The following is a 57,671-nucleotide window of genomic DNA, read 5'->3' on the forward strand; positions in this document are numbered from 1 at the left end:
TGATCCAAAAGCAATTTGGGTGATGCAGGGATGGCTTTTTTATAGCGACAGGAAATTTTGGAAGGAAGCACAAACAGAAGCACTCTTAAAGGCAGTTCCGAATGATAAAATGATTCTACTTGATCTGGCAACAGAAATTGAGCCGGTTTGGAAACGTACTGCAGGATTTTATGGCAAGCCGTGGATCTGGAATATGCTTCATAATTTCGGTGGAAACACCAACCTATTTGGCCGAATGGACGTAGTTGCCAATGCTCCTTCCCAGGCACTAAATGATCCAAAGAGTGGAAAGATGAAGGGGATCGGACTGACGATGGAGGGGATTGAACAAAACCCTGTTCTCTATGAGCTCATGATGGAAAATACCTGGCGAACCACTCCAATTGACCTGAATACATGGTTACCAAAATTCGTATTCAACCGATATGGAAATAAAAACACCAATGCCTTAAAAGCATGGGAAATTTTAAGAAAAACGGTATATACTGTTCCTGAAGATAAATACATCAGAGATGGAGCAGAATCCATCATACAGGCCAGGCCAACTTTTGATTCCCTTACCCGTTGGGCCAAGACAACACTTAATTATAATGAACGTGATTTGCTACCTGCCTGGGATGAATTTGTAAAAGCAGCACCAACATGCAAACAAAGTGATGGCTTTCAATACGATATTGTTGATATAACCCGTCAGGTAATGGCCAATTATGCACTTTCTGTTCAGCGAAAAGTTGTTGATGCCTATCAACAAAAGGATTCAAAAAGGTTCAATACAGAAAGCCAAAACTTTATTCAGCTGATTACCGATATGGATAAACTCCTTGCGACCAGAAAGGATTTCCTCCTTGGGCCATGGGTAAGCGAAGCCAGAAAGTGGGGTACAAATCCTGAAGAAAAAGCCCTTTACGAAATGAATGCGAAGGATTTGATTACCCTTTGGGGCGATGCTAAAAACCCGCTCAATGAATATGCCTGCAGGCAGTGGAGCGGTTTATTAAATGATTTCTATAAACCCAGATGGGAACTTTTCTTCAGACGTGCAGCAAAATCATTAAATGAAAGAACTACTTTAGACCTCAAAAAATTTAATAAAGAGGTGAGTGAATGGGAATGGAAATGGGTAAATCAAAGAAAGGATTATCCTATTCAACCTATCGGTAATCCCATAAATACTTCAATTGAAATGCACCAGAAATACCGTAAGTTAATGGCTATTGCGCATCAATAATTTCATCGCTCTTCCGTAAATTATAATAAATTAGCTACATAAACCAGATACAGCATTAATACCATGATAGAAAAGCACAATAAGCATAATAACAAATACTGTATCATCTTTTCATTAGTCATTTCACAGGTTATCCTGCTTAGCTATTTTTCATATGGTCAGCAACAATCCCTTGTAAAATATGTACAACCATTTTCAGGTACATCAGCCAGTACAACCATGGCTAGCCAGCACATTGAAGACAAAACTGAACGGTTGGCGAATACCATACCAGCGGTTGCTTCTCCATTTGCCATGACGCAGTGGACGCCACAAACACAGCTTAGTGAAACCAAATGCCTTGCCCCCTATTATTATAACAACAAAAAAATTTACGGGTTTAGAGCAACACACTGGATTAGTGGCTCCTGTACGCAAGACTACGGAAGCTTCACCATCACCCCCATATCCGGTCAGTTAAAAACCAGTTGGAATGAAGTAGCAGATGATTACAATCATGAGAATGAGGTTGCTAGTCCGGATTATTACAGCATTACTTTACCAAAACATCAGCTGAAAACTGAAATTACGGCTACACTCCGAAGTGGCATAATAAGGATCACGGCGCTGAAAAGCGACAGTGTATATATTTTAATCAGCCCAAATAGCGATCAAAATAAAGGCTTTATAAAAATTGATCAGGAAAAGGGCGAAATCTCTGGTTATAATCCAGTTCACCGGATTTATCAAGGATGGGGACAACCGGCTGGCTTTAGTGGCTATTTCTTTATCCAAATCAAAAAGGCATTTACAATAAGCGGCACTTACACCGAAGGAACACATTCCAATCAGCCATCCATTAGCAATAAAAAAGATCTTGGTGTATTCGCAGGGTTCAAATTGCAAAAAGGGGAAGAACTTATTATTCGCTCTGGAACATCATTCACGAGTATCGCAGCAGCACGGGCAAATCTGGAAAAAGAAATCAATTCCGATGGTTTTGATGCTGTAAGGACAAATACCAAAGCATACTGGGAAAAGTCTTTAGCGCAGATTAAAATCAATGATGATAGTGAAAAAAAGAAGAAAATATTTTATACCGCCTTATATCATGCCCAGCAACATCCAAGGCTATTTAATGATGTTGATGGCTCCTACCCACGTTTTGCAGGCAACTATCAAAACGAAAAGATAAGTAAAGGCAATTATTACGATGACTTTTCCATGTGGGATATTTATAGGGCGCAGTTGCCACTGGTTGAATTACTACAACCAAAAATGGCTAATTCGTTTGTCAATTCATTAATCCTAAAAGGAAGTCAGGGCGGATGGCTACCCATTTTCCCCTGCTGGAATAGCTATACTGCTGCCATGATTGGCGATCATAGCACGGCCTTTATTGCATCTGCTTATCAAAAAGGGATCAGGGATTATGATGTTAATGAAGCGTACCGTTTAATGAGACAAAATGCTTTTGAAATGCCTGATTCTGCCGATTATCTCAATGGTAAAGGCAGACGAGGTATTAACAGTTATTTAAAATATGGTTATATTCCTATGGAAGATAGTATTCCAAATGCCTTCCACAAAAAGGAGCAGGTAAGCAGAACATTAGAATACGCTTATGATGATTATGCCCTTTCCACAATAGCAAAAGATTTAGGTAAACAGAATGACTATAACACACTATCTAAAAGAGCATTAAACTACAAAAACATCTTTGATCAGGAAGTTGGTATGGTGAGGGGTAAATACAGCAATGGCAATTGGTATAAACCCTATCTTCCTGATCACCGTGAGCCTTATATTACTGAAGGAACGCCGAGGCAGTATACCTTTTATGTACCTCATGATCTGCCAGGATTAATCTCATTGATGGGCGGCAAAAAAAAATTAGAAAACGAACTTGATTCCATTTTCGCAAAAAAGGAATACTGGCATGGAAATGAACCCGGACATCAGATTCCGTTTTTATATAACAATACCTCCAGTCCATGGAAAACACAGCAACAAGTAGCCAGGATTTTGGATGAAGAATATGATGAAGGTGCAGGCGGTTTAAGTGGAAATGATGATGCAGGGCAAATGTCAGCATGGTATGTTTTTGCATCACTAGGATTTTATCCGATAGACCCGGTTTCTGGTATTTATCAAATCACCAGCCCATCATTTAATCAAACTACTATTTCTTTTAACACGGGTAAGAAATTAAATATTAAAACGGTAAAATCAAGCAAAAATGCCATTTACATTTCGAAGATCATTTTAAATGGAAAAATACTGCTGAAAAATGAAATCACGCATCAACAATTGATTAGCGGAGGGCTACTGACTTTTTATCTTCAGGAAAAACCGCTATTATCCAAAAAATAATTTGATGTATTAATCTCCCACGCTAAGTATATATCATCCGATTGGTGAGGTTAAAATCGATTTTTAATGTCTGATAAATATTTTGATCAGATGCGATTATATTTTCAAAATCATTACTTTTGCAAAAAATACCCGAAATGAGTATAGGATTATCAGAACAAGAAATATTACGACGTGAATCGCTTAAACAATTACGTCTGTTAGGTATAGAGCCTTATCCGGCAGAGGCTTATGACGTTAATGTAACTGCTGCAGATATTTTAGCAAATTACGAAAAAGATAAAACTGCTTACAAAACGGTGAGTTTAGCAGGCCGGATTATGGGTCGCAATATCATGGGTGCTGCATCATTCGCTGAATTACAAGATTCAACAGGACGTATCCAGGTTTATTTAAAAAGAGATGAACTTTGTCCTGATGAGGATAAAACCTTATACAATACGGTATTTAAAAAGTTATTGGATATTGGAGATTTTATAGGTGTAAAGGGTTACGTATTTACCACACAAACCGGAGAAATTTCTATCCATGTTACTGAATTTAAAGTTTTAGCTAAATCCTTACGTCCGTTACCTATTGTAAAACGTGATGATGCCGGAAATGTGTATGATGGTTTCACCAATCCGGAATTGCGTTACCGCATGCGTTATGTAGATTTAACGGTAAATCCAGATTACAAACAGATTTTCATCAAACGCAGCAAGGTGATTAATTCAATGCGTAATTATTTTGATAACCAAGGTTGGATGGAAGTGGAAACACCAATTCTACAACCCATTCATGGTGGCGCAGCTGCACGTCCTTTTGCCACACATCACAATACTCTAGATATGCCACTTTATTTGCGCATTGCAAATGAATTGTATTTAAAAAGATTAATTGTTGCTGGTTTTGACGGTGTTTATGAGTTCGGAAAAATGTTCCGTAATGAAGGAATGGACCGCACGCATAATCCAGAATATACCTCTATGGAAATTTATGTAGCCTATAAAGATTATATCTGGATGATGGCTATGGTGGAAGAGTGTCTAGAAAAAGTGGCAATCGCCACCAATGGTTCAGCAGTAGTTAAAGTCGGCGAAAATGATATCAACTTTGAAGGACCATACGAAAAGCTAACCATGTATGAATCTATTCAGAAATATACCGGAATAGATGTATCTGCGATGAATGAGAATGAACTTATTCAAACCTGCAAGGATTTAGATATTGAAACCGATTCTACAATGGGGCGTGGTAAATTGGTAGACGAAATTTTCAGTGCCAAAGTAGAAGCAAATTTAATTCAGCCGACTTTCATCACCGATTATCCAATTGAGATGACACCACTGGCCAAAAAACACCGTTCAGCTGAAGGCTTGGTAGAGCGTTTTGAAATCTTCGTAAATGGTAAAGAAATTGGAAATGCCTATTCTGAGTTAAATGATCCTATTGATCAAAGAGAACGTTTTGAAGATCAGTTAACCCTAGCTGATCGTGGTGATGCTGAAGCCATGGCAATGGATGATGATTTTGTTCGTGCATTGGAATATGGTATGCCTCCTACTTCAGGTTTAGGTTTTGGTATCGATCGTATTGTGATGTTAATGACAAATCAAAGCACCATTCAGGAAGTATTGTTCTTCCCTCAAATGCGTCCGGAGAAAAAGAAAATCGAGATGACTGCTGAGGAAACAGAACTTTATTCTCTTATAAATGAAGATGAACAGCATCTTTTAACTGAAATTAAAGGTAAGTTAACCGATTGGAGCAACAAGAAATGGGATACCACATTAAAAGCATTAACCTCAAAAGGGATTCTAAAAGTTACTAAAACTGATGACGGATTGTTCCTTTCGCATAAGTAAACTTGCTCTATGGAGTAACTGATCTTAACAAAAACATAACATAAAATTAAAAGGCTTGCTAACAACTGTTTAGCAGGCCTTTTCTATATTTACAGCAATTGATAATTAAATCATTGCCATATGAATACTTCAAGTTTAGAAATTAATGAAAGAGAATATTGCATCAAACTGAGTAAAGATGCATTTGATTTAACTTTGGTTCGCCAATTGATCAAAAGAATCCAGGCTGAAGCATTGTTTTTTTCCAGAACACAGCATGAAGATGATGATATCTTAAGCAAAAGATCTCAAAGAGAAGAACTGGAAGGTTACGATAACTTAGATGATAAATAGGTTAAAGGTTTCTGGTTCTATGTTCAGGTTAAATCGCAAAATATGCGCTGAGTCTAAACGTATAACTTTTCAACCTTTAACCTTTAGTAATTTTAGTCGATATCTAAAGATCCTTCTACCGAATCATCCATTGTTTTTCCGGTTACTACAGATGCTGCCATTTTTAAGAAAGCAACTGCAGATCCGTTTTTAGTATCCCAGTAATATCCTTCAGAAGGAATAACTTTAATGAGTGTGATGTTTGGATCATCTTTTCCACCTTGAAACCAGGTTTTAAGTAATGGAGTCCAAAGTTCATCTATTTTAGCCTGATCTCTGCTAATTTCTGAAATTCCGTAAATATTAACGAAACCAGAATGTGCACCAGCCTGAAATAAAAGGTGCGTAAACGGATCAGATGAAATTTCATCATTTTTATGACTATCCTTTAAGCTCATGAACCAAAGATTTCCTTCATCATCAACCTGCTGAATAGCCATAGGCCTTACTGATAATGGAACTCCTGTTTTAATGCTGGTACAAAAGAAGCAGCTTTCGGCTTTCTCTGCCAAACCACGTAGCTTTTCAATGGCCTCATGGCCACCTAAATCCTGAATGTTTCCTTCTTCCTGAGTATTATTTGTACTTCCTTCTTGTGATGTTGCCATAGATATAAGATTTTTTATAAACTACAATAAATAACAAGCTTTGGTTTTAACTATTTCAGAAATGAACTAGATCCTGTATCCTTTTCTGAAGTACAAATAACTAAATGGCTTGCGAAATAAAACTCGTAAATTCTCCTCGCTCGTCCTCCTGAACTTGATGCAGGATCTTTTCTCCAAAGTGACATGTATAATCCTTCAAAAAAATTCACGGAATTGCAGCAACCCGGGAATTTAGTACAGTGAGTGAGTTAACTTCCCCACTACATAGGTTAGAGATGCTTCATACTTCAGCATGACAGCGACTGGTTAGAATTTATTCATCGAACATCCATCGCTCGTCCTCCTGAACTTGATTCAGGATCTTTTATCCGAAGGAATATATATAATCCTTTTATAAAAAATACGTATTGCAGCAACCCGGGAATTTAGTACAGTGAGTGAGTGAACTTCCGCAGTCCATAGGTTAGAGATGCTTCATACTTCAGCATGACAGCGACTGGTTAGAATTTATTCATCAAACACCCATCGCCCGTCCTCCTGAACTTGATTCAGGATCTTTTATCTGAAGTACAAATAGCTAAACAGCTTGCGAAATAAACTCGTAATTCCTCTCGCTCGTCCTCCTGAACTTGATTCAGGATCTTTTATCATAAAGGACAAGTAAAATCAATATAAAATACCAATGCGCCTACAGCAAAAGTGGAAATGACCACGCTTACCGTAGAGAAAATAATTACAGGTGCTCTTTGTTCTCTTAAATCAACCAGGTTAATATGAATGGCACCAGCAAATAACAAAAAGTTTAACATCGCCCCCATCAGTACTTCCGTAAAATCTACATCTTGCAGCAATGTAGAAAAATGATCGAAGGTTTTTGGAAATAAGCTACCTGTTAAAACCAATACAATTGAACTGATCATAGCGATGATCATAATCCCGATAGTGGATGGAAGTTTGAGGTATCGGAGATTTAAATAAGAGAAAAATGATGCTAAAACAATAAGCACTGAAAAAGAGTAATATAATTCCATAATATTGATGAGGATCGATAAACCTCCAAAATATTAAAAATTTCGACTCGTCTAAAATTATTTTTAGATTATGACTTTAATAAATCATTATGGGCATAAAAAAAGGAGCCAAATAAATTTGACTCCTTTTTCTTCAATATCGTATGAATTAGCGATAACGAACTTGTTGTTGCTTATCCATCATACCCATTTGATCTTTCATTTGTTTAATCTGATCAGCCAATAACTTATTCTTATCTGCCTTTTTAGCCTCTGCCAGATAAAGTGTAGCTTCACGTTTATTACGCTTTGCCATTGCAATTCCAGCCAGACTCAATTTAGCTAAAGCAATGTTATGATCCATTTGCATTCCTAAACTTAAAGCCGTTTTAAAGTATTTTTCAGATTTCATTGGTGCTGTTCTGCTTTCAATTAAACCCACTAATAAATTGTAATATCCATGTTGAACCTTAATCAATTGACTTTCATAATTGGTAATTCGATCCAAAAACATTTTTGCTTTTGGCATATTATCTTTTCTTAAAAACCATTGTGCCAATAGCATGTTTTCATTAAAGAAATAAGTTACCAATACAATAATGCCCAATAAAATGGCAACAATGCCCCAAGGCCAGAAACCGAAAATAAATAAAGCTACTGCGCCACCCAGTAAAGCAAACCCCGCAATTAATCTGATAATATTTGGCATAAATTTTATTCTAATTATTATTTTTTTGCAAATATCGTTTTTAAATGGCAGAAATTAGTTTTTAAAACAATAATTTCATTAAAAATTTCACTCATACAACAATTCTCTTTCTTAACATGAAAAAACTCCTATCCATTATATTAGTCATATCAGCAATGAATGTTTCCGCACAAGAAATAAATAAAAAAATACACGATCAAGTTCATAATAAAGATATCTTAATCAACGCTTGCACACGAGAAGGCATGGCAACTTTTCCTGAATTTAAAGAGATGTATGATCCTTTGTATGCTGCTTACACCCCGGATGCTGCCACGATGATTGAATTAAAAAAGCTGGTTAAAAAGGAAAAAATAAAAATTGTTTTTGGTACCTGGTGTGGCGATAGTAAAGTAAATGTTCCGAATTTTTTAAAAATTATGGATGCATTACATTTTAAAGAAAAAAATATTGAATTTATTGCAGTTGACGGACATAAGAAAGCTGAAAATGGTATAATAGACGGCCTGGATATTAAAATGGTTCCTACATTTATTATTTATGATCATAAGGGAATAGAATTGGGCAGAATTATTGAAGGCCCGAAAACAACACTAGAAGGAGATTTATTGGCTATTTATAAAAAGAAATCATAAACTATTTTTCTCTGATTGAGGTTAATACCTTTACTTATATCACTTTTAAATTTATTTAATTACAATTCATTATGTCTGCTGCATTAGAACCCGGCTGGTTAGCCGTTTTAGATCAAGAGTTTGAGAAAGATTACATGAAAAATCTCAAATCTTTTTTAAAAGAGGAAAAGGAAAAAGGTGCAACAGTCTATCCGAAAGGACAAGATATATTTAGGGCATTAAACACTACTCCGTTTGACCAGGTTAAAGTTGTCATTTTAGGTCAGGATCCCTATCATGGTGTTGGTCAAGCACATGGCCTCTCATTTTCCGTACAACGTGGCATGACTGTTCCACCGTCATTAAAAAACATTTATAAGGAACTTGAGACTGATATTGAAGGATTTCAAGCGCCCCTGCATGGCCACCTGACACACTGGGCAGAACAAGGTGTACTGCTTTTAAATGCCACCTTAACTGTTCGTGCTTCAGAAGCCGGATCTCATCAAAATCGCGGATGGGAAATTTTTACGGATGAGATTATCAAATCCCTTTCTGAAAAACGTGAACATATTGTTTTTTTACTTTGGGGAAAATATGCACAGCAAAAGGCTTCAATAATTGATCAGAAAAAGCACTATGTGCTTACAGCAGCTCACCCCTCTCCATTTTCTGCATATAATGGCTTTTTTGGATCTGGACATTTTTCAAAAGCCAATCAGTTGCTCATCCAAAATAATTTGACACCTATTGACTGGAAATTACCGGCTTAATGAATGCTTATTTTATTAGTGGTTTAGGTGCCGATAAAAGGATTTTTTCTAGAATTAAACTTGATGAGCGGATTCATATTATTCATATAGAATGGATTAAATCATTAAAAAGAGAATCACTTCCAGATTATGCAAAACGATTAAGTGAAATCATAGATGTCTCATCACCATTTATATTGGTAGGTGTTTCATTTGGAGGAATGATTGCCGTAGAAATGGCTAAAACACTAAATCCAAAGCTAACACTTGTAATATCCAGCACCGTTTTAAGTGATGAATTGCCATTTATATATCGCTTAGCCGGGAAATTTGGTTTAATTAAACTCATCCCATCATGGATATTAAAATCATCTAATAAAATTACAGGAAATTATTTTTTTGGGGCAAATACAATCGAAGAGAAAATATTATTAAGCAAAATTATAGCAGACACTAATCCGGAATTTTTGAAATGGGCAATTGGTAGCATTATTACTTGGCAAAACGCAATTAAACCAAATAATCTTGTTCAAATTCACGGTACGAGTGATAGAATTTTATATTCCAGCGCCGCAAAAGTCGATTATATAATTAATCAAGGAACGCATTTTATGGTTTATCAGAATGCCAGGGAGATTTCAGAAATCATTAATAAATTAATCCAGAAGTTCATTTAATCGGTTTTGTCATTGCTGATGAGGACGAAGAACCAATCTGTTTTACAGAATCAGATTGCTTCACTCCATTCCTAAGTCCTACCCTTCGGTTCGCAAGGACGGATCCACGGTAGGTCGTCATTGCAAGGAGGAACGACGAAGTAATCTCTTTGCACGATTAGGTTGCTTCACTCCATACGGTTAAGCCTACCCTTCGGATCGCAAGGACGAATCCATAAACGAATCGTCATGCTGAATTTAGTTCAGCACCTTATTGTTTGAGATCCGGAATCAAGTTGAAGAAAACGATTCTTCGTGACCATATGGCGATGGCAACGAAAAGCCCCTTTACGGGTTTGGGGTTAATACTCTAAAGGTACAATTGGTTCCTTCTTTGTAGTCGACATGATCATCATCGTTTGAAAAGTTTTAACTACAGAAATTTTACTGATCTTCTCCATAATTAAACGCTCATATGATTTGATATCCTTAACATAAACTTTTAAAAGAAAATCTGCCTGACCGGTAACGTGATGACATTCTGTAATTTCCTTAATCTGATTCACTTCATCCAGAAAAATCTGAATCGTATTATTTTTATGAAAATCCAGTTGGATCTGGATAAAAGTTTTAATACCTAAACCAAGTTTCTCTTCATCTACTAAGGCATGATAGCTTTTGATAAAACCAGCCGTTTCCAATTTACGAACACGTTCTAATGTTGGGGCTGGAGACAATCCAATTTCCTGTGACAGTAGCAAATTAGTAATGCGACCATTTTCTTGTAAAATTCTTAAAATTTTAAAATCAATTTTATCTAATTCTGATGCCATATAAATTCAAAGGTATTGAGAACACAAACATAACCAAATTAAATTCTAAATTTTAACATAATTTATCTAATAAATTTTAAAAAATAATTTTTAGATTTACCTAAAAATATAATTAGATAAACATAAATGCAAAGTTTCACTGAGGAGAATTACTTAAAGATAATTTACCACTTGGCCGAAAACACCGGTAATGTTCAAACCAATGCAATCGCAGAGCAGATGCAAACCAAACCAGCATCTGTAACCGATATGATTAAGAAATTAGCTGAAAAAGGCTTTGTGGATTATATCAAATATCAAGGTGTAACCCTAACTGAAAAAGGAAGAAATGCAGCAATTGAGATTGTACGCAAACACCGTTTATGGGAAGTTTTTTTAGTAGACAAACTAAATTTTAAATGGGATGAAGTACATGATGTTGCTGAAGAACTTGAACATATTAAATCCACCGCGTTAATTGAAAGACTTGATGAATTTTTAGGTTTTCCTAAGTCAGACCCACATGGCGACCCTATCCCTGACAAAAATGGCCGCTTTGCAAAAACACAGTTTACCAAACTGATTGATTTAAAAATTGGTGATCAGGGTACCATTACAGGAGTAAGTCAGCATAGTTCTGCTTTTTTAAAACACCTGGAGAAATTAGGATTAACCCTAGGCAAACAAATTGAGATTAATGATGTTACCGATTTTGATGGCTCAGTAGAAATCTTGATTGCCGGAAAGCAAATCAACATCAGTAGAGAAGTAGCAAAACATATTTTAACAAGCAGTAATGGCAAAAACTGAATCACTTAGCGAAGTACATCAGAGTGTAAATACCAGTAAAAGAAAAGGCTGGCGGCGCATTTTAGCATTTATTGGTCCGGCTTATTTAATCAGTGTAGGTTATATGGATCCAGGAAACTGGGCAACTGATTTAGCTGGAGGTAGCAAATTTGGTTACCAGCTGATCTGGGTGCTACTCATGTCGAACCTGATTGCATTATTACTTCAGTCGCTCAGTGCAAGGCTAGGCATTGTTAGGGGTTTGGATCTGGCGCAAGCTTCTAAACAAGCTTATCCACGTTGGGCCAATATTCCTTTATTTGGTTTGGCACAAACGGCTATCATTGCATGTGATCTAGCAGAAATCATCGGTATGGCTATTGGTTTGCAGTTGCTTTTCGGCCTGCCATTAATCTGGGGAATTTCAATCACCATTTTTGATACCATATTACTCCTGTTCCTGCTAAATAAAGGCATGAGGGCCATGGAAGGATTTATTGTATCCATGGTTTTTATTGTGGGTATATCTTTCCTGGTGGAAATGTTTATTGTGGAACCCTCTTTAAAAGAAATTGCAAAAGGATTTGAGCCTTCAATCCTAAACGGAGATGCGTTATATATTGCCATCGGAATAATTGGTGCAACGGTTATGCCACACAATCTTTACCTGCATTCATCGCTGGTTCAAACCAGAAAGATAGAGCGAACTAATAAAGGTATTAAAGAAGCTTTGAAATTTAACCTGATTGACACTACTGTTGCATTGAATCTGGCATTTTTCGTGAATGCAGCCATCCTGATACTCGCAGCAGCTGCATTTTATAAAAACGGATTACATGAGGTGGCAGAGATTCAGGATGCACATAAACTGCTTTCCAATATCTTCGGAAATATAGCTCCAACCCTATTTGCGATTGCATTAATTGCCGCCGGGCAAAGCTCCACTGTTACTGGTACACTTGCAGGTCAGATTATTATGGAAGGCCACATCAATCTTCGCATTCAGCCTTGGTTACGCAGATTGATTACCCGTTTACTAGCAATTATTCCAGCATTTTTCACCATTTTACATTATGGGGATGATGCGCTCGGTGGCTTACTGGTACTAAGTCAGGTGGTGTTAAGTTTACAATTAGGCTTTGCTGTTATTCCATTAATTCACTTCAATTCAGATAAAAATCTGATGAAGGATTTCGCCATCAAAACCTGGGTAAAAGTTTTAGCATGGGCAAGTGCAGTGACGATTATCGCGTTAAACGTAAAATTAGTCATAGAAGAAATAAGTGGCTGGGCAAAGGATTCCAATAATTGGTGGATTTATGTTATTGTAGTACCAGCATTAATATTTATCGTATTTCTGCTTTTATATGTCTTTTTTCACCCCTTAATTGAAAAGAAAAATCGGGAGAGGCAAATAGTTCCTCATGGTAATGCGCTCGATATTGGTAAAATTGAAAAAATCAGTTATAACAGAATTGGTATTGCAGTAGACTTTTCCAAAAATGATGGCAACACAATCAGGCATGCCCTCATTCAAGGTGGTAAGGATGCACATTATTACTTAATTCATGTGGTAGAAACTGCTGCAGCCCGGTACCATGGTCAGGAAGTAATGGATCATGAAACAGAAAGTGATGCCAAAAACCTGGAAAAATACAGAGTCAATCTGGAAGATTTAGGATTTGATTCTACGCCATTTATTGGCTTTGGAAGCACAGCAAAGGCGATAGCAGAAATCAGCAATAAAAATGAACTGGAGCTTTTAGTAATGGGGGCTCATGGACATAAGGGTTTAAAAGATCTGATTTTTGGAACAACGGTTAATTCAGTCAGACATAAAGTCAACATCCCTGTACTCATCATCAGGTAAAAATTATTTATTGATTACTTTCATTATTTTTTTAATACCCCCGTCACCGGAGTTATAAACCAATAATTTATTAGTGGATGAATACAAGTACATGGCGGGATACATTTTTGGAAGAAATGCGGGAATAAACATCTGGTTTTTATCTTGCATCACAGTTACATTCGCCTTTGTATTTAATCCTTTGGCATAGGTATTAAAAAATTGCGGAATAATATAAGCTTCATCCAAAGTAATCAGATAGATATTGGCTTTCTTGAATTGAGCATAATTCGCGTTTAAGGCTTTCATCTCCCGTTGGCAATGTTCGCAGGTACAATCGAAAAGAATAAATAAATTTTGCTTACCCTGTTTTAAATCTTTATTAGAAAATGATTTGCCGTCTAATTTGAAGAAAGTAAACTGAGGTAGCAAAGTAGGCTGTTGCGCCTTAACCTGAAATGTGATGGCTAGAAGAAGAACTAAGAGGAAGTTTTTAAATTTCATTTTTGACGTTTAAACCCAAACATATTGATTTCTTAGCAAGATAATCATATTCCTTTCAGCTTTTACAAACAGATGAACTTTCTATTTGTTAATTTAGCCGATGATGAAATTGAATAAAATCAAGATATCACATCAATTTTTAAGATATTTGCAGCCCGGCAAATAAGTCTGGATAAATGTAGCGCCATTTGTTGCAACCATTAATAACAATACTAGCTTTGAAAAACGACATTAATATAAAAAATAAAAGAGCCTATTTCGATTACAATCTACTGGATAAATACGTAGCCGGAATTGCACTTTTAGGAACTGAAATAAAAGCCATCAGGCAAGGAAAAGCCAATATGACCGATGCATTTTGCATGTTTATAGGCGGCAACCTCTATGTAAGAAATTTGCATGTTTCTGAATATAGCCACAGCTCATTTTATCATCATGATATTAAGAGAGACCGGGCATTACTTCTTCAAAAAAAAGAAATAAGAAAACTTAAATTAAAAGGTGAAGAAAAAGGCTACACGATTGTACCCCTTCGTATTTTTGTAAATGAACGCGGCTTCGCGAAAATTGAAATCGCATTAGCACAGGGTAAGAAAGAATTTGATAAACGTGATAGCATCAAAGACAGAGATACCAAACGCGAGTTGGATCGGGCGATGAAAAGATAGGTTAGTCTTCAGTCTGGAGTCTTTAGTCCTAAGTCCAAATTAACTTAAGACTAAGGACTCAACAACTACCACGCTTGGTCGCCAACTAAAGGTACAAACCTAAAAGTATCCAGCACTATTTTTTCGTAATCTGTTTCACTTACTCTGATTACAGTAACCATTTTTTGAGTTTTTTCGTCACCCACCGGAATAACCAGAATCCCTCCTATTTTAAGTTGCTTCAATAGAATTTCAGGAACCAATGGTGCGCCAGCAGTTACAATAATCTTATCATAAGGCGCATGTTCTGCAACGCCTTTTGAGCCATCACCACAACAGAAAATTGGCTTATAGCCCATGCCGGGCAAAACCTGAATAGTACGATTGTAAATATTTTGCTGCCTTTCTATAGTAACTACATTGGCACCAAGTTCCATTAAAACACAAGTTTGATAACCCGAACCCGTTCCTATTTCTAAAACCTGATCGCCTTTTTTAATATGTAACAACTCACTTTGATAGGCTACGGTATAAGGTTGTGAAATGGTTTGTCCATCTCCTATGGGAAAAGCAATATCTTTATAAGCCTGATTCCAGAAAGTTTCATCAAAAAAGAAATGACGGGGAACCTTACCCATAGCCTTTAATACATGCTCATCTTCAATTCCGCGAGATCTTAACAGTTCTACCAGTTTCTTTCTCGCACCACGCTCTCGGTAATTATCAACAAATTTATAGGCCATGAAGTCTCAAAATTAGCTTTTTTATACGGTGATGCAAGATAAAGAAATCCACATTAGCCTAAGTTGCAGAAAATCAAAAGCTAAATATTCTATTCATAACTTTGATTTAATCATAATACTGAAGTGCGGAATTATTTCTACTTTTGGAATCAACAAATTTTAAAGAAAATCAGTATCATTATATATGAAGAAAATCTTACTTAGTTTATTTACGCTGTGTATCTCATTAACCTCCTTTGCACAAACGGGAGCCGATTACAATTATACCATAGGTTTTCGTGCTTTTAGTTTAATGCAGTTGCCGAAAATATTAAATCAAACCAATACTCAGGATTATACCAAAGCATTCGCTAACGGAGCCATGCTTAAATTTAATGACAACCAGATCAGTTACCGTATTAGTGGTGCTTATTTCAGAGATGATATCCAGTTTGATAATACATGTGCTACCTGTGAGATTGCAAATGGAAAAGTAACTGATTACTCTTTCAAGATTGGTTTTGAGAAAAACTTCAATTATTCAAAAATTCAACCTTACTTTGGTTTCGACTTAGGCTATCGCTCTAATCGTTTTACAGGTACTATTGCGCAACGCAATCCGATGGCCAGCAACGTAACGCAAACTGCTGACGCCAGTAAAAATGGCTTGGTATTAACACCGTTAATCGGCTTAAAAGTTAATATCCTTCCTCAATTGAACTTCTACGCAGAGAGTAACCTGGATTTCTACTATTCTTATGAAAAGCAAGACATCACTGAAACTGGTGGCGTAGCCAGAACAGTTACTACCTATAAGAAATGGGAGTTTTTACTTAACCCAATTTCAGCAGGATTACAGTTCAGTTTAAACGGAAAAAATTAATAAGGATCTACATCAATCTGCATAAAAACACCCTTAAATTCTTTGGTTGCATTAAACTGGGTAAGGGTCTCTCGTAAAGCATCCTTAACCTTTTGAATGGCGGTATGCTTATCGGCTTTAATGATAATTTGTTTGATATAAAGATTCCGCACCCGGCTTACTAAAGGCTGCTCTGGGCCAAGCACACGTTTGCCGAATTTAGCCTTCAAAATATTGGCTAAGGTTAGGGCCGCATGATCTAATACATGTGAATCTTTATGTTTAATGTAGAGGAATATCATCCGTGAAAATGGTGGATATAAGAACTTCTCCCGTTCCGCAATTTCATCGTGATACATGCCTTCATAATCATTTTCGACCACCTGTTTGATTATCCGGTTTCCGGCATCGTAGGTTTGAATACATACGCTTCCCTGGTCGGCCCTCCTACCTGCCCTACCTGCAACTTGCGCCAGTAACTGGTAACTTCTTTCATAAGCCCTAAAGTCTGGATAACCCAAAAGCGTATCAGCATTAATTACGCCGATCAGATTGAGATTATCAAAATCCAATCCTTTGGCGACCATTTGCGTACCAATTAAAATATCAGTTTTTTTATCCTGAAAATCATTTAAAATTTGTTGTAGGCCATTTTTCGTTCGGGTACTATCCATATCCAGTCTGGCAATGGAAACATCAGGATACAATAATTTTAGTTCCTCTTCTATCCTTTCGGTACCGAAACCTTTTTGCTCTACATGCACAGAACCACATGCCGGACAAATATTTACACTGCTTTGCTGATAACCGCAATAATGGCAATGCAACTTCCCGCTACTTTTATGATAGGTTAAACTCACATCGCAATTCACACATTTTGGCGTATACCCACAAGTTGCACAAATTAAAATAGTGGCATAACCTCTTCTGTTTTGAAAAAGCACTATTTGCTCCTTTTTAGAAAGTGCTAAGTCTATATCCTTAATCAATACACTTGAAAAGTAAGAAACCATTGTTTTCTTTTTGGTTTCTTCTGAAATGCTGACCACCTGTTGAAGCGGCAGCTGCACGCCACCAAATCTTTCCTTCATTTCTACAAGGCCATACTTACCCTGTAAAGCGTTATAATAACTTTCCAGCGATGGAGTAGCTGAGCCAAGGATAACTTTAGCCTGATGCAGGTGAGCCAGGTAAATGGAAGCATCACGTGCCTGGTATCTCGGTGCAGGATCGTATTGTTTATATGAAGGCTCATGCTCTTCATCAACCACAATTAATTTTAAATTTTGGAAAGGAAGAAAAACAGCAGAACGTGCACCAAGAATAACTTTATATGCGCCTGTTCTAACTTTATTCCAGATTTCTACTCTTTCGCTATTGTTAAATTTCGAATGATATACGCCAATGGCATTGCCAAAATAACGCTTAATTCGTTCAACAATCTGTGTAGTAAGTGCAATTTCTGGTAATAGAAATAAAACCTGACCATTTGAATGTTGAATAATTTCTTCAATCAGTTTAATATAAACCTGCGTTTTGCCCGATGCCGTAACACCATGCAGCAATACCACATCTTTTTCTTTGAAGTGCTCATTAATCTGCGTAAGTGCCAGTTCCTGGGATGCGCTGAGTTTAAAATTTACACTAAATTCCTCATCATGCGCAGCCAAACGACTCACAGGTTTCTTGGTTATAATGAAAATATCCTTATCAGTCAAAGCTTTTAAAGCAGCAGCTCCGCAATTACTTTCTTCTAAAAGTTGTTCCTTAGAAATTGGTTGAGTAGATTTTTGCAATTTTAGATAAGCCAGCAATGCGTCTAATTGTTTAGGTGCACGCTCTAAAACGCTAAAAAGTTGCTTTAAATTTTCCTGATCAGTATAAAAATCATTTAGCAGAACGAAGGATTTAAGTAGTGGTTTATATTTCTGCACCACCTCTTCGGCTACCAAAATCAATTCTTTTTCTAACAGATTATTAATAATTGGATAAATTGTTTTCTGACCTAAAAGCTTGGATACATCATTAACCGTTAATTTTGTTTGCTTTTTAAGTGTAGTGATAATCAATTCTTCTTTTTCGCTCAGTACTACATCTTCCCTAAAATCTTCAGTGAGCATGAGGATGGTTTCACTGGCCAGTTTCAAGCTGGCTGGCAAAGCAGCGGTCATTACATCGCCCTCGTTACACATGTAATAGTTAGTCATCCAAGTCCAAAACTTGAGTTGAGTGGCGGTTACTACAGGTTCAGCATCAATTACATCAATGATATATTTAGCTTCGTAAGCTGTAGGCGGATTTTTTGATATTCCACTTATTAATGCAGAATAAATTTTATGTTTCCCAAACTGAACCACCACCCTTTTGCCGATTGCAACCTGATCATTTAAATCAAAAGGAATTCTATAGGTATAGTTTATCGCCAAAGATAAAGGCAAAATCACTTCGACAAAAAGTGTTTCTCTCTCTGCGAAAATATCGTTCTCAAAAGTTTCCATTATTTATCTTTAATCGCGGCAAAAAACAACATAATCCAACCCAAAACAAAAAGCAATCCTCCAATTGGCGTTAAAGGACCAATTAAATTCACAAAATCTAATTGCAGAATATTTCGCGTAGCCAGTAGATAAAGCGAACCGGAAAACAGGATGATCCCGAAGGTAAAACAAAAGTAAGCAATATTGATCAGCTTGTTTCTGTAACGGGCAAATGTTGATAAATATAGCATGGCAAAAGTATGATAGAATTGATAATTAACGCCTTTTTGCCAGATTTCCAATGATGGACCATCCACCAATGCCTTTAATGCATGAGCACCAAATGCACCTAGTAAAACAGCAATAAATCCGAAAAAAGAAGCAGTAAGTATTATTCGTTTATTCATAGGTATTTTGCCTGAAGCAATGGCTAAATTAATAAATTGATAAAGAACTTCTCACTAATCAATGTAATAAATTAAATTTGTTGCATAGCAGATGAGAAAGATCATAATATTAGTGAGTGTATTATTGTTGGGTGTGGTGTCAATGTCCTATTTATATTTTTCTAAATTAGGTACAGAAAACGATGCCAAAGATCTGGCCCTACAATCTGCAACCAATAATGCTGCAATACTTTTTTCATTCCAAAATGATAAAGCCTTTTATGAAATAATTGAAGGGCAAGGCCTTTTGCAGCAATCCATTGGTAAAGAAAAGACAAACTTGCTTAAACAACTGAAAGAAAGTTTCGTTAATAAAAAGTTGATCAATAATTTTATACAAGATCAGGAGATTTATATCAGCTTACTGCCGGACACCAATCAAACGCTCAATTTTCTAATTACCGTTCAGATAAAGCCAGATCAGGACCTTGTTAATTTTCAAAACAAACTTCAGTCAATCGTTAAGCCAGTATTAAAAGAAAAAAACATTTATATCCTGAAAGTAAATGATAGCCTGAATGTATTTATGGGAATTCAGCATCAGGTTTTAACGGTATCTACTTCTTTAAAGTTAATTAAAAATGCAACAATCAGACTTAATGAAAACCCTTTTACAGCTTATATTAAAGAATCAAGGCTCCTGAACAAAAACATATTGGCACAATTGCACATTAACTTTAATCAGGCACCGCTCCTCCTAAAGAATATTATTTCTGGAAATATTAATGGCGAAATGGCTTTATTTAAAACACAAAATAGCTTTGCCACTTTAAATTATAATTTCAGCAAAGAGAAAATTTTGTTTAATGGCAATACAGAAATTAAGTCAGCAGATAACTACTTAAAACTGTTTGAACATATCCCTGTTCAAAGTACCAATATTCAGAATATTCTTCCAGACCGTACGGCCAATTACACCATATATGCCTATGATCATTATCAATCATGGCAACAAAAGTTAATCAGCTGGCAAACACTGAAAAAGTTAACTGATAAAAGAAATTCACTGATCAATAAAGTCAAAGCCGATTACCGCACAGATTTAAACGCTATATTTCCAACATATCTTAAAAATCAATTTGTTACCTTTCAGTTAAACACCGGAGAAAAATTAGCCGCCATATCATTGATTAACGGAGAAAAGGTGAAACAACTTTTGTTTGATGTGAGTGAAGATTACAGTGATGAGATTAAACATTTTAAACCAGCTGATATCCTTTTCACATATTTGGGTGAGCCGTTTAAAAACTTCACAAAGCCTTATTACCTTATTATAGATAATCAACTTATTATAGCCAATAATGCAAGTACGCTTCAATCTTTTTTAAATAGTTATAAAAATAACAAATTGCTGATTCAGGAGCCAGCTTATCTGGATGCGCTAAATCAGTTGCCAAACACTTCAAATATTAGTTTTTATATTAACCTGAAAAATTCAAAAGATATCTTTAGAAGTCAGCTCTTATTAACATACTACAAACATTTACAAGCAGATAGTGGATTGAAAGAATTTGATAGCTTTCATTATCAAATGAGTGCTGATCAAAACAAATTCATTACGAACATGCTTTTAAATAAATATATCAAGCAAAATACATCAGACTCATCAAGTACCATTAATTAAGCGATAGCCACAAAAATTAATTTAAATGAATAAATTATTACTTACCATCGCCTTAATGGCTAGTGGCTATTTTGCAAATGCGCAACAATATGCCCTTTTTGGAACGAGAACCATGTTCGATGCTTTTGAAAATGTTGCTCAAAAATCTTTCACGCTGGATTCCTCACGCAAATTTTCATCTAATTTCTTCCTGCCCTATTTTGGCGTTAATGCAGCAAATGTTGGAGATGCAGAATATGTGGTGCGAAAATTAACGCAGCAAGGTGTTAACGATACCAGAACACTTCCAATTGGTACTGGAAACATCAATCACCTGTATGAAAACAGCAATATATATGTAGCTACTTTTCGTTTGTTCAAATCATATAAATACCAGAAAGAGATTGGACTTTCCTGGCAGATTCGTTCGGATGTGAATTTAGACTACACGAATGAAACTCTGGCTATTTTTGATTCTTACAGTAGGTTTAAATCTGACACACAGCTTGATGGAATTTTTAATAACAAAGGCTATCAACAATCCTATCATCAGTTCAGCTTTACATACAGAGAAAATTACAACAAAAGATTGGCTTTTGGTGTAAAAGCAAGTTTATTGAGTGGAATTTTATATAACAAGCTGGACATCAAAAACTCTAGTCTATATATTGATAATAATATAAATGCATTGGCAATTAGACTAGATGGAACATATGCCAGTAATTTCATAGATACAGATGAGATTAATAAGAATACACTTCTACCGAACTTTAAAAACCCGGGCCTATCGCTAAGTTTTGGAACCAGTTATACCTCAAAGAAAGGCCTTTATTTGATGGCAAATATTAAGGATCTAGGTTTTATCTGGTGGAGAAGCGGAACGAAAAAAGCCACAGTAAATCAAACAAAATTCTTAACTCAGATTGACAGTGAATCTTCAAATAACAATCAGGAGATCAGAGATATATTTCTACTATCTCAACAAAGTGAAAAATTTTTAGCGGCCACAAACGCAAAATTTGATGTGTATATTTCCAAACAATATGATTTTTACAAACCTGCACTTATCGTTTCTAAAAATCTATTTTATAAAGGCGGCGATATCGCTTTTGTTAATACCATTATTCATCAAAACATATCTGCTAGTGTAACGCCACTTTACAACTTTAATCATATTTTCATGATTGGCATTCAAGGTAAATATCAAACGCCTAACTTCGAAATTTTTGGTGGTACAGACAATTTGTTTTCTACCTTCAACCAAGTAAGAGGGATTTACAACAGTAATGCAGATATTGGAAGTGGCCCAAATGGCGCCTCAGTTTATATGGGTGTAGGAATTAAGTTTGGTAATGTTGTTAACCATCCTCAATTTAGTGATGTCATGCCCGGAATCGACGATCAACAAGAAGGAAGTTTTTTTAAAAACCTGTTTTCCATCTTTAAAAGAAAATAATTAAACTTTCTGTTTAGGTTGAGTAACCACAAAATCTTTTAAGTAAAAAGGCTCAAAGTAAGCTACATCCTCAAAGCAACCTTGGTTAAATGCATCAAAGGCTAAAGCTGACATATATTTTGCAGCGTTAAAGTTATTTGCATCGAAGAATGCATTTGGATGATTCAGCGCTTCAGCACATTTTGCAGCACCATCACCTAAAAAGCTAATCTTGTTTTGCAAAAATAAATCCGCAAAGCTGGTTTCGTCAATAATTTTGGCGGTAGTGGGCACCATTAATTTTAAAGATGAATGATATACCGAAGTATAAACCTCCATTCTTCTGGCATCGATCATCGGGCAAATTAAACCCTCATATGCAGGATTTTCGATCATAAAACCTGCAGCCATCATCTCTAAGGTTTCAATGGCAATTAACGGTTTATCCAAAGCATAACATAATCCCTTAGCAGTAGAAACCCCAATTCTTAATCCAGTATATGATCCCGGGCCTTTACTCACAGCAACTGCATCTAAATCCTGATAAGTTATACCTGCTTTTTTAATCACCTCTTCAATAAAAAGCGTCAGATTAGCAGCATGTAGATTTTGTCCACTTTCTTCTTTCCATGCAATTGTTTTTCCATCGAAGGATAAAGAAACGGAGCAAACTTGCGTAGCAGTTTCCAATTGAAGTATTTTAGCCATGCCGCAAATGTATCAAAAATAGTAAAGTGGACGAAGATATTATCGTTTTGAGTTTGAAGTTGGAGTTGATTAAACGATTATCCATGAACGATAGACTAATGATCAACGAACTAATGACTAATGAACTTATGGAACCGGATCGTGTCCATGTTTACCCCAGGGATGACATCGACCTATTCTCTTTATAGCCATCCAACCGCCTTTAAAAGGGCCGTGTTTACGAATAGCCTCTATTCCATATTGCGAACAGGTTGGTGTAAACCTGCAGTTAGCGCCAAGCATAGGAGATATGGCATATTGATAAATCCTGATCAGCAATAAAAAAAGCCAGGAAAAAGCCTTATTCAACAACTTCATTTGGCTGAACTAAAGTTTTAAAACGCTTGAAAGTAGCGATTAATTTTTTTTGAATGAAAATAAATTCATATTTCTTCTTCCCAACAAACTGAATAGAGAAAAGCAACAAACCTTTATCGGTTGGAAGTTGATTATAAAATTCTTCTTGTTTATTTAAGCGATAAGCTTCACGGATGCGACGCTTAAGCAGATTACGATCTACAGCCCGCTTATATCTTTTTTTAGGAACATTAATGACCACCTGAGCAGGGACGCTTGTAGGCTCATCAATAAAAAGATAAGAGATGCGAAATGGATATAATAAAAAAGAAGAACCGTTTTTAAACAGCAGATCTAAATGTTTTCTGCTGCATAACCGTTCTTCTTTCCTGAATGTGTACATATATTTTTGATTGATAATTGCAGATTTTGCTCTGCCGATTCCGATTCCGGAAAAGCAATCAAAAACTATGCTTTATGCTTGCGTTCGTCAGAAACTGTTAATCTTTTTCTTCCTTTAGCACGACGTGATGCTAATACTCGTCTGCCGTTAGCTGTTGCCATTCTTTCGCGGAAGCCGTGTTTGTTTCTTCTCTTTCTTTGCGAAGGTTGGTATGTTCTTTTCATGACTGTATATTATCTTATTAATTTCAAAATTAAGAGGTGCAAATATAAAGTGATTTCTCTACAAATGCAAGAGTGTTTAGTTTTTATTTTTATTTACGTCTAAACCTTACAGGTTTTCAAAACCTGTAAGGTTTAAAATAGATCATCATTTTTAGATTTAGTACAATTAAGATTTCAAATCTAAAACGAGAAATATCACATAAATACTCTTCAAAGCTTATAACCCAACAATATTAAGTGCGGTGTTATATAAATCAATATTACCTTTATTCATTAAACTTAGAATATATTTTTTTTCAGCTAAGTAAGCTACAGCGAAACTAGGATCCCGTTCAACAATTGAGATTGTATTATTTATTAAATCACAATATTTAACACTTTGGTAAGTTGGTAATATACCAGCTAATCTTTCAGCTTCTAAAACCTTTCTTTTTTCCCTATTTAAACTAGGGAAATTAGCAGGAATATAAATATCTGTTAATGCTACGACACCATTAATAATAAAATCTACCTCACTAGAAGAGTAATTTGAAGATAACAACAATTTCAGATCCGATTCTGAACATAGCGTATCCTCTAATAAATCATGAAACAGGCCAATTTCATACCCAAATGAAATATGGTTAGCTTCTGCTAATTCAGCAACTTCAATACAATGATTGATGTAAGGCTCAAAGGTATATTTTCGCTTTTGCCCCTCGTGCCATTTTGCTGCAAATCTTATAAGTTCTTCTTTCAATATCTTAATATTTTTAAATTTTACAATCCTAAAGCTGCCTTCAGTTTAACGTAACCTGTCTTACTTACCGGCAACCAGATATCTGATTTAAGTAATACCACGTAACTATCTTTTTCTTTCAATTCAATTTTAGTGACCTGGGCCAGATTAATAATATAAGAGCGGTGAATACGAATGAACTGATTAACATCTAAAGTTTGCTCAAAGTAGACCATGGTTTTATTTTTATAGAAAACGCCATCTACCGTATTCATTTTCACATAATCATCATCAGCTTCAAGATAATTAATGTCTGCCGTTGGGATAATTTTAATTACACCATCTTTTTTAACCACCACCCTATTATTCTGCGCAGGACTTAAGGCCGCAGCATCTAAAACGGCTTCTGTATTTTCCTGATGATTCAACCGGCCGGGAAGTTTTTTCATAGCCGCTTCAAACCTGCCTTTATCAATTGGCTTAAGTAAATAATCAACAGCATTTACCTCAAATGCTTTAATGGCATATTCATCAAAAGCGGTAGTAAAAATTACTGCAGGTTTATCATCTACCAATTCTAGCATTTCAAAGCCACTTATTTTAGGCATTTGAATATCCAGAAAAATAAGGTCTGGCTTATGCAAAGTAATGGCCTTTAACCCCTCAAAACCATCACAGCACTCGGCAACGATTTCTATTTCAGGATGATCGTTCAGATAAAATTTAATAATATCTCTAGCTAAAGGTTCATCATCAATGAGTATCGTTCTGATCATTTTTTTGCGGGATTTTTAGGGTGGTAATATATAAATTATTTGCCTCAATTTCTGTTTGTAGCAGGTGCGGATTGGCAAATAATAGATAAAGTCGCCGCTTGATGGCGCTTAAACCAAAGCCTGTTCCGCTAGCAGCCTTCATTTCTGGATCGAATGGGTTTTGAACCCTTAATGACAAAACATGATTGGCTAAAGTAACATCAACCTTTATTGTAATTCCAGCTGATGTATTGTACAATCCAAATTTAATGGCATTTTCTACAATGGGCTGCAACAATGTTCCCGGCAGGCTTAAATTTAACGTATCCTCGGCAACATTAACTTCAATATTCAATCTGTGGCTAAACCTCACTTTTTCTATATCCAGATACAGTTGAATGTATTCCATCTCCTCCTCTACCGTCACCCATAATTCGTCATCACGTTTAAGCGTACCCCTTAAAAATGAAGCCAGTTTAGTAATCATCACACCTGCTTCTTTAGGATTAATCATCGTTAAAGCGAAAACAGAATTCAGGCTGTTAAAAAGAAAATGCGGCTGCAGTTGATGTCTTAGCTTATTTAATTCAGCTTCCTTTGCCAAACTTTTAGCCGCGGTAAGGCGTTCATGCGTTTCAGTCTGTTCTTCAAGCCTGTACCAGAGAATGTTTGCCAGCGCACACCAACCGAGACACATAAACGATATGAGGCCACGAAATACAAAAGAAAAATTATAAAATTCTTTGTATTCTTTAAAATCAGCGAAAAGATAAAACATGAGATACTTTGCCGTGAAAATAATCACAAAGGTTAGCGCCAAACTTACAATGAGCACATATAGAATACGTTCATTTTTAGGCTGATAATAACCCAGCATATTGCTGATTCCGATACAGGCGGCTGCCAAAAGCACGTTGCTTACGGTGCTATCAGTAAAGGCAATTATCCATGAAAAATTAATTACATAATGCAAACCTATGGCGCACAATATAATCCATGCTACAGCAAAGCTGAAAGAGATCTTTTGTATCTGCGGAATAGATAAAGGTCTGGTTGTCAAAATGGTTCAGTTTAGTTTGGTTAATGATATGAGTAGGTTATTGCAATCGGCTGGTTAAGAAAAAATCTTTACCGAAAGTGATGCGGATATCAATTTATGATGATGGTGAGTCATCTGTCTACAATTGGCAATTAAAAACTTTTGATTTCTATTCCACCAAACATCGCTGTCCCATCTAAAATCAAGGTTTTTTGAATATCCCCTGTAGGCGTTAAATGCGATCTTTTATCTTCTACACTACCAAAAATTGCGGTAACATTTGATTTTATTGCCCAGTTCTGAGGAACGATTAATTTTATTCCGCCAAAAATTGCGGTAACATCCAAACTAGCCGTTTCGGCAAAATCTGCCTGAGTCATAATAATATCTGCTCCACCAAATACAGCTGAAATATCTCCTCCTTTAAAGTTTTTAGAATAAACGGTTTGCGTATTGCCTCCAAAAACAGCTACAACATCAATAATGTCATTATCAGAAGCATGCTGATCAGCTGTTTTAAATGTCTCTTCATCTGCACCAACAGCGTTAAATTGATCTTTGAACTTGGCTTTCATTTTTCGCTTAACTTTAATACGGTCATTGGGCCTCAAGATTAAAAATCCACCAATAATCACCAAACCAAACCCCAGTGCATATTTTGAAAGGTCAAGATCAAAACCCATTCGATCTATAGTATTATAACTTCCAATCAATACTAAAACCAGCCAGCCTATACCTTTAAAATTCCGACGAATGCCTATATATATCCCCAATACGATAAGCAAACTCCAAATGCTGAATACCCATTCTGGAATATCCAGGCCAAGGTTATTCAATAAAAATATAATCCCAATAGCCGCAATGACGAGGCCACCCACTACCCTACCTGAAGTATTCTGACTATTATTATGATTGATGTTTTCCATTTCGATTACTATTTAAAAAACAAAGATGTTTATAAATCAAGTTCTTCTATATACTTGCAATATAAAAACTGGTTAAACAGCGGTGAACCACATTATTTTATCGGTAAAAAATATTTCTTAATTTGAGCCCATGAAATATTTATTGATCTTGCTTTGCCTGACTGCCGCGATAGAATTAAAAGCGCAAGACCTTAAGCTGCCATATAAAGTATACGATGTAAGGGAACAAAAGGAAATATCGGTTGATGAGATTATTGCCGACATGAAAAATGTGGATGTATTATTTTTCGGTGAAGAGCATAATGATTCAGTTGGTCATGATCTGGAAGCAAAGATATTGGAGAAACTTAACAAAACCTATCCTCAACAAGTAGCACTAAGCATGGAGATGTTTCATACCGATGTTCAACCGATCATAAATGAATACCTGGCCAATGTAATCTCCGAAAAGAATTTTATTAAAGAAGCCAGGGCATGGGATAATTACCCGGACTACAAGCCACTTATTGAATACGCCAAAGTAAATAAATTACATGTTATTGCTGCAAATGCTGCAGCTCGCTATAGCAATGCTGTTACCAGAGGTGGTTTAATTGTACTTAAAGACTTTCCAAAAACATCATTAAACTTCTTACCTCCATTACCGGTAGATACCGCATCAGGAAGATACTATCAAAAATTTACAGCGCTATTAGGTGGTCATAATATGGGTACCATGAAAGTTTATCAAACACAGAATTTTTGGGATGCAACTATGGCCTGGTCTGTTTCCAGATTTATTGATGAGAATAAAGGCGTAAAAGTCTTTCACATAAATGGCCGTTTCCACAGTGATGAAAAGCTGGGCACTTTGGCTAAACTACGCCAATATTCACCAAAAATTAAAATTCTGAATATATCAGCCTTTTCAGATCAGGACTTTGAAAAAACAGAATCGCCTAAATTTTCAAATTTAGGCGATTACATTATCATCACTGATCCAACAGTTAAAAGAAGCTATTAAAATAAAAATCTGCAAATGTAATACTTGCAGATTTTCATATTAAGCCTTTGCCTTAAGCAAATCTCTGATTTCAGTTAACAGAATCTCTTCTTTTGGTGGAGCCACAGGTGCAGCAGCAACTGCCTCTTCCTTACGTTTCATTTTATTAATTGCCTTAATCATCATAAAGATTACTAAAGCCAATAAGATAAAGTTAATCGCTACTGTAATAAAGTTTCCATAGGCAAAAATGGCCGCTCCTTCAATTTTTTTTGCGTCAGCTAGCGCTGTGCCTTCGGGTACGGCACCTCTCAATACCACATATAAATTGCTGAAATCAGGTTTACCTATAATTGCGGCAACCAATGGCATAACTAAATCATTCACTACACTGTCTATAATTTTCCCAAAAGCGCCGCCAATAATTACACCGACTGCCAGATCCATTACATTACCTTTGATTGCAAATTCTTTAAATTCTTTTACAAAGCCCATTTTTAGTCGTTTTAGTTTATTTGTTCACTAAAGTAACAAACTATTAAACTCAATACAAACGTTTAGCGAATAATTTAACAAGCAGGCAAAGTCATTTAGTGTAATTCCAAAAAATCTGAAATGATTTGTTTATTTTTGACGCCATTCTACTATATAATATGCTAAAGCAACACTTACAACAAAAATTATTACAAAAGTTATCACCACAACAAATTCAATTTATCAAATTGTTGCAGGTGCCAACCGTTGCTTTAGATACCAGAATTAAAGAAGAACTTGAGGAAAATCCTGCTTTGGAAGACCCTAGTTTAATGACTCAGGAAGAACCAAAGGGAGAATATGATGACCTTAATGATGGGCCGGAAGAATTTGATGGACCTGCTGAAGATAATAGCATGGACGAGTTTAATGTAGATGACTATCTACAGGATGACAACACCAATGATTACAGTACCAATTACAATAATAGCGATGACGATGAAGAGAAAAAGGAAACACCTATCGCTATTGAGAGTACTTTTTTCGAGAGCCTTCAGGAACAGTTGGATCTTGTTCCCCTTTCAGACCAGGACTTTATTATAGGCAAACAAATCATTGGAAGTTTAGATGATGATGGTTATTTACGCCGTCCGTTAGGTTCCATGATTGATGATCTTGCATTTTCGCAAAATGTAATGGTTGAAGAGGAAGATGTATTGGAAATGCTTAAGCTGATTCAAAGCTTTGATCCTCCGGGCATTGGTGCAAGAGATTTAAAAGAGTGCTTATTAATCCAGTTAAAGAGAAAAGACCCTTCCAATCCAATAATCGTTAAGGCAATGAATGTTGTAGAGAATTATTTGGATGAATTTACGCGGAAGCATTATGACAAGCTGGAGAAAAGCCTGGGCCTAGATAGTGAGGAACTAAAAGAAGTAGTGAATGAAATTCTTCGCTTGAATCCAAAACCTGGAGATGCCAACCAGGTAACGACCAAGCAAATGCAAATTATTCCTGATTTTCACATCAGCAATAATGATGGCATCCTCATTTTAACCTTGAACTCTAAAAACGCACCCGAACTTAAAGTAAGTCGCTCATACCAGGAAATGTTCGAGCATTATGATAAGGCATCTTCAAAAGATAAAAAGCTTAAAGAAGCTGTTCAGTTTGTAAAGCAAAAACTAGATTCTGCAAAATGGTTTATTGATGCAATTAAACAGAGACAACAGACTTTGCTTAAAACAATGAATGCAATTATGCATTATCAGTATGAATATTTTTTAACTTCCGATGAACGCAAAATGCGTCCGATGATTTTAAAGGATATTGCAGATAAAATCGATATGGATATCTCAACAGTATCCAGAGTAGCTAATTCTAAATATGTCCAAACAGAATTTGGTACATTTTTATTAAAATCATTTTTCTCTGAAGCCATCCAAACTGAAAATGGCGAAGAGGTTTCCAATAAAGAAGTTAAAAAGATTCTGGAAGATTGTATTGGAAATGAGGATAAACGCAAGCCATTAGCCGATGAAAAGCTAACGGAAATTTTAAAAGAACGTGGCTATAACATCGCCAGAAGAACTGTTGCGAAGTATCGTGAACAAATGAATATCCCTGTTGCCAGATTAAGAAAAGAATTATAATTGGCTATTTGGTTTGTTGATTGTTCGTTTTTAATGAGATAACTATAGTTGAATAGAAGATTAATAGTAATTTACATTATACAGCTATGAGGGAAACTTACCTCCTAATATAGAAGGGGCAGTGGGTGGTTAACCATTCAATAGCAGTTTTCAATTGATAAATCATAATCTTCCAAATAACTTAAATGAAACATCAACTGATAGATGAATATTTAGGCTTCGCTTTGATCAGACTGATCACCACTTCCTATTTTTTCAGAAAAATCTTTTGCATGATCATCTGCTGCTGTATCACCTTGCTTTTCTTGTTCTAAATTCTCATCTAAACGATCATTCCAATCATTTAAACCTTTAGAGGGATTTTCCTGAGCCTGCTTCGTAAATTTAGATTTTTCCTGATCTTTGTTTTGATTTTCCATTGTGGTTAATTTATAATCAAACACCCCAGAAGGAAATAAAGTTTCTGTAGGTCTGATTATTTGTTAACAGGCTCATCTTTTGCGTTCTTAAATTCCTTTACACTTCTACCAATTCCACGCATTAATTCCGGCAACTTTTTACCGCCAAAAATTAACAAGATTACAACCCCAATTAATATGATTTCTATAGCTGACATAAATTTATTTTTAAACAAGATACGCTAAATGAATGATATTGTTTTGAAAGGCGATTTATTCATGATTAAACCAATAGCGCCTTTAATGTTCTATCCTTAATTAATGGAACTTTACCATACCTGATGAATTCTGCAAAGCCACGTAATTGTTTGATAGATTTTATGGCTTCGTAACCCTCATACGTTGTTCTGATCTTATTCAGCAATAATGTATCCGTTTTGCACATATCGCTTTCAGTAAGCAATCCTTTTTTTAAGAAAAGTTTAATCAATTCTGTCATCTTTCCATTTGCGTAGAGATGAAGCGGGAGTTTAAATACCTCATTGTTTAACTTTTCAAAAGTTTCATTGATCCATTGAACTTCTGTATCATCGTTTACTGCGATGATTCCATCACTTAGCACAACAGCATTTAAAAACTGTCTCGCCCTTTGCCGGGTAATAATTTCCCCATGAATCCCATCTCGCAGGGTATAATCCAACCGATCCGCACAAAGCGATGGCATGGGCTGCTCTAAAATATTAAAAACACCATAAATAATCTGATTGGCATTATAGCCATATCTCAGCAGAACATCTGGAATTTCAGATTTATATATCACCTCTGCGAAAATCTTTTCATGATAATCCTCTCCAACATGATCAAATACATAATCACCAACATGAGAAAAAGCCGTATGAGAAACATCGTGTAGCAATCCGGCAATCTGTTCCAACTCCGAGCCGCCCATTTTTTTTATCAACATGGCTACCCCTATTGCATGCTCCAGCCGTGAATGGCAAATAGATGGATTAACCAGAAAAATTGCACCACTCTGGTGTATCCCAGCTAAACGTTTTAAAGCATCTGTTTGCAAAAGTGCCTCAAATACCTGTGGAAATTCCATATTTCCGTATAAAAAATCATTTAGCTGAATCATATCAATTAGAATAAATTTGAAACACAATTATACTAATTTATTTAGTAAAAAACATAAAATAATCATCAAAATAATGATTACAAAACTACATATATTAGTTAAAAAACAACTTTCAAATATTTTGAAAGCTATTATTACAAAATAATGATCTACATTTTAAAAGATATAAAACAAGCAAATTAATAAAACGTTATTATTGTAAATAAACGACAATATGGCAACTGCTCAACAGATTAGAAAAGCATACATTGATTATGTTTTAACCAATGATGAAAAACCAAAAACGGTTTATTCTTTTGCAAAGAAGATTAAAATTACCGAAGCAGAATTTTATCAGTTTTTTTCTTCTTTTGAAAGTATAGAGAAAACCATTTGGTTTGAATTTACTTTTGAAACCATTAGCAAAATAAAAGAGCAGGAGGTTTGGTTACAATATACCTCACGTGAGAAAATGCTTTCTTTTTTCTATAGCTATCTCGAAAATCTAAAAAGCGAACGTAGTTTTGTTATTTACAGTTTAAAAAATTATAGAGGTAAGTTTTCTACACCAGATATACTGGCTGGTGTAAAGCCTATTTTTGAGAATTTTGCCCAGGAAATTATTGATGATGGATTAGAAAGCGGTGAATTGGCTGAACGTAAATTTTTAACAAAACGTTATAAAGATGCCCTTTGGATTCAGTTTTCATTTATCCTTAATTTCTGGATTAATGATGATAGCGATGGTTTTGAGAAAAGTGATGAGGCTATTGAAAAAGGAATCAACGTTACCTTCGATCTTTTTCAGCATTCACCGATTGATAACCTGATTGATTATGGGAAGTTTCTATCCAGAAATGGGAAGTTTAAAGAAAAAATGGGATTATAATCATTGATGAAGACACAACAGAGTATTCCAACAACTAAAGTAGAGCGCTCAGCAAAATTTGTAAAAACAGGTTTTCAGATTGGCGGAAACTATATCAAGCATTATTCAAAGAAATTGTTTAATCCGGGTATGGATAGAGATCAGTTAAATGAAGATAATGCGACTGATATTTATAAATCGCTGAGTGAACTTAAGGGCAGTGCTTTAAAAATAGCGCAGATGCTGAGCATGGATAAAAATATATTGCCAAAGTCTTATGTTGATAAGTTCACCCAATCGCAATATAACGCACCTCCCCTTTCTGGTCCATTAATTGTGCGTACGTTTACCAAAAACTTCGGAAAAACGCCTGAACAGATTTATGATACATTTAATCTGAATTCCAGCAATGCGGCATCTATCGGACAGGTACATCAGGCTACGCTAAATGGCAAAAAACTCGCTGTTAAAATTCAATATCCTGGCGTTGGCGACAGTATTTCATCAGATTTAAAGCTGGTAAAACCTTTTGCCTTTCGCCTATTGGGAATGTCGGAGCGGGAATTAAATATCTACATCAAAGAAGTTGAAGAACGCTTATTGGAAGAGACAGATTATGAGCTTGAAGTGAAAAGATCAATTCAATTCTCTGAAGATTGCAAAAACCTCGATCACGTAGTTTTTCCTAAGTACTATCCAGAGTTATCCGGTAAGCGAATCATTACGATGGATTGGTTGGATGGGTTACATTTAAAAGAGTTTTTAAAAACCAATCCTTCTCAGGAGTTAAGGAATAAAATTGGTCAGGCACTTTGGGATTTTTATAATTTTCAGCAACATGAACTTCGTGCTGTTCATGCAGACCCTCATCCGGGAAATTTTATGATTACGCCAGAAGAAGATTTAGGTGTAATTGATTTTGGCTGTATAAAAGAACTGCCAAATGATTTTTATTACCCTTTCTTCTCGCTAATTTCTACAGATGTGATCAACGATAAAGCTAAAACGATTGATGCCTTTAGAAAACTGGACATGATTCATACGGATGATACAGCGGATCAGGTAGAATTTTATTATAAATCGTATAAAGAAATGATCAGCCTTTTTGCGAAACCTTATATCAGTAAGGTGTTTGATTTTAGCAAAACAGAATTTTTTGAGCAACTGTATCTTTATGGTGAGAAGATTTCAAAAATGCCAGAATTTAAACAGGCCAGAGGTGTAAAACATTTTATTTATGTAAATCGTACAAACTTTGGCTTATATCAAATTTTGCACGAATTAAAAGCAATGGTGAATACCGATACTTATGAGCCGACTTTAAACAGATAATTAGCTGTTTTTTTTCACCACATTGATCATATGATCAATATCAAATGGCTTTTCAATATAATCATCAGCTTTGCATTCTTTTGCCTGTTCTGGCAATTTATTAGATGTAGAGGTGAGTACAGCAGGTACATCCTCAGTTTCAGGATCAGATTTTAATTCCTTAATTACTTCTGATCCTTTCTTTTTCCCTTTAATGTGGTCATCAACAATTACAACATCCGGGTCAATTTCATCTATTCTTTCAACGGGATCAGTTGTTAACGATGCGGTAACATCAAACCCCTCCTCTTCCAACACTTGGTCCATTATTTCAAGAATTTCTTTATTGTCCTGAACAAGTACAACCTTTTTCTTCATAGAGTTTGTAAGAATATTTTTTTAAAGATAATAAAAAGGAAGTATTCAAAATTCAATCCTGCGTTTTTTTACAATTGGTTTAAAAAAGTTTCATGATTTCGTCTTGAATTAAAGCCCGTTCGTCGAGAATTTTATATCAATGGTATAAAAGCCATAAATGGCTTGCAACGTTTTCCAAGTAGTTGCGTCTTATCTACAAAACAACAATAAAAAAACTTAAGCAATTCAATAACAATTAATTAACATTTAATTATTAAATAAAAGACATTATGAAAACTTCAATCAAAACCCTAATCGCAACATCATTAACAGCAATCATTTTATCTACAGCTGTATTTTCTACAAGCGTTTCTGCTTCAGAAGTTCACCCTTTGACAATTTCGGCGTTAAGTAGTTTCAAAAAGGTTTCTGTGAAAGGAAATGTTGAAGTTATTTTAATTCAGCGGGCTAACAATGGTGTTGCTTATGCAGAAGACAATGCAGGAACAGCTAAAATTATACAGGATGGTGATGTTCTTCGCATAACTTCTACTGACAGAACAACTGCAAAAGTAATTGTCTACGTAACAGATATCTACAGAATTGAAGCAGCAGAGAATGCAGTTGTTAAAACTGAAGGCAAATTAAACTCAAAATATCTTCAAATCTTTTTAAAAGGAAATGCACATGCAGAAATTAATACAACCACAGAAGGCTTATATACCGTTATTCAAGATAATGCAGATTTAAAATTAAGCGGCTCAACTGATAACCATACACTGGTAATGGGCAACACTCAAAAACTTACAATTGATAAGTTTGCTGCTTTAAAAACCAATATCAGCTCAATAGAGATTTCAGCAGTAGGTAAAGAAATTGCATCAATCAACTAAATTAAAAACATACTCTTATCTATGGCTTTCTGATTCTTCAGGAAGCCATTTTTTTTTCAGCTCAGCCAAACTTCAGATTATCTTCAGAATTGATCTGTAACTTGAACAAATTTTCAATTAAATGAGCAATATATTTAAAAGCCGATACTCCATCCTTATTGGCTTTATTTTCTATTTTATTATCTTTTCTTTCGTTATCCGCACCATTTTATTTGTGCTGTCTTTTCCACATGCTGATTTTAGTTTTTTAGAAATTATTAGATGTTATCTCTTTGGATTCTTCTTTGATTTTGGAACAGCTTTAATCATCACTTCATTTTATGCCTTGTATTTATTGATTTTTCCAGATCGGCTCTACCATACAAAATGGAATAAGGTGATTACTTTTTGCGCATTTTTTCTTTTCCTTTTACTAACGCTTTTTTCATTTTTCGCTGAAATCACTTTTTGGCAGGAATTTGAAAGCAGATTCAATTTTATTGCTGTTGATTACCTCATCTATACCTACGAAGTAATTCATAATATCAATGAGTCTTATCCATTGCCATATTTAATTTCAGGCATGGTAATCATCGCTTTGGCCATCTCATACACTTTTAACAGATTAAAAATTTTTAAATTAAGTTTCGAAAGTAGAACGCCTTTAAAGAACCGACTGATTTACACTGTTCCACTGATTCTGACTGCCATTTTGTTCTCGCTAGTTATTAAAAATAGTGCTGCAGAACAAGGTAATAACCGTTATGCCAATGAACTGAGCAAAGCTGGTATTTATTCCTTCTTTGCGGCATTTAAGAATAATGAATTAAACTACCATGAGTTTTATAAGCTTATTAACAGTAAAAATGCTTTTAACATTGTTAGAAACCAACTGGCTCAAAAAGGAGTATCCTTTAAAAAAGGTTTAACAATATCACGTGAGATTAAAGGAACGGCATCAACTTACCGTCCAAATGTGATTATGATTACAGTAGAAAGCTTAAGTGCCGAATTTTTAGCTCATTATGGAAATACTCAAAAACTTACTCCATATCTGGATACCATTGCCGATAAAAGCGTTTTCTTTAGCTATATGTATGCCACAGGTACACGAACCGTTAGGGGAATGGAAGCACTTACATTATCTATTCCACCAACACCTGGTAGCAGTATTGTAAGACGAAATGACAATGAAAACTTATTTACGGTTGGCAATGTATTTAAAGAAAAGGGATATACAAATACCTTCTTTTATGGCGGTGATGGCTATTTTGATAACATGAATCACTTTTTCGGCAACAATGGTTATAACATTGTAGACCGAGGAAGGAAGTTATTAGATGAAACCTATCAGGGCAGTAGAAAGTTAATTACAGACCAGGATGTGACTTTTGAAAACGCCTGGGGCATTTGCGATGAAGATATTTTTAATGTAGTAATTAAGGATGCAGACGAAAAATATAATCATCAACAGTTGTTTAATGATTTCGTGATGACCACGTCCAACCACAGACCTTTTACCTTTCCAACGAATAAAATTAACCTCCCTCCAGGTAGCAGAGAAGCTGCTGTGAGATATACCGATTATGCAATTGGGAAATTTATCGAGAAGATTAAAACCAGGCCCTATTTTAAAAACACAGTTATTATAATTGTTGCAGATCATTGCGCCAGTAGTGCTGGCAAAAATGAAGTTGATATCTCCAAATATCAGATTCCCTGTATGATTTTTAATTTAAAGAATCAGCCCCATATGATTATTTCTAAAATGACCTCACAAATAGACTTATTTCCAACGCTATGGCATTTACTGGGCTGGAATTATGCCAGTGAATTTTACGGTCAGAATGTTTTGGATGAACATTACCAACCACGTGTATTTTTAGGTACTTACCAAAAACTGGCCTATCTTAAAGGCGACAGTTTAATGCTGTTAAGTCCGCATAGAAAGGTAGACACCTATTTATATGATAAATCTAAAAATATACAAATTCCTCACCAACTGTCAAAAAAGGTGATGGATGAAGGCATTGCAAATTATCAAACAGCCTTTGATTTATTTAAAGATGGTAAATTGAAACTGAAGTAACCTTATAACTTGAATTCGATTAATAATATGTCTACTATACTATTTGAATAGGATATTTATATTTTAACCACCCCGCCCTTTGGGCACCCATATAAAGAAGGGGAATGGCGATTGTAATTCCTCTCTTTCAGAAAGGTGGTTACAGACCGAAGTGTTAAAATCAATTAATAATTATCAAATCCAACCTTATAGGCCTTAAAATCTATAAGGTTGGTTTACAATGAAATTAATTTTCCATCATAGAGGCAATCTCTTTTTCGATAGATTCTATTTCTTTTGCTTTAAGTTTCTTTACGGTTTCCTTTTTATTCTCCAGGTATTTAACCCCAACACGGAGTGCGCTTAAACCAGAAACACCTTGCAGCTCTTCCAGTTCCAGTTGTTCTAAATCATCATTAAAATAACCCTCCACCTGCATATACTTAATATACTCCATATATTCTTTAGCTTCATCAGGATTGAAATAAACCATCGAAACTTTATGTGGTTGAGTTAAACGTTCATTTTTATCTTTAATCAATACCTTATCAATGCGTTTCTTCACTACCTCGTAACGAATGTTATAGGCACCTTCTACATCAAATCTTCTTTCATCATTTCTAAAACTAATGTCAATAGCATTCGAATGTATAAAAATCAGCTGAGTCGTTTCCAAAGGAAATGGCATTTCCCCTATTAACCCTTTAGATAACCTTGCAATCTCCACCATTGATGTTAATTGCCATAATCGAATATTTTTGAGGTATAATAAATCAAAGGGTTTATTCGGCGCAATCTCCTGTCCGATATAAATATCATATTCCACTCCATCTGTTCTGAACTTGGCAAAATAGCAAGGATATGAAGCCTGAAGATTCGCCTGTGATTTTTCCAGGTACTGACTAACCTCTGTATTAATCAATTGCATAGAAACTTCGAGCTGTCTTCGGTTGGCATAAGCTGCGCCAGTTTCCGGAACAATTACTTTAAAATAATCATCTACAGCATCAGCCGTTTGCGGATAATTGGCTTTAATAATGGAAAGAAATGGATAAACCTCTACGGTTAAAAATTCATTGAGCTGGCTTTCATCGTTTGAAGATGCCAAATTACCAATTCTCTTAATCCAATCTTTGCAATTAAATAAAATCTTATCCGTAATCTCCAGCGTTACGAGTTTTTTTATGGCTTTAAGGGCAAGTGTCAAATGACTCAAAAGTACATTTAAATCATCTTTAAGTGCTCTGTTACGCTCAATAGTAGAGTTGCGAATATCAATGGCTCCGAATAACGGATACATTTTTTTAAAGGTAACCGTTTCAATTTCATTGATCTTGGCTTTACCATTATTTTTCTGAATAAACCGCCAGATGGCTTCGTTAAATTTCCATTGTACCGATGGCTGCAGGGCTGTAAATTTATCCATCAGCACTTCATCCATCTTGGCATTAAAATCTTCAATGTTGTATTGAAAAAGCTGTCCAATTAAAGGCATTGCCGGACGCAATCTCGATAATAATTTATCATCAATAATTACTTCATGATCAGAATAAACCTCCAACACACCAGCCAGTTGCGTATTATAATAAACAGGCAACACCGAATATGAACACACACCAGCCTCTTTAAGTACTCTCAAAAATGGATCCTTAGTAATCTGATCATCATTAATTGAACTCACGAAAATGGCCTTAGGGTTTTCCTTGTACTTATCTACCAGCGAATAAAATACTTCCTCTTCCAAGTTAGATGCCTTGGCAGAATTAATTAATTTACTTTGAGAAAATTCTTTATGATCAAAAACAAGTTTGTTGTTTACCGTTAAAAAAGGCATCAACCCAAACTCCAGGTTCCCATCACCACTTAAGCTTTTCAAGGCCTGGATTACATGGGTATAAGCTTCGGTTTGATAATTATGATTCACCAATGCATCCCGGATTCCGTCAATAGAGTGTTGCAGCGTTACATCCGTTATGGAAATGATGCTAAATCCATCGAAAGTAAAATATTTAAGCGGTAAATGCTTTAGTAAGTATTCTAATTCATTATCATCCTGAAAATGTCTGCCAAGCTCTTCGAAATTAAGTTCAGGTAGTTCACCCTTATATTTAATATCTACAAACTTGGTATCCGTTTGAATATTGTAATACTGGGTAAGCTTGGTTTCTTCATTAACATGTCCATATATAATCTCACTTTTAATTACCGTAGTGAAATTGTAGAAACGATTTAAGATAATGTTATAAATAAATTTGAGCTGCTTCTTCTCTACCGGTTCACTATCTTTAGTGACCTTATTTTTAGGATCGTGATCTTTAAAGAAATTATAAAAAGCATTGGTACTGAAGAAAATTTCATCTGGTACGGGCGTACTCAATGCCCAGAACAAATCATCCTCATTATCCATTAAAGGCGTAAGAATGGTAAAAATTAATTCGAGCGTATCTTTATGTTGAACTAGATCTTTTGCTTTAATACTATTCAAAAGCACTTTCTCTTTCTCAATTTTTTCTAAAAGAAACCTGTAGAATTCAGATTTTACAGACTTTTCAGTCTTCAACCTGCCTTTTAAATATTCAACGAGCGGACGAAAAGATAAAGAAGATTCTATCTGAAAGTCAACACACTCGTTTTTATTTATCTGTATTACATTGGTATTCATGCCTGGGTTTCCTTTCTATGGAATAATTTATTTGCTATCTTGTTCAGTACAAAGATATTAACAGTTTTTACTAATATAGGTCTGTAAAACGTAATACTTAAATTATTGCATCATATCGTTATAGTTACAAATTTAGTACCTAAAGTTTAAAGAGACGTAAGGATACCAGCCTTCTGATGAGTGTCCCATTACAAATCGTACAACCGTGAGTGATGCCGGAGCGAAATAAAGCCCCCCACCTACTCCATGGTGCCATGTTTTGGAAACTTCATTACGTTGCCAAACTCTGCCAACATCATAAAATCCTAATAGGCCAATTTGTCCGGGTAAGACATAACTGACCAAATCGCCCAGTTTTGCCCTTAACTCTAAATTATTATAGAAAATATGTTCACCGGCAAACCTAAACTGACGATAGCCTTGAAGATTTCCCTGTCCACCGAGATATAAAGCTTGATAAAATGCTGGTTTGCCAACAGTCACCCCTCCACCAAAACGATCTGCCAGGATAAAGTTTTTCCTTCCATCTAAATTTTTATATAAGGCAATACTTGCGGTAAGCTGCCCGAAAGAATTTGAATATTGATTAACACCTTTATAGCCAAGCAATTTAAAATCTACAAAACTGCCCAAAGTTGGTAGTAAATCATTATCCCTGGTGTTATTGGTAAAGTTAACAATCGCACCAGCAAACATTTTTTCATTGCGAACCGTTAAACTATCCGCAGAATGCAATTGCTCCGGATTGAGGATAAAACGCCCATCATTATCCTCTTTGTTAAACTTATAATATTGATAAGACGGACCAACCGAAAAAGTAGATTTCGGCTTGCGCCACCTAATTGCTGCATCTACCTGATACAAGTTAAACCTAGCCCTGTAATAGCGAATATCATCACCGTGCTCATCAAAATGGGTATCATTACCTAAACCGAAGAAATTCTGATTGTTATTTGGTGCATAAGCATTACCGTTGATGAGTAAATCACCCTTACCCAATGCCTTTAACCATTCACCCTTATAATTAAAACGAAAAGCCTTTGTGGAGAATGAATGCAAAAACGAAACCGTTTGAGAATTTCCCCAAGGTTGTTTACGGAAACCCGGATTGGTTTGCTTGTAAATTAAACCTAATAAAATTCCATCATCTCTGTTGTAACCAGCGTTTAAATTGTATGATCTCCGCACATACATATCTTTAGGGATGTAACTAAAGTTTGCCGTATCATTAGAAATAATTTTGCTGATTTTATTTTGATCATCACCTGCGTAAGTTGCCTTATCGGTTCGGCCGTATAATTTAACGGTACCTTTACTATTGGCAAAATCGTAATACTTATCACCTTTGCCTCCAATAATCCGGATTTTTATAGCAGAATTTTTATTATCCAGGATTAAGCTATCATTTCCGTTATGCATATACACCCGAATTTCTTTAGTGACCTTCGGATCGAATTTGCGGTCAAACAATTCATCTTTGATATTGCCTTCCTTAGATATTTTATTAATCTTCACCCGCAAACCATTGTCCTTAGTGTCGCTGATCTTGATGAATTCGTTTTTATTGGTGACTTCAATATCTACAATACGGTTGAAGAAATGATAGTAATCATTCATCAGTTTAGGCAAATCGGCCACCCGCTCACGCAATGTTTTTAAAAACTCATCATGATGTAGTGAATAGCTTGGTTCCGGAAGTTTACGCAAAGCCTTTTCAAAAACAGCATCGTTATAATTGGCACAGAAATCTTTAACAATCTTATTAAATTCATCTTCTTCTATGTTTGCAGTCCAGCGGCTACTAATTTCCCTTCCTTCCCATAAAAACCAATTGATGTTTTGTATTGGGCGTTCATAGCCCTGCATCATTGGTAGCAATGATGATGATTGCGTAAAGCGTTGTAAAAAACCGTCTGAACGGAAGAAAACCTGATCACGGTCTCTAGGCACCGGGGTGTAATTTGATCCATCTTTGGTTTTAGTTTCCTTCCAGCGCCATTGATCTTCATGCCTGTCCCAATCGCCTAGCAATACATCAAGTGATCTTGCCTTAACCCAGGCTGCACCATCTAACTTATTATCATTGTCATCCGTTAATTTTTTGTCCATTTTAGGTGAACTGTCTGATTCACCTACAGGCTCACGCTCCTCAAACAAGCATAGCGTATTGGCAAAAGCAGATTCAAACTCACCTAAACCTTCATCAGGAGAAACCCAACCAATAATCGGATTGGAATGTGGAATTTTCGCAGCGTCGGCCAAATCAGGCACAACCAATGCAGAAAATGGGTGCTGGGCAGACATATTATCTTTAATTACATCTTTTGCAAAGGTGTTGCGCAAAGCTTCAGGAAGCAAAACCTCCGGATATTTTTCGATGCTTCGCAATACATATTCCTTCCCATCTTTATCCTCTAATCTTAAAGAGCGTGATTGGTTACCTCCACCCCGTTGAGTAGCCTTAAGTCCGCCCTTCATTTTTGATACATGCAATACCGGAACCTTGGTTCTTTCTGCATATTCCTTGCGGTAATTTTCACCAAAAACATAACGATGGAAACGTCCAACACTATCATACTCGGGTTTAATCCGTACAAAAATACTATCCGCGGTAAGTGGCTTATCTCTGTTTCTAATTTTTGAAGGAATTTCCTCAAACTTCTTAATATAACTGTAAACCTTTTTAACACTGGTATCCGAATAAATATAATACTCGTAGCGCATGTCATTATTTTTCAACTGATCAGCAATGACATAGCCCTGCTGCATTTCCTGAAATAAAGAATTTTTGCCTTTTTTATTGGGTGAAACCTTTGATCCTGATCCACTAATAATCTGCAACTGTTTCCCTTTAATCATTTGTAAACCATGCTCATGTCCTGCCATATAAGTTACATTCGGATAATCGCCGAAAACACCATTTACAGATTTAATCATGTCTTTATATGCCGGATGATTTAAATCTTCAGGGCTTAAAAGCGTAGACCGCAGAAAAGGATAAACCGAACCTAAAACTGGCATCGGGATATATAAATTCTTATTTAAAGAGGTAAGTGGAAAAAGGTGATTTCTTAAATTAAAATAGCCACCATGTGGACCATAACTTTGAAATGGATGGTGTGAAGCCAATAAGATCACCTTATTTTTATTTTGCTCCAGGAGTTCTTCCATCCGTACCAACACCTCGTCTTTGGTATTGCAGTCACAATCCCCAGCAGGATTTGATTTTTTATAAGGAAATAACCACCATTCGCTGTCGTAAGCAATAATGGTGAGTTTATCGGTCAGGTTAATTGCAACCGGATCAGGACATCCATTCGCAGGAATTAATTTAAGCAATGGATCATTCTGTGCTTTTAAATAATCATCCTGTGCTTTAATTTTGGCTAAACCATTTGGTCCGGATTTATCCCAGTCGTGATTGCCTGGAATAAAATAAACCGTTGCGCCCATATTGCGCATGGGTTCAAACTGAGAACGTAATATTTTTTTTGTTTCCTCCTCTTCAATACTTCCAGGCAAGCCCATTCCGGTGGGGTAAATGTTATCGCCAAGATATACCACAGTGGTTTTCTTTGGAATAATTTGTTTGGCGGCATTTTTTAAGTCCTGCATTTGACCGGGATTCATTTCTCCGGCATCGCCGAAAAGAATTACCCGGTATTTAACATCATCCTGAGCGAAAGAATTAAAAACAAATAGAAAAAAGAAGGCAATAAATAGGGTAAACGTTTTGATCATCGCTGAGGGGTTATTTCATATAAAGATAATTAATTTTGAGAAAGGCTATTTAACCTTAAACATTAAAATATTTCCTGCAGATAAAGATCCACCTTCATTGGAAATATAAAGGTTATTATCGCGATCAAATGCAATCCCCTCTGGCTGGTTAAATGCATCACCTTTTAGCGCTTGAGTTGATTTTATTTTAAAGTTTGCATCTGTAATGACCAATAACTTATTCATGGATGAAAGCACATACCATTCTCCTGTTTTCGGGTTTTTAGTCAATGCCGATGGACGGAAATTCATTTTAGATGCACCAGCTGCATCAGCAATTTCCTGATGAGACAGCGCAAAAATGCCTGAGGGTGTGAAAGTGCCCTGGTTAAATTTAAAAGCGAAAATTTCAGTATCGCCCTTTTTACCTTTTTTCACTTCTTTAGTTAAAACATATACCATTCCGGCTTTTTCATCCGCAGCCAAACCTTCATATTCTGCTTTTGGTACCAAATCTTTTGTTTTAATAACATCAGCTACTTCAGGAGTATTAATTTTTGAAATCGGAAAAGTATGCAGCTCTCCATTGCTTTTTAAAACAATTACCTGATCTCTTATGATCGCCAAATCTTCATAATCGCCTTTGCCTCCAAATTTGGTGAATTTAGCCTCTTTATCATTTAAGCCTAAATGAAATAAATCTCCATCTTCATCCTGAATAGCAAATACTTGTTTCGGATCGCCGTTATGAAAAGTAATACCCGAAATTTCAAACAAATTTTGAGGCATATTATATTTAACCGGATTGGCCAGATCATAAGGGAAATCTGCTTTTTCAGTAGTAGAAACACTATTTTCAGTCACTGCATTATCCTTCTTTTTGTCCTCGTCATCATGTTTACCGTTAACGCATGAAACTCCAATAAATGCTATGGCAAAGAGTATAATAATAGATGTCAGTTTTGTTTTATTCTTGTTCATAAAATGAAAATTTAATACTTGTTTTTTAAAAATTGATAGATAGCCTGTTGTGAAGCAATGGCAGGTTCACCAGCCTGAACGGGAACATTTTCCATTTGATCATCAATCATAACAGCCTGCACATTATCCTGTTTTTGAATATCGATAATTTCCAGGATTTCTTTTTTAATCTGCTCGTCATAAATAGGAAAACACACTTCTATCCTGCGGTAAATATTCCGGTTCATCCAGTCGGCAGAGCCTAGGTAAACATCATTTTTACCCAGGTTATGATAGATAAAAATCCGCCCGTGTTCCAGGTAACGGTCTACAATTCTGGTAACTTTAATGTTTTCGCTCATTCCTTTCACACCCGGAATTAACCTGCAAATGCTCCTCACGATCATCTCAATTTTCACTCCAGCCTGCGAGGCTTCGTAAAGTTTATTAATTAAAACCTTTTCTTCCAGGTTATTCATTTTGATGGTGATGGCTGCAGGTTTTCCTTGCCTGGCATGTTCAATTTCTCTATCAATAAGCTGTAAAAAAGCCTGCTGAAGATTAAACTGAGCCACCAGTAAATGCTGAAAAGGAATTAAATCTGCAGAAGTTGGCTTCACCCGTTTGGCCAGAAAAATAAATAATAATTCTACCTCACGAAGCATTTCTTTATGAGCCGTCATTAAAATATGATCGGTATAAAATGAAGCAGTGCTTTCGTTAAAATTCCCGGTAGCAAATAACCCCAGGTAATGCATCCGCCCTGCTACCTCACGTTTCACCAGGGCCACCTTTGCATGAACTTTAAGTGCCGTAACGCTGTAAATAATATTAACACCAACGGACTTCATTTTTTTAGCCCATTTGATGTTGTTTGCTTCATCAAACCGGGCCTTCAACTCAACCAGAACAGTTACTTTTTTGCCATTTTTAGCAGCGCTGATTAAGGCATTCACAATTTTTGAATCGCTCGCTACCCGATAAAGTGTGACATAAATCTCCTTTACCGCATCATCTATAGCAGCCTCGTTGAAAAAACGCAGCACACTGTCATAACTCTGAAATGGCGTATGAACGATAATATCTTTTTTAGTAATGGCTGCAGTAAGCGTATCTGCTACAAAATCGGTATTGCATATTTTTGCCCAAGGTGCATTTAACAGTTGATCATTCTTCACTGGAAAACCCATCAGGTCTTTCAGGTTATGGTATTGACCGCCTTCTACCATATTTGCTTTTTTAAGGTTGAAGAGTTTTTTCATCACTTCAAAAACACCGGCAGGAATGCCAGGCTGATGCAAGAAGCGGGTGGCCAAACCCAAATCACGCTTCATCAGCTGCTTTTCCAGCTGCTCAGATAAACTTCCAGAATATTCATCTTTTAAATCGATTTCTGCATCTCTGGTAATTTTAAAACTAAAACATCCCAATACTTCATCATGAGGAAAAACGCGATCTAAATGAAAGCGGACAATATCATCCAGTAAAGCAACAAACGTTTCGTGCTTACCCTCCACCTTATAAAACCTGGGTAGTTCGTTAGATGGAATGTTTAAAATTACTGCCTTGGTTTCAACCCCATTTTTTAAATTAATCAGGAAGTATAGCTCATTATTTGCCGGAAAAAAATTAGTTCCCTGATCTAAATAAACTGGTTGTAAAAAGGCCATCACCTGACTCAAAAAATAGCGTGTAATTGGCTTTTGAATTTCAGGTGGAAATGGTTGCCCGTAAAGCAGGTTAATGTGTTGTTCCTTTAACTGTGGAATAATTTCCAACTGCAGGATTCTGCCATATTGCTGCTGCTGACGGGAAATCAAATGATTGGCACTTTTCAGCAGATCTTCTTCAATATGAATATCATTATTTTCCTTATTGCTCAATTTTTCCAGTGCGAGTAATACAGGCATCCGAACCCGATAAAACTCATCGAGATTTGACGAAAAAATAGAAAGAAATTTAATGCGCTCCAGCAATGGAACGGTACTTCGGCCAGCTTCTGTTAAAATTCGTTCATTAAATTTTAACCAGCTTAAATCTCTGTTGAAAAAAGCAGTTTCAGTAGTTTGTTCCATTAAAGTTTACCGTAAGCTGCATAGGCAATAACAAAAGCCAATACCGCAGCAATTAACCCAAACATAAAAATATTGTAAGCCAGGCGAATGAGTTTATATTTCCTGCCTAGAACCACACCTTGAGAATATACATCTGTGATCAGCGTGCCATACAAAAAGTCTTTGTCATTCATTACCTGAATCATCCCATCAGTATAACTGGGTAAACTCATTTTATAAAAGTTACCGAAAAACAGCAGGTTTACTTTTTTATTATCCATATCCTCCTGCGTAAATTCCCCTTCAGGAATAGATGGACGGGTAGATAAAATGGAAACCACTACACAGCTTAAACTTACAATCAATAAAATAAACGTAGGGATAATGAGGTTGCCATGATCTTCCAATCTTCTTAAAAGTAAACTCACAATCAGCGAAAGCATAATAGAGTTTACAGTAATTAAAATATGAGCCTTATTATCAGCCATATCACTCAATCTTTGATTATTGGCAGACGTAATCCTGAACATGGTTTCGATCCCTTTATCCGGTCGATCGCCTTTGCTTTTCTTTTTAAAGTCCTTATTGTCTGGCACCAATTGTGGCGCAAAATTTTTAGGTTCCTCCTGCTCAACCGCAATTTCTTCCTGAGTGGTAAGTTTGCTTTTAAGTTTACTGATATTGGCCTGTTTCTGATCGGTAAGCAGCAGGGCGGCATAGTCGGTTTGGTAATGATGAGATTCCATAAACTGAATGTCTCTTTTTCGCCAATCCAGTTTGCTGATTTTTTTATCATAAATCAGTTCAACTTCTTTGTGCATCAGTTTTCCCTTCTTGCGGAAATCTGGCAAGCCTAAATGAAATAAATCTGCATCGCAGATGATTTTATCAATCTGATTTTTTGGATCCTGTGGAATCCTGGTAGCTAAAATGGCACTTTTAACGCTTTCTTTAATTTCATTGCTGACCTGATGTTCTGTTAAAAATTTTTCAGCCAGTTCTGCACCTTTTTCCTCATGTTTCAGCGCATCATCAAAATAACCTGTATCGTGAAAATAGGCCGCAACGGTTATGGTGAAAAAATCCTGTTCGTTTAACTGATAATGATTGGCAATTTGCTGAGCAGCATTTACCACTTCCTGCGTATGTTCCATGTTGTGATAAACCAATCTTGGATCATGATGGGTATGAAAGTAATTGCCAACGTATTTTTCTACCTCGTGTTGCAATTGTTTATAGTCTAGGGGCATATGGTTGTAATGTGATCTTTTTTTATGGTACGCCTGTACGGTTTTGTAAATCTTTTAAAACTAAAAATTACTGGTGATAATGGATATAAAACTACGCTAAATTTAAATAAAATACAGCCTTTTAACATTTAACAAAATTTAGACTTCATTGTGATACAAATGAAATCAACGTAATTTAATCAGGATGGTTTTTATTACTCCAGACCTTAACCAAACAATACTTTTTAAAAACGGTTACAATACCCTGAAAATAAAGGCAATGCCAGATTTACGATATTTTTTGAAAAAAAGTTTTTCAAAAGCCGATGCAATTTTGTAACATTGCACTCGCAAAAAGCAAATGCTTTTTCGGGGCCTATAGCTCAGCTGGTTAGAGTAGAAGACTCATAATCTTTTGGTCCCTGGTTCGAGCCCAGGTGGGCCCACAAAAATTAAATTGCCCTTTGAGCATCCTCAAAGGGCTTTTTTATGGCTTCAAACGCTGTTTTCCTTAACATTTCCTACCTTTTGAATGCCAATCTATCGTTAGGATCAACATGACTTTTTGCTTAACTTAGTATAAAAAACTTAAGGAAAACTTAAGGATTTTTCAAAAACTTAAGGAAAACTTAAGAAATAAAAGAGCATTTATGACGAGAAGAGCATAGGTCTTCTTGTCCACAAACTACCCGATTATTTAAAGTGTAAATTATGGCTACGATTTCAGCAACAATTCTCAAGGCAGACAAACGAGGTAACGGAACATGGAACGTTAAGATTAGAGTATGGCATAACAAAAAGCCTGCTTACATCGATACTGCCCATCATTTAGGGATAAAGCAAGTAACAAAAAAAAGCAAGGGAAGTGATACCCTTATTATAAAGGATAATTTCATCCTTGACAGTCCCCTGCAAATACCTGTACCATTTAGTGAAAGGCTGGCCTGTATGGAGCCAATCAAAACCAAAACTGGAATTGAGATCGCTATCCAAAAGATGCTTGAAAACATGTGCAAGCGCATGCAGTCAGAAGGCAAAGGGCTCCGGACAGGCATATTAACAGGCTACCGAATCGATGGAAAAGTTGTACAAATTGCTATTGGAACCAGTGGTGCAACGCATAGCGTTAGTCACCTCTTCAAACTTTTTCAACTCAAGATCGATCAGATTCGTCCGGCACTCGGAATAGAACTTTTTGTCCTTGATGCGCCAAAAGTTGATGATGTTGAGGTACCGCAGGAAGAAATGTAGTCTGCTAAGCCTGGTCTGGATGATCAAAATGTATTCAGGCTGCTTGACAGGGTTGCCGGAAAAGTTGGTTTGCAGGTGATCCACCGTTATTTACCAGCGACAAGGTATTGACCTGAACGTGCTGTTTTAAAGGCAGCTTCAATTATAGAGAAGCCGATGTCAGACTGGCGGGTAAATAAACCCAGACCTACTGAGCTGCTTAAAACGCCTGCTCCAATAGAGGTTATGGCGCTGATTCCTGATCATCCACCAAAATTTTTCATCTACAAGGGGATCAGGCACCTGATCTCCAAAGCAGATGGGCCTGAACGGATTAAGCGGGAATGGTGGCTGGATCAAGGTGAACATAGAGATTATTACCAGGTGGAAGATGAGGCGGGTGGCCGTTATTGGCTATTCCGCTCGTGGCACTATGGAGGGGAACAAAAGTACCAGTGGTTTATACATGGATTTTTTGCTTAAAGGAGATGAGATATGGTGTATAGTGAATTACAGGTGACTTCAAACTTTAGCTTTCTGCGTGGCGCTTCGCATGCACAGGAGCTGGTTGAATAGGCGGAAATCTTTGGATATAAAAAAATTGCGATAACCGATAGGAATACCCTTGCTGGAATTGTCCGTGCACATGCGGCCTGCCAGGAAAAAAACATCCAGCAAGTTCAGCCTGCAGGCTGAACTTGCTGGATGGGCCAAGTCTACTTGCTTATCCAACCGACATAGAAGCTTACGGCAGGTTGTCCGCGCTATTAACCATAGGCAATATGCGGGCAGAGAAAGGGGAATACCATATCTCCCGGGCAGATGTCTACGCACATCGCAAAGGAATAATCTTTGCCGTAGTTATGCCCGGAATGCTTAACCGCCGTTTTGAATATGAGGCCAGCTTTATTACTGCTGTTGCAGACTGTAGTGAGGCTTTAAGGGGGCAACTCTACCTTGCTGCAACCAGGTCTTACATGGGGAATGATAATAAGCTGATTTTTAGAACCTCGCAGCTACCGGATTTTTATAGAATACCTGTTGTGGCTACAGGCGATGTACATTACCACCATCCCGCACGCCGGGACTTACAGGATGTACTCACCTGTGTCCGCGAGAAATGTAAGATCCAGGAAGCTGGCTTCCGCCTGCACCAGAATGCGGAGCGTTATATGAAAGAGGTGGCCGAAATGAAGCGGCTGTTCAGGAAATATCCAAGCACCATTTACAATACAATGGTGATTTCAGAAGCCTGTAATTTCTCTTTGGATGAACTGAAGTACGTTTACCCGGAATAAATCAATAAAAGTGGGAGAACACCACTGGAAGAACTTAAATACCTACCTGGAAAGGCGCACATGAATTTTGTGGTGAAATGATTCCTGATAAGGTAATTCATATGATCCAACATGAAATGGATTTCGTAAAGCAAATGGATTATGCCAACTATTTTCTTTTTGTGGAGGATATTGTACGTGAAGCACGCCATCGTGGGATTCTTTGTCAGGGCCGTGGCTCTGCAGCCAATTCAGCCATTTGTTTTTGTTTGGGCATAACCTCGGTTAACCCGATGAAATTTGATTTGTTGTTTGAAAGGTTTATCTCTCCTGCGAGAAATGAACCACCGGATATTGATGTAGATTTCGAACATGAACGCCGAGAAGAAATTATCCAGTACATCTACCGTAAATACGGAAGAGACCGCGCGGCAATTGTAGCCACAGTCACTCAGCAACATCAAAAAGGTGCCATCCGGGATGTAGGCAAAGCCATGGGCCTGTCTGTAGACACCATCAACCGGCTATCGGGTTCTTTATGGGAACATACAGATGAATGGTTTGAACGGGAACGTTTAACGGAGCAAGGATTAAATCCTGATGATCCGCATTTAAAAAAGACATTGGAGCTTACCGCACAAATGATGGGTTTCCCCAGGCAGCTTGGGCAGCATACAGGAGGTTTTGTAGTCACCAATGGCAAACTTACCGATCTCTGCCCCATCCTGAATGCCCGGATGCAAGACCGCACCAATATTGAATGGAACAAAGATGATATAGATGCTTTAGGCTTTTTAAAAGTAGATGTACTGGCCATGGGCATGCTTACCTGCATCCGCAAAGCATTTGATCTCTGCAAAGTGCATTACGGACAAAGCCTAACCCTGGCAAACATTCCCAAGGATAATCCCGATGTATACCAGATGATCAGCGCTGCTGATACTTTAGGGGTGTTCCAGATTGAAAGCCGGGCACAAATGTCTATGCTGCCGCGGCTCCTGCCACAGTGCTTTTACGATCTGGTCATTGAAGTGGCAATTGTGCGTCCAGTACCGATACTGGGCGATATGGTCCACCCTTACCTGCGGAGAAGAAATAAAGAAGAACCTGTGGTTTATCCTTCTGCTGAACTGGAAGAAATTTTAGGCAGAACCGTGGGCGTACCGCTGTTTCAGGAACAGGCCATGAAAATAGCCATTGTAGCCGCCGGGTTTACGCCAACAGAAGCGGATGGCTTACGCCGGAGCATGGCTACTTTTAAGTTCAAGCGAATGGTTAACCAATATGAGCAGAAGCTGATAAAAGGTATGGTAGCCAAAGGCTATACCATTGACTTTGCAAAACGAGTTTTCAAGCAACTGGAAGGTTTTGGGAGCTATGGATTTCCGGAAAGCCATGCCGCAAGTTTCGCCTTACTGGTCTATGTATCCTGCTGGCTGAAGCATTATTACCCAGATGCTTTTGCCGCAACATTACTCAACACTATGTCCATGAGTTTTTATCAACCAGAATATATTGTAATAGATGCGCAAAAACATACCGTATAAATAAGGGAGGTGGATGTTAATTATTCTGCATGGGGTAACCTGCTCGAAGAAAAATCAGGTCAATATTACGCCATCCGTTTAGGATTCAGGCAAATTAAAGGCATCAAGGAAGAAGAGATAAATACTCTACGGGCAGGGAAAGGGCAAGGTTACCAGAGTATTGCTGCCATAAGAGATGCAGGCGTATCAATTAGTGCATTAGAGAAATTAGCTGATGCCGATGCCTTTCGCTCCTTAGGCTTTGACCGCAGAAAAGCTTTATGGCAGGTAACGGCTTTACAAGATATGCCGGAAGAATTATTCAAAGGACAGCCTTCTGAAAGTACACTGGAAACCCAGGTAGAACTGCCATTGATGAGTAAAGGCGAGCATGTGGTGCATGATTATGCTACAATCGGTTTATCATTAAAAGCGCATCCTGTAAGCTTTATAAGGAGTCAGCTGGAAATGTTGCGCATTCTATCCTGTAAAACCATTAATACAGCGGCCAATACCGGGCAGCTGGTTAAAGTAGCGGGATTAGTGCTGGTAAGGCAACGCCCGGGTACCGCAGGCGGGGTATGTTTCATCACCATTGAAGATGAAACAGGTTTTACTAATCTGGTGGTATTTGAAAAGCTATTTGAAAAATACAGAAAAGAAATTCTTCATTCACGGCTGCTGATGGTAGAAGGACGTTTGCAGCGGGAAAAAGATGTGGTACATGTCATCGTAAGCAAGTGTATAGACCTCACTAAAATGCTGGGTAAACTGGTGCAGCGGGAAATGGATGACTTACCGATAATGCATTTATCCTCCACTGATGGAAACGCTACCCCCTACCCATCCCAGCATAAACCGACGCAGGTTCGCACAGCAGTAACCCAAGATGCTTTTCATGGTGGAAGAAATTTTAAGTAAACAGATGTTAATCAATGGTATTCGCCCATACAGCTAGAGCATTTCATTTTTCAGATAAACATCTTGAGGCATTTGTCCCACTAACTCAACATACTTTCGGGGATCTGTAGCACCCTCTGTATTGAAGATTAAAACACTAGATTTTTCATCAATTCCAAGATCTCTCATTGTAGACTTATTTTCACAGATCTGAATTAGACCAGCAATTCCTGCACAACCACTCTCGCCCGATACAATAAATGGATCGTTACCTTTTGGTGATGCCAACAGCCTCATTGTATCTACTGCTTCCTTTTCCGAGATTGTGATGAAACCATAGGCTATTTTTGACAATATTCGCCATGCAATCATAGATGGTTCATAGCATTCCAGCATTGCCATCACAGTAGGTTTACTATTTCTAATTTTTATTGAATGTCCCATTTTTGCACTTTCATAAATGCAGGCTGCAAGTTCAGGCTCAACTATTAATATTTTGGGTATCTTGTTTCCAAACAATAGGAATAAATGCCCAGCTATTGCCGAGGCAAGACCTCCTACCCCTGCCTGTATAAATACATGAGAGGGTAATTTGTTTAACTGTGACAAGGCTTCTGTAAGCATGATTGTGTATCCCTGCATAATGAGTCCAGGAATCCGTTCATATCCTGGCCACGAAGTATCAGAAACCATAATCCAACCTTCATCTTTAACCATACGAGATGCTTCAGCAACAGAATCATCATAGGTACCGTTTACTTCTTTAATATTTGCTCCATAAGCGGCAATTGCTTCTCTTCTATTGTAGCTAACTCCTTTATGCACGAATATAACAGATCTCGCACCTACTATTTGAGCGCCCGCCGCAACCGAGCGTCCATGATTTCCATCTGTTGCACAGGTAAATGTGATTTTCGATGCAATTTCCTTCACCCACGGACTCTCAATTTCATCAAACATTATCTTTCTACCCAGTTTGGCTTGTACCTCTTCTACTATAATACAAAATACAGCATATGCCCCACCAAGTGCTTTAAAACTATGTAAACCTAAGCGGTGGTCTTCATCCTTTACATAAATATCTGAAATACCACAATGTTTTGCTAAAGTAGCTAAAGAATGTAATGGTGTTATTTTATATTCCTTTCTCGAAGCCCAAAAATCCTGAGCTTTTTTCACTACCTCAGGAGCAAGTAATTTGGCATCGGCTAAATCCAAAGAAAGGCCTTTTTGTGTTGTATTATTTTTTAATAACATAAAGTACATTTATAATGCTGGCAGCGATTTAATAAAATATTTTCAAAATTTGAGTAAAAGTAATTTCACTTCATTTCCGAATATAACCTTTACCATAGTATTTCAAATCACACCCACCATCCTATGGGCAATAGCAAATCCTTATAGAATTCTCAAAAATTTGAATAAAGCAATTATAAATTGTTGAGATTAAAGTTGCTTAATTTAAATTCTCGGATCATGATATCTTGTTCCAAATCCAAAAGGCATAAATAACAGCTATATTCGGGATGAATCTGTAATTCTTTTAAATACCAGGTGCGTTGCTGGTGGCTTAACGAATTATTTATACAGGTAAAATCATTTAAACCATTAACCACACCTATGCCTATGGCCTTAAGCAGCGCCTCTTTTTTTACCCATAAATTATAAAAGCAATTTTTTGGATCTGATGAGGAATTAATATATTGTTTTTCTTCCGGATGAAAATTATTCAGAATATCCTGGTAGCTTACATCTGCTTTTTGTTCAATATCAATTCCAACCGCCTCACCAGTGGTGTAGGCAAAAACAACTACATCTGAGGAATGGCTGATATTAAATGCATGCCAGTTAACCATAAACGGTTTATTATTTGCATTTCTTCTCCAATCTTTTAGGGATTGAGTGGATGAAGTTTCAGTTAAACTTTCCTGCAGCATCAATCTAGCCAGTAATCTTGATTTTCGATCGTTATCGTATTTATACCTCAAAACTTCTTTCAACATAAAAGAAGGCAGATAGTTCATATAATGTGAAATGTCCGCATCTTTAATAACATCAATATTACAATATTTAATAACTACCATAAACTGACTGATTTTCTAAAAAAAAATCAATAAAACAACTAAAAGAAAAATTATCAGACATAAATTAATGCAACATATTATGATTTAGAACTATCTGGATATTGATAGCTTTAAAATTCTAGGTCTATAGAAATATTTCTTGACATATTTTCCTCGGTTAGCCGGATATCATACGCTGTTATACTCCTAGCCGGTTGGTTAAGTATATCTATCATAAGCTTTTTAAATTTACCAATAATTAAACGAATGGTAGCTGTTTCATATAAATCAGTATTGTATTCCAGTTGGCAATAAATTTGGCTGTCCTGTTCGTAAAAATTAAATGTTATAGGAAACCGGCTAACCTGGTGTAAAGTATCATAATGTTCTATTTCTAAACCCGAAAATGCATGGTGTCCTAATATATTAAAATTGGGATTTTGATAGGCCACCATGATCTCAAATAAGGGCCGTATACTATCATCTTCAATATACTGATGAGATAACGCATCTCCTAAATTATGATGAACACGATATAAATGAAAATTAAAATCTTCATCTGCATGTACATAATTTCTTAAGACGATGGTATTAACATACATTCCCATATGTTCTTCGAGCCCTTCTTTATCCCTGCCTGCAGCTACTGTTCCGAGGCAAATATCGGAATGTCCGGAATACCTGAAAATCAGAATATTGATGGCCGTAATGAGTATGGAAAAAACGCTGACATGCTCTTTTTTTGCCAGTTGTTTAAGCGCATTGGTTTCGGTTAAAGAAAAATTAAATACTGCTAAATTACCGCTAAATGAGGTAGTATGAGCTAACCGGTCGTATGCAAAAACAGCTACATTGTTATAATCAGCATATTGCGTTTTAAACCACTCCGCGTTCATTACCTTATTGGTATGCTGCACCAGCCATGTTGCATAATCTTTAAACTGAAAGCTTAAAGGACTTACTGCAGGTTCTTTCTGATTTAAGATGCTGTTGTACCGCTGTGATAGTTCGTTAAATAATACCTCTACCGACCACCCGTCCATAATTAAATGATGAGTAGTATATACCAGCAATGTCTTTTTTTCTTCCAGTTTTATGAGGCTTAATTTAATCAGCAGTTCTGTTGCAAGATCAAATGTGTAGTACTTTAGTTTGCTGATAGATGAATGAATTTCATTATCATCAACTGCTTCAATCATATCAATCTTAAAATCAACCTGTTCTATTGATCTTACCGTTTGCCAGCACCGGCCATTAGCTTCTGTAAAATTGGTACGCAATATCTCATGCTGCGCAATACAGCCAATCATGGCCTGGTGCAGGGCATGGTAGTTCATTTTTCCATTAACCTGCAAGGCCACAGACATATTGTAAGCCCTTGATGCTTCTTTTCTCTGGCATAATAACCATAAATGATACTGGCCAGGAGTAACCGGATATTGATTATTTTCGTCATAAACGGGATAAACAGGTGTTCGATCAACAACCAGCTCTTTCAACTGCCCTGCCATTAATCGAACAGTGGGATAATCAAAAAAAGCTTTCAATGTAATGTTAAAGCCTAATTCCTCTTTAATCAAAGTAATCATCCTGACTGCATTTAAGGAGTGTCCGCCCTGGGCAAAAAAATCGTCATCAACCTGTAGATCCGGCTGGAGCAATATCTTTTTCCAGATGGCTAGCAATTTATTTTCCAATGCGGTTAAAGGGCGTATATCAATTCTCGTTACCAAAGGCTGGATAACATTTTCGGCCATTTTGAGCAGTGCTTTTTTATCTATTTTTTTATTAGGCGTAAGTGGAAATGAATCTACATAGATCATTACACGTGGTATCATGTACGCGGGCAGTACAGGGGCTAATTGTCCACCTATATATTTATCATTAAGGTTTTCATCTTTTGGAATTATAAAGGCTAAAAGGTAAGCCTCATGATCGTCATCTTTTTTTGCAATAACAACAGATTCTTCAATGCTGTTTAACGCATTAAGCTGCTTTTCTATTTCACCGGGTTCAATCCTGTAACCCCTTATTTTAATCTGATTATCAGACCTTCCACAAAATATTACTTGTCCATCAATTGCCCTTTTGGCAAAATCGCCCGTTTTATAAAGTCTTTCACCGGGTTTAAAAGGGTGCTTAATGAATACTTTATCTGTGAGTGCCTGAGCTTTATAATATCCCCTGGCTAAACCATCGCCCCCAATATATAAGTCGCCTACTGATCCGAAAGGTAAAAGGTTTAGCCATTGATCCAGTATCAGAATAGTGGTATTATGTATAGGCCAGCCTATGCTAAGCGCGTCGTCAGGAACTGTAACTTTTTTAACCATCGACCAGATGGTTGTTTCTGTTGGCCCATACATGTTCCACACCGCCGCACTTCCTTCAATCAATTTTGCGGCCAGGGCACTGCTTAAATGATCACCACCACATAAGCATTTTAGGTTCCGGGCTCCTTTCCACCCTGCATTAAACAACATCTGGTAAAAACTTGGCGTGGCCTGTATTACAGTTGGTTTAACCCTACCAAGCAGTTCAATAATCT

At 36.5% G+C, this 57,671-nt stretch carries 53 protein-coding genes and 1 tRNA gene (2 of these 54 running past the window's edge); 25 read left to right on the forward strand and 29 right to left on the reverse strand.

Features of this window, described 5'->3' with window-relative positions; all coding sequences use genetic code 11:
• From EV200_RS11445 to EV200_RS11460, 4 genes are all read left to right on the forward strand, one after another.
• A protein-coding gene (locus tag EV200_RS11445; RefSeq protein ID WP_132532695.1) for an alpha-N-acetylglucosaminidase crosses the window boundary here: on the forward strand, positions 1 to 1,228 show its 3' portion. Its footprint begins 983 nt before the window's first position; the window shows 1,228 of its 2,211 coding nt (coding positions 984-2,211); its start codon lies beyond the left edge, outside the window; its stop codon occupies positions 1,226 to 1,228.
• Between the two features lie 63 nt (positions 1,229 to 1,291).
• Positions 1,292 to 3,580: a GH92 family glycosyl hydrolase gene (locus EV200_RS11450; protein WP_132532697.1), complete on the forward strand. Its 2,289-nt coding sequence runs from the start codon at positions 1,292 to 1,294 to the stop codon at positions 3,578 to 3,580.
• A gap of 137 nt (positions 3,581 to 3,717) precedes the next feature.
• Positions 3,718 to 5,427 carry a lysine--tRNA ligase gene (lysS, locus tag EV200_RS11455; RefSeq protein WP_132532699.1) on the forward strand — a complete coding sequence of 570 codons (1,710 nt, stop codon included), beginning with the start codon at positions 3,718 to 3,720 and terminating at the stop codon, positions 5,425 to 5,427.
• A gap of 120 nt (positions 5,428 to 5,547) precedes the next feature.
• Positions 5,548 to 5,760 carry a hypothetical protein gene (locus EV200_RS11460; RefSeq protein WP_132532701.1) on the forward strand — a complete coding sequence of 71 codons (213 nt, stop codon included), beginning with the start codon at positions 5,548 to 5,550 and terminating at the stop codon, positions 5,758 to 5,760.
• 92 nt (positions 5,761 to 5,852) lie between these two features.
• Here the strand turns inward: EV200_RS11460 and EV200_RS11465 are convergent, their stop codons facing one another.
• The 3 genes from EV200_RS11465 to EV200_RS11475 all read right to left on the reverse strand — a co-directional run bounded on the left by EV200_RS11465 (position 5,853) and on the right by EV200_RS11475 (position 8,126).
• On the reverse strand, positions 5,853 to 6,407 hold the full coding sequence (locus EV200_RS11465; RefSeq protein WP_132532703.1) for a pyridoxamine 5'-phosphate oxidase family protein: 555 nt from the start codon (positions 6,405 to 6,407) through the stop codon (positions 5,853 to 5,855).
• A gap of 647 nt (positions 6,408 to 7,054) precedes the next feature.
• Positions 7,055 to 7,438, reverse strand: a complete 384-nt coding sequence (locus EV200_RS11470; protein ID WP_229676737.1) for a cation:proton antiporter domain-containing protein — start codon at positions 7,436 to 7,438, stop codon at positions 7,055 to 7,057.
• Between the two features lie 148 nt (positions 7,439 to 7,586).
• A complete protein-coding gene (locus EV200_RS11475; protein ID WP_029284365.1) occupies positions 7,587 to 8,126 on the reverse strand; it encodes a DUF2892 domain-containing protein in 540 nt (179 codons plus the stop codon).
• 116 nt (positions 8,127 to 8,242) lie between these two features.
• Between EV200_RS11475 and EV200_RS11480 the strand changes: the two genes are divergently transcribed.
• The 3 genes from EV200_RS11480 to EV200_RS11490 all read left to right on the forward strand — a co-directional run bounded on the left by EV200_RS11480 (position 8,243) and on the right by EV200_RS11490 (position 10,169).
• The gene (locus tag EV200_RS11480) at positions 8,243 to 8,761 is read left to right on the forward strand and encodes a TlpA family protein disulfide reductase (protein ID WP_132532705.1); all 519 of its coding nucleotides are present in this window, start codon (positions 8,243 to 8,245) and stop codon (positions 8,759 to 8,761) included.
• Positions 8,762 to 8,832: 71 nt separating this feature from the next.
• Complete coding sequence (gene ung / locus EV200_RS11485; protein ID WP_132532707.1) at positions 8,833 to 9,513, forward strand: uracil-DNA glycosylase; 681 nt, start codon at positions 8,833 to 8,835, stop codon at positions 9,511 to 9,513.
• Entirely contained in the window at positions 9,513 to 10,169 is a 657-nt protein-coding gene (locus EV200_RS11490; protein WP_132532709.1) for an alpha/beta hydrolase, read from the forward strand. Before ung ends, EV200_RS11490 begins: the two co-directional genes overlap by 1 nt.
• Positions 10,170 to 10,510: 341 nt before the next feature.
• Here EV200_RS11490 and EV200_RS11495 read toward each other — a convergent pair whose 3' ends face one another.
• Positions 10,511 to 10,981: an Lrp/AsnC family transcriptional regulator gene (locus EV200_RS11495; protein WP_029284374.1), complete on the reverse strand. Its 471-nt coding sequence runs from the start codon at positions 10,979 to 10,981 to the stop codon at positions 10,511 to 10,513.
• Positions 10,982 to 11,107: 126 nt separating this feature from the next.
• Here EV200_RS11495 and EV200_RS11500 point away from each other — a divergent pair, with 126 nt between their 5' ends.
• Together EV200_RS11500 and EV200_RS11505 are read left to right on the forward strand one after the other, a co-directional pair.
• Positions 11,108 to 11,770, forward strand: coding sequence for a metal-dependent transcriptional regulator (locus EV200_RS11500; protein ID WP_132532711.1), 663 nt, complete (start codon positions 11,108 to 11,110; stop codon positions 11,768 to 11,770).
• Positions 11,757 to 13,619 (forward strand): Nramp family divalent metal transporter, encoded by a 1,863-nt coding sequence (locus EV200_RS11505; protein ID WP_132532713.1) that lies wholly within the window; start codon positions 11,757 to 11,759, stop codon positions 13,617 to 13,619. The genes EV200_RS11500 and EV200_RS11505 overlap by 14 nt, the downstream gene beginning before the upstream one ends.
• Before the next feature lie 3 nt (positions 13,620 to 13,622).
• Here the strand turns inward: EV200_RS11505 and EV200_RS11510 are convergent, their stop codons facing one another.
• Positions 13,623 to 14,102, reverse strand: a complete 480-nt coding sequence (locus EV200_RS11510; protein WP_132532715.1) for a TlpA family protein disulfide reductase — start codon at positions 14,100 to 14,102, stop codon at positions 13,623 to 13,625.
• Between the two features lie 218 nt (positions 14,103 to 14,320).
• Between EV200_RS11510 and smpB the strand changes: the two genes are divergently transcribed.
• Positions 14,321 to 14,770 (forward strand): SsrA-binding protein, encoded by a 450-nt coding sequence (gene smpB / locus EV200_RS11515; RefSeq protein ID WP_029284382.1) that lies wholly within the window; start codon positions 14,321 to 14,323, stop codon positions 14,768 to 14,770.
• Positions 14,771 to 14,835: 65 nt separating this feature from the next.
• Here smpB and EV200_RS11520 read toward each other — a convergent pair whose 3' ends face one another.
• Entirely contained in the window at positions 14,836 to 15,492 is a 657-nt protein-coding gene (locus EV200_RS11520) for a protein-L-isoaspartate(D-aspartate) O-methyltransferase (RefSeq protein ID WP_132532717.1), read from the reverse strand.
• 184 nt (positions 15,493 to 15,676) lie between these two features.
• Here EV200_RS11520 and EV200_RS11525 point away from each other — a divergent pair, with 184 nt between their 5' ends.
• Positions 15,677 to 16,354: a hypothetical protein gene (locus EV200_RS11525; protein WP_132532719.1), complete on the forward strand. Its 678-nt coding sequence runs from the start codon at positions 15,677 to 15,679 to the stop codon at positions 16,352 to 16,354.
• Here EV200_RS11525 and priA read toward each other — a convergent pair.
• The gene (priA, locus tag EV200_RS11530) at positions 16,351 to 18,831 is read right to left on the reverse strand and encodes a replication restart helicase PriA (RefSeq protein WP_132532721.1); all 2,481 of its coding nucleotides are present in this window, start codon (positions 18,829 to 18,831) and stop codon (positions 16,351 to 16,353) included. The two genes, EV200_RS11525 and priA, sit on opposite strands and share 4 nt — an antisense overlap.
• Positions 18,831 to 19,217, reverse strand: a complete 387-nt coding sequence (locus EV200_RS11535) for a DUF423 domain-containing protein (RefSeq protein ID WP_132532723.1) — start codon at positions 19,215 to 19,217, stop codon at positions 18,831 to 18,833. Before EV200_RS11535 ends, priA begins: the two co-directional genes overlap by 1 nt.
• Positions 19,218 to 19,308: 91 nt before the next feature.
• Between EV200_RS11535 and EV200_RS11540 the strand changes: the two genes are divergently transcribed.
• Together EV200_RS11540 and EV200_RS11545 are read left to right on the forward strand one after the other, a co-directional pair.
• On the forward strand, positions 19,309 to 20,880 hold the full coding sequence (locus EV200_RS11540) for a hypothetical protein (protein WP_132532725.1): 1,572 nt from the start codon (positions 19,309 to 19,311) through the stop codon (positions 20,878 to 20,880).
• Positions 20,881 to 20,905: 25 nt separating this feature from the next.
• Positions 20,906 to 22,315, forward strand: a complete 1,410-nt coding sequence (locus EV200_RS11545; RefSeq protein WP_132532727.1) for a DUF5723 family protein — start codon at positions 20,906 to 20,908, stop codon at positions 22,313 to 22,315.
• On the opposite strand, the gene tsaB is transcribed toward EV200_RS11545, so the two are convergent.
• The 8 genes from tsaB to EV200_RS11585 all read right to left on the reverse strand — a co-directional run bounded on the left by tsaB (position 22,316) and on the right by EV200_RS11585 (position 27,403).
• A complete protein-coding gene (gene tsaB, locus EV200_RS11550; protein ID WP_132532729.1) occupies positions 22,316 to 23,002 on the reverse strand; it encodes a tRNA (adenosine(37)-N6)-threonylcarbamoyltransferase complex dimerization subunit type 1 TsaB in 687 nt (228 codons plus the stop codon). It lies immediately after the preceding gene.
• 126 nt (positions 23,003 to 23,128) lie between these two features.
• A complete protein-coding gene (yidD, locus tag EV200_RS11555; RefSeq protein WP_132532731.1) occupies positions 23,129 to 23,359 on the reverse strand; it encodes a membrane protein insertion efficiency factor YidD in 231 nt (76 codons plus the stop codon).
• Positions 23,343 to 23,741, reverse strand: coding sequence for a ribonuclease P protein component (locus EV200_RS11560; RefSeq protein ID WP_132532733.1), 399 nt, complete (start codon positions 23,739 to 23,741; stop codon positions 23,343 to 23,345). The genes yidD and EV200_RS11560 overlap by 17 nt, the downstream gene beginning before the upstream one ends.
• A 65-nt stretch (positions 23,742 to 23,806) precedes the next feature.
• Positions 23,807 to 23,965 (reverse strand): 50S ribosomal protein L34, encoded by a 159-nt coding sequence (gene rpmH / locus EV200_RS11565; RefSeq protein ID WP_010601723.1) that lies wholly within the window; start codon positions 23,963 to 23,965, stop codon positions 23,807 to 23,809.
• Positions 23,966 to 24,182: 217 nt separating this feature from the next.
• Positions 24,183 to 24,704 (reverse strand): metal-dependent phosphohydrolase, encoded by a 522-nt coding sequence (locus EV200_RS11570; protein ID WP_132532735.1) that lies wholly within the window; start codon positions 24,702 to 24,704, stop codon positions 24,183 to 24,185.
• Between the two features lie 20 nt (positions 24,705 to 24,724).
• Positions 24,725 to 25,459, reverse strand: coding sequence for a LytR/AlgR family response regulator transcription factor (locus tag EV200_RS11575; RefSeq protein WP_132532737.1), 735 nt, complete (start codon positions 25,457 to 25,459; stop codon positions 24,725 to 24,727).
• Positions 25,437 to 26,498, reverse strand: a complete 1,062-nt coding sequence (locus tag EV200_RS11580) for a sensor histidine kinase (protein WP_229676736.1) — start codon at positions 26,496 to 26,498, stop codon at positions 25,437 to 25,439. Before EV200_RS11580 ends, EV200_RS11575 begins: the two co-directional genes overlap by 23 nt.
• Positions 26,499 to 26,629: 131 nt before the next feature.
• Positions 26,630 to 27,403 carry a LiaF transmembrane domain-containing protein gene (locus tag EV200_RS11585; protein ID WP_132532739.1) on the reverse strand — a complete coding sequence of 258 codons (774 nt, stop codon included), beginning with the start codon at positions 27,401 to 27,403 and terminating at the stop codon, positions 26,630 to 26,632.
• A 130-nt stretch (positions 27,404 to 27,533) separates the two neighbouring features.
• Between EV200_RS11585 and EV200_RS11590 the strand changes: the two genes are divergently transcribed.
• Positions 27,534 to 28,406 (forward strand): ChaN family lipoprotein, encoded by an 873-nt coding sequence (locus EV200_RS11590; protein ID WP_132532741.1) that lies wholly within the window; start codon positions 27,534 to 27,536, stop codon positions 28,404 to 28,406.
• A 39-nt stretch (positions 28,407 to 28,445) separates the two neighbouring features.
• On the opposite strand, the gene mscL is transcribed toward EV200_RS11590, so the two are convergent.
• The gene (mscL, locus tag EV200_RS11595) at positions 28,446 to 28,880 is read right to left on the reverse strand and encodes a large conductance mechanosensitive channel protein MscL (RefSeq protein WP_132532743.1); all 435 of its coding nucleotides are present in this window, start codon (positions 28,878 to 28,880) and stop codon (positions 28,446 to 28,448) included.
• A gap of 158 nt (positions 28,881 to 29,038) precedes the next feature.
• Here mscL and rpoN point away from each other — a divergent pair, with 158 nt between their 5' ends.
• Positions 29,039 to 30,511: an RNA polymerase factor sigma-54 gene (rpoN, locus tag EV200_RS11600; protein WP_132532745.1), complete on the forward strand. Its 1,473-nt coding sequence runs from the start codon at positions 29,039 to 29,041 to the stop codon at positions 30,509 to 30,511.
• A gap of 212 nt (positions 30,512 to 30,723) precedes the next feature.
• Here the strand turns inward: rpoN and EV200_RS11605 are convergent, their stop codons facing one another.
• The 3 genes from EV200_RS11605 to EV200_RS11615 all read right to left on the reverse strand — a co-directional run bounded on the left by EV200_RS11605 (position 30,724) and on the right by EV200_RS11615 (position 32,047).
• Positions 30,724 to 30,930: a hypothetical protein gene (locus tag EV200_RS11605; protein WP_132532747.1), complete on the reverse strand. Its 207-nt coding sequence runs from the start codon at positions 30,928 to 30,930 to the stop codon at positions 30,724 to 30,726.
• 56 nt (positions 30,931 to 30,986) lie between these two features.
• Entirely contained in the window at positions 30,987 to 31,127 is a 141-nt protein-coding gene (locus EV200_RS11610) for a Sec-independent protein translocase subunit TatA/TatB (protein WP_132532749.1), read from the reverse strand.
• A gap of 65 nt (positions 31,128 to 31,192) precedes the next feature.
• Complete coding sequence (locus EV200_RS11615) at positions 31,193 to 32,047, reverse strand: HD domain-containing protein (RefSeq protein WP_132532751.1); 855 nt, start codon at positions 32,045 to 32,047, stop codon at positions 31,193 to 31,195.
• Between the two features lie 214 nt (positions 32,048 to 32,261).
• Between EV200_RS11615 and EV200_RS11620 the strand changes: the two genes are divergently transcribed.
• Both EV200_RS11620 and EV200_RS11625 read left to right on the forward strand, forming a co-directional pair.
• Positions 32,262 to 32,915: a TetR family transcriptional regulator C-terminal domain-containing protein gene (locus EV200_RS11620; RefSeq protein ID WP_132532753.1), complete on the forward strand. Its 654-nt coding sequence runs from the start codon at positions 32,262 to 32,264 to the stop codon at positions 32,913 to 32,915.
• Between the two features lie 6 nt (positions 32,916 to 32,921).
• Entirely contained in the window at positions 32,922 to 34,226 is a 1,305-nt protein-coding gene (locus EV200_RS11625) for an ABC1 kinase family protein (protein WP_132532755.1), read from the forward strand.
• On the opposite strand, the gene EV200_RS11630 is transcribed toward EV200_RS11625, so the two are convergent.
• The gene (locus EV200_RS11630) at positions 34,227 to 34,583 is read right to left on the reverse strand and encodes a response regulator (RefSeq protein ID WP_132532757.1); all 357 of its coding nucleotides are present in this window, start codon (positions 34,581 to 34,583) and stop codon (positions 34,227 to 34,229) included.
• 269 nt (positions 34,584 to 34,852) lie between these two features.
• On the opposite strand from EV200_RS11630, the gene EV200_RS11635 reads away from it, so the two are divergent.
• The gene (locus EV200_RS11635) at positions 34,853 to 35,455 is read left to right on the forward strand and encodes a GIN domain-containing protein (protein WP_132532759.1); all 603 of its coding nucleotides are present in this window, start codon (positions 34,853 to 34,855) and stop codon (positions 35,453 to 35,455) included.
• A 121-nt stretch (positions 35,456 to 35,576) separates the two neighbouring features.
• The gene (locus tag EV200_RS11640; RefSeq protein WP_132532761.1) at positions 35,577 to 37,523 is read left to right on the forward strand and encodes an LTA synthase family protein; all 1,947 of its coding nucleotides are present in this window, start codon (positions 35,577 to 35,579) and stop codon (positions 37,521 to 37,523) included.
• Positions 37,524 to 37,749: 226 nt separating this feature from the next.
• On the opposite strand, the gene EV200_RS11645 is transcribed toward EV200_RS11640, so the two are convergent.
• From EV200_RS11645 to EV200_RS11665, 5 genes are all read right to left on the reverse strand, one after another.
• A complete protein-coding gene (locus tag EV200_RS11645; protein ID WP_132532763.1) occupies positions 37,750 to 40,164 on the reverse strand; it encodes a GAF domain-containing protein in 2,415 nt (804 codons plus the stop codon).
• Between the two features lie 132 nt (positions 40,165 to 40,296).
• Complete coding sequence (locus tag EV200_RS11650) at positions 40,297 to 43,905, reverse strand: BamA/TamA family outer membrane protein (RefSeq protein WP_132532765.1); 3,609 nt, start codon at positions 43,903 to 43,905, stop codon at positions 40,297 to 40,299.
• A gap of 45 nt (positions 43,906 to 43,950) precedes the next feature.
• Positions 43,951 to 44,865 (reverse strand): SdiA-regulated domain-containing protein, encoded by a 915-nt coding sequence (locus EV200_RS11655; RefSeq protein ID WP_132532767.1) that lies wholly within the window; start codon positions 44,863 to 44,865, stop codon positions 43,951 to 43,953.
• 11 nt (positions 44,866 to 44,876) lie between these two features.
• Positions 44,877 to 46,919, reverse strand: a complete 2,043-nt coding sequence (ppk1, locus tag EV200_RS11660) for a polyphosphate kinase 1 (RefSeq protein WP_132532769.1) — start codon at positions 46,917 to 46,919, stop codon at positions 44,877 to 44,879.
• Positions 46,919 to 48,148 (reverse strand): Pycsar system effector family protein, encoded by a 1,230-nt coding sequence (locus tag EV200_RS11665; protein WP_132532771.1) that lies wholly within the window; start codon positions 48,146 to 48,148, stop codon positions 46,919 to 46,921. The genes ppk1 and EV200_RS11665 overlap by 1 nt, the downstream gene beginning before the upstream one ends.
• Before the next feature lie 351 nt (positions 48,149 to 48,499).
• Between EV200_RS11665 and EV200_RS11670 the strand changes: the two genes are divergently transcribed.
• The 6 genes from EV200_RS11670 (at position 48,500) to EV200_RS22010 (ending at position 53,081) form a co-directional block, all read left to right on the forward strand.
• Positions 48,500 to 48,573 (forward strand) — tRNA-Ile (locus tag EV200_RS11670).
• 265 nt (positions 48,574 to 48,838) lie between these two features.
• A complete protein-coding gene (locus EV200_RS11675) occupies positions 48,839 to 49,378 on the forward strand; it encodes a hypothetical protein (RefSeq protein WP_132532773.1) in 540 nt (179 codons plus the stop codon).
• Positions 49,379 to 49,534: 156 nt separating this feature from the next.
• Positions 49,535 to 49,840, forward strand: a complete 306-nt coding sequence (locus EV200_RS11680; protein ID WP_132532775.1) for a hypothetical protein — start codon at positions 49,535 to 49,537, stop codon at positions 49,838 to 49,840.
• A gap of 299 nt (positions 49,841 to 50,139) precedes the next feature.
• Positions 50,140 to 50,655 (forward strand): PHP domain-containing protein, encoded by a 516-nt coding sequence (locus EV200_RS22000; RefSeq protein WP_229676735.1) that lies wholly within the window; start codon positions 50,140 to 50,142, stop codon positions 50,653 to 50,655.
• Positions 50,656 to 50,756: 101 nt separating this feature from the next.
• On the forward strand, positions 50,757 to 52,181 hold the full coding sequence (locus EV200_RS22005; protein ID WP_229676734.1) for an error-prone DNA polymerase family protein: 1,425 nt from the start codon (positions 50,757 to 50,759) through the stop codon (positions 52,179 to 52,181).
• Between the two features lie 9 nt (positions 52,182 to 52,190).
• Complete coding sequence (locus tag EV200_RS22010) at positions 52,191 to 53,081, forward strand: helix-hairpin-helix domain-containing protein (RefSeq protein WP_229676733.1); 891 nt, start codon at positions 52,191 to 52,193, stop codon at positions 53,079 to 53,081.
• Between the two features lie 33 nt (positions 53,082 to 53,114).
• Here EV200_RS22010 and EV200_RS11690 read toward each other — a convergent pair whose 3' ends face one another.
• The 3 genes from EV200_RS11690 to EV200_RS11700 form a co-directional block, all read right to left on the reverse strand.
• On the reverse strand, positions 53,115 to 54,317 hold the full coding sequence (locus tag EV200_RS11690) for a diaminopropionate ammonia-lyase (RefSeq protein ID WP_132532777.1): 1,203 nt from the start codon (positions 54,315 to 54,317) through the stop codon (positions 53,115 to 53,117).
• Positions 54,318 to 54,490: 173 nt separating this feature from the next.
• Positions 54,491 to 55,144: a 4'-phosphopantetheinyl transferase family protein gene (locus EV200_RS11695; protein WP_132532779.1), complete on the reverse strand. Its 654-nt coding sequence runs from the start codon at positions 55,142 to 55,144 to the stop codon at positions 54,491 to 54,493.
• Positions 55,145 to 55,254: 110 nt separating this feature from the next.
• Positions 55,255 to 57,671 carry the 3' portion of a non-ribosomal peptide synthetase gene (locus EV200_RS11700; RefSeq protein ID WP_132532781.1) on the reverse strand. It continues 2,041 nt past the right edge of the window, so only the last 2,417 of its 4,458 coding nucleotides appear in the window; the start codon falls outside the window, past its right edge — the gene reads right to left on this strand; its stop codon occupies positions 55,255 to 55,257.

Source organism: Pedobacter psychrotolerans (genome assembly GCF_004340665.1).
Classification (GTDB): domain Bacteria; phylum Bacteroidota; class Bacteroidia; order Sphingobacteriales; family Sphingobacteriaceae; genus Pedobacter; species Pedobacter psychrotolerans.

Excerpts from the sequence above, each read along its gene's own strand:
- rpoN (WP_132532745.1), top strand. The coding sequence starts at position 29,039 with ATGCTAAAGCAACACTTACAACAAAAATTATTACAAAAGTTATCACCA.
- EV200_RS11510 (WP_132532715.1), bottom strand. The coding sequence starts at position 14,102 with ATGAAATTTAAAAACTTCCTCTTAGTTCTTCTTCTAGCCATCACATTT.
- EV200_RS11460 (WP_132532701.1), top strand. The coding sequence starts at position 5,548 with ATGAATACTTCAAGTTTAGAAATTAATGAAAGAGAATATTGCATCAAA.
- ppk1 (WP_132532769.1), bottom strand. The coding sequence starts at position 46,919 with ATGGAACAAACTACTGAAACTGCTTTTTTCAACAGAGATTTAAGCTGG.
- EV200_RS11695 (WP_132532779.1), bottom strand. The coding sequence starts at position 55,144 with ATGGTAGTTATTAAATATTGTAATATTGATGTTATTAAAGATGCGGAC.
- mscL (WP_132532743.1), bottom strand. The coding sequence starts at position 28,880 with ATGGGCTTTGTAAAAGAATTTAAAGAATTTGCAATCAAAGGTAATGTA.
- EV200_RS11645 (WP_132532763.1), bottom strand. The coding sequence starts at position 40,164 with ATGAATACCAATGTAATACAGATAAATAAAAACGAGTGTGTTGACTTT.
- EV200_RS11690 (WP_132532777.1), bottom strand. The coding sequence starts at position 54,317 with ATGTTATTAAAAAATAATACAACACAAAAAGGCCTTTCTTTGGATTTA.
- EV200_RS11520 (WP_132532717.1), bottom strand. The coding sequence starts at position 15,492 with ATGGCCTATAAATTTGTTGATAATTACCGAGAGCGTGGTGCGAGAAAG.
- EV200_RS11650 (WP_132532765.1), bottom strand. The coding sequence starts at position 43,905 with ATGATCAAAACGTTTACCCTATTTATTGCCTTCTTTTTTCTATTTGTT.
- EV200_RS11495 (WP_029284374.1), bottom strand. The coding sequence starts at position 10,981 with ATGGCATCAGAATTAGATAAAATTGATTTTAAAATTTTAAGAATTTTA.
- priA (WP_132532721.1), bottom strand. The coding sequence starts at position 18,831 with ATGGAAACTTTTGAGAACGATATTTTCGCAGAGAGAGAAACACTTTTT.
- EV200_RS11505 (WP_132532713.1), top strand. The coding sequence starts at position 11,757 with ATGGCAAAAACTGAATCACTTAGCGAAGTACATCAGAGTGTAAATACC.
- EV200_RS11625 (WP_132532755.1), top strand. The coding sequence starts at position 32,922 with ATGAAGACACAACAGAGTATTCCAACAACTAAAGTAGAGCGCTCAGCA.
- EV200_RS11610 (WP_132532749.1), bottom strand. The coding sequence starts at position 31,127 with ATGTCAGCTATAGAAATCATATTAATTGGGGTTGTAATCTTGTTAATT.
- EV200_RS11675 (WP_132532773.1), top strand. The coding sequence starts at position 48,839 with ATGGCTACGATTTCAGCAACAATTCTCAAGGCAGACAAACGAGGTAAC.
- EV200_RS11620 (WP_132532753.1), top strand. The coding sequence starts at position 32,262 with ATGGCAACTGCTCAACAGATTAGAAAAGCATACATTGATTATGTTTTA.
- EV200_RS11680 (WP_132532775.1), top strand. The coding sequence starts at position 49,535 with ATGTCAGACTGGCGGGTAAATAAACCCAGACCTACTGAGCTGCTTAAA.
- EV200_RS11500 (WP_132532711.1), top strand. The coding sequence starts at position 11,108 with ATGCAAAGTTTCACTGAGGAGAATTACTTAAAGATAATTTACCACTTG.
- EV200_RS11590 (WP_132532741.1), top strand. The coding sequence starts at position 27,534 with ATGAAATATTTATTGATCTTGCTTTGCCTGACTGCCGCGATAGAATTA.
- EV200_RS11480 (WP_132532705.1), top strand. The coding sequence starts at position 8,243 with ATGAAAAAACTCCTATCCATTATATTAGTCATATCAGCAATGAATGTT.
- EV200_RS11575 (WP_132532737.1), bottom strand. The coding sequence starts at position 25,459 with ATGATCAGAACGATACTCATTGATGATGAACCTTTAGCTAGAGATATT.
- EV200_RS11560 (WP_132532733.1), bottom strand. The coding sequence starts at position 23,741 with ATGTACACATTCAGGAAAGAAGAACGGTTATGCAGCAGAAAACATTTA.
- EV200_RS11470 (WP_229676737.1), bottom strand. The coding sequence starts at position 7,438 with ATGGAATTATATTACTCTTTTTCAGTGCTTATTGTTTTAGCATCATTT.
- EV200_RS11605 (WP_132532747.1), bottom strand. The coding sequence starts at position 30,930 with ATGGAAAATCAAAACAAAGATCAGGAAAAATCTAAATTTACGAAGCAG.
- EV200_RS11630 (WP_132532757.1), bottom strand. The coding sequence starts at position 34,583 with ATGAAGAAAAAGGTTGTACTTGTTCAGGACAATAAAGAAATTCTTGAA.
- yidD (WP_132532731.1), bottom strand. The coding sequence starts at position 23,359 with ATGAAGTTGTTGAATAAGGCTTTTTCCTGGCTTTTTTTATTGCTGATC.
- EV200_RS11545 (WP_132532727.1), top strand. The coding sequence starts at position 20,906 with ATGAATAAATTATTACTTACCATCGCCTTAATGGCTAGTGGCTATTTT.
- EV200_RS11585 (WP_132532739.1), bottom strand. The coding sequence starts at position 27,403 with ATGGAAAACATCAATCATAATAATAGTCAGAATACTTCAGGTAGGGTA.
- rpmH (WP_010601723.1), bottom strand. The coding sequence starts at position 23,965 with ATGAAAAGAACATACCAACCTTCGCAAAGAAAGAGAAGAAACAAACAC.
- EV200_RS11635 (WP_132532759.1), top strand. The coding sequence starts at position 34,853 with ATGAAAACTTCAATCAAAACCCTAATCGCAACATCATTAACAGCAATC.
- EV200_RS11640 (WP_132532761.1), top strand. The coding sequence starts at position 35,577 with ATGAGCAATATATTTAAAAGCCGATACTCCATCCTTATTGGCTTTATT.
- lysS (WP_132532699.1), top strand. The coding sequence starts at position 3,718 with ATGAGTATAGGATTATCAGAACAAGAAATATTACGACGTGAATCGCTT.
- tsaB (WP_132532729.1), bottom strand. The coding sequence starts at position 23,002 with ATGGCTAAAATACTTCAATTGGAAACTGCTACGCAAGTTTGCTCCGTT.
- EV200_RS11615 (WP_132532751.1), bottom strand. The coding sequence starts at position 32,047 with ATGATTCAGCTAAATGATTTTTTATACGGAAATATGGAATTTCCACAG.
- EV200_RS22005 (WP_229676734.1), top strand. The coding sequence starts at position 50,757 with ATGATCCAACATGAAATGGATTTCGTAAAGCAAATGGATTATGCCAAC.
- EV200_RS11540 (WP_132532725.1), top strand. The coding sequence starts at position 19,309 with ATGAGAAAGATCATAATATTAGTGAGTGTATTATTGTTGGGTGTGGTG.
- EV200_RS11490 (WP_132532709.1), top strand. The coding sequence starts at position 9,513 with ATGAATGCTTATTTTATTAGTGGTTTAGGTGCCGATAAAAGGATTTTT.
- EV200_RS11450 (WP_132532697.1), top strand. The coding sequence starts at position 1,292 with ATGATAGAAAAGCACAATAAGCATAATAACAAATACTGTATCATCTTT.
- EV200_RS11475 (WP_029284365.1), bottom strand. The coding sequence starts at position 8,126 with ATGCCAAATATTATCAGATTAATTGCGGGGTTTGCTTTACTGGGTGGC.
- EV200_RS22000 (WP_229676735.1), top strand. The coding sequence starts at position 50,140 with ATGCGGGCAGAGAAAGGGGAATACCATATCTCCCGGGCAGATGTCTAC.
- EV200_RS11465 (WP_132532703.1), bottom strand. The coding sequence starts at position 6,407 with ATGGCAACATCACAAGAAGGAAGTACAAATAATACTCAGGAAGAAGGA.
- EV200_RS11535 (WP_132532723.1), bottom strand. The coding sequence starts at position 19,217 with ATGAATAAACGAATAATACTTACTGCTTCTTTTTTCGGATTTATTGCT.
- ung (WP_132532707.1), top strand. The coding sequence starts at position 8,833 with ATGTCTGCTGCATTAGAACCCGGCTGGTTAGCCGTTTTAGATCAAGAG.
- EV200_RS11665 (WP_132532771.1), bottom strand. The coding sequence starts at position 48,148 with ATGCCCCTAGACTATAAACAATTGCAACACGAGGTAGAAAAATACGTT.
- EV200_RS11525 (WP_132532719.1), top strand. The coding sequence starts at position 15,677 with ATGAAGAAAATCTTACTTAGTTTATTTACGCTGTGTATCTCATTAACC.
- EV200_RS11655 (WP_132532767.1), bottom strand. The coding sequence starts at position 44,865 with ATGAACAAGAATAAAACAAAACTGACATCTATTATTATACTCTTTGCC.